Here is a 57671-nt window from a genome sequence, read left to right as displayed (position 1 = left end):
GGCGAGCTGCGTCGCTACACGTCCGGCCGTCTGTGCGATCTGCATCCCACCTCCCGGGATACGGTTACCACGGCAGCGGGGCTGGTGATCGCGGCCCGCAGCATGGTGACCAAGCGTGGCAACAAGATGGGGATCTTCACCCTGGACGACAGATCCGGCCGTCTGGATGTGACCCTGTTCAGTGAAGCGCTGGAAAAATATGAAGAATTGATGCAAAAAGACCGTATTTTGGTGGTTTCTGGACAGGTCAGCTTTGATGACTTCTCCGGTGGCCTTAAAATGTCGGCCCGTGAATTACTGGATATCAACGATGCGAGGGAGCGTTTTGCCAGGGCAATCCGCATCTCCCTCGATGAACAGCGGATTGATGATCGCTTTTTCCCGCGTTTGTGCGAGATTTTGGAACCCGCCCGTGCCGGAGTCTGTCCGGTTCAGGTAAACTATCGTCGCCCCGGCTCACGGGTGCGATTGACGCTCGGTACCGAGTGGCGGGTGACGCCCACCGATCAACTGATAGATGACTTGCGTGTCCTGCTGGGACGAGAGCGGGTTGAATTGGTTTTTGATTAGAGGATCTATAGGCCCTATGAGTCTTTTTCTGGATTTTGAACAGCCGATTGCCGAGCTGCAGGCGCAGATTGATGAACTCCGTCATGTGAGTGAGCACAACAGTGCTGTCGATCTCAATGAAGACATTCGCCGGCTGGAGAAGAAAAACGAAGAGCTGACCAAGAAGATCTTCGGCGATCTGGGTGCCTGGCAGGTATCCCAGATGGCGCGTCATCCTCAGCGTCCTTACACCCTCGATTATATCGAGCACATCTTCACCGACTTCGACGAGCTGGCTGGCGATCGCGCCTATGCCGATGACAAGGCCATCGTCGGCGGTATCGCCCGTCTCGACGGCGAGCCCGTGATGGTGATTGGCCAGCAGAAGGGGCGTGAGACCAAAGAGAAGATCAAGCGCAACTTTGGCATGCCGCGCCCGGAAGGGTACCGCAAGGCCCTGCGTCTGATGGAGATGGCCGAGCGCTTCAAGATGCCGATCATCACCTTCATCGACACCCCGGGTGCTTACCCTGGCGTGGGTGCCGAGGAGCGTGGTCAGTCTGAAGCCATCGCCCGCAACCTGAAAGTGATGGCCGGTCTGACCGTGCCCGTGGTCTGCACCGTGATCGGTGAAGGCGGCTCGGGTGGCGCCCTGGCCATTGGCGTGGGCGATCGCGTCAACATGCTGCAGTACTCCACCTACTCCGTCATCTCGCCGGAAGGCTGCGCCTCCATACTGTGGAAGAGCGCCGACAAGGCGCCCGTGGCCGCCGATGCCATGGGTATCACGGCCCAGCGCCTGAAAGAGCTCAAGCTCATCGACACCATAGTCGAAGAGCCGCTCGGTGGTGCCCACCGCGATGTGCCCCTGATGGCCCAGCGCCTGAAGGAGCGCCTCAAGCAGGACCTGGATGCCCTGCGTCCGCTCGAGACCGATCAGCTGCTGGAGCAGCGTTACCAGCGCCTGATGGGCTACGGCTACTGCTAAGCCCGGCATGCTTCTATAAATGGCGTCAAAAGGCCCCTGCTTATGCGGGGGCCTTCTTTTTTGGGCGCGGGGAAAGTGCTGTTCATATGGATATCAGTCGGCCCCCCGTTTGCCGAAAACCCCTGTGTTGGATCAATTCAGCTGTGGTTAATGGCCAATAAAAGTGGGATCCCGCTCCCGTTTTGCTTAAAGTGGCCCCCTTCCGATCGACCCGATTGGAATGCCCGCAAGGATGCTCTTCAGACGTACGCAGGATGGCCTGGCCAGACTGACTCACAGCGATGTTTACTGCTCCGGTTCCCTTTTTCTGCCACCTCGCGCTGGCAGCGCCTTGTTCCGTTCAGTCAGTCCAGGTTTGCGTCACTCTCATTGTGCATTGTCTCCATCTGCAGCGAGTGAATCATGAGCGAATCGGTTTTTGAGATCCACGACTGGACCCTGAGGGTTGACGATAACATGCTGTGTCGCCCCGACCGCGAGGTCTACCTTGAACCCAGACTGGTCAATCTGTTGCGGTTTCTGGCCTGCCATACGGGCACAGTGTTTGGCCGCGATGCCCTGATCAAGGAGGTGTGGGACGGCGCCGAGGTGACCGATCAGGTGGTCACCCAGTCCATCTTCGAGTTGCGCAAGATCCTCAAAGATGGTCGCTTTGATGCGGCCGACTATATCGTTACCGTGCCCAAGCGCGGCTACAAGCTGGTGGCATCGGTGCGGCCGCTGCAGGTGCTCTCTGTAGTGATGGCTGACGAGCAGCCTGCGCCCGCGTCCAATACCACTCTCTCCGATCTGAGCCCGCCCGCCACGGCCGACGATGACGATGCCCTGCCCAATGTCGCCCCTTTTCCCGCCGGGCCCCTGACCCGCGCCATCTCGACTCACGCCAAGGATGCCCGCAGCCGCTGGAAGATGGTGAGCTTCGATATCTTCGTGGCCGTCATCCTGGTTGCCATCGTCAGCATGCTCAGCTATCAGCACGCCAGCCCCCAGGTTCACACCATGCTGGATCCCAATTTGCTGGTGTTTCGCTTTCACTCCGGCATGGATGACAACAACGAGAACGTGCGTCTGGCCGATGGCATCACTCGTGCCCTGATGGGGGAGGTGGCTGCGGTTACCCCACTGCGTGTTCAGTACGGCGCCACCAATCTGATGGGGGGCATACTGCCCGGCAAGGAGCTGAGCGTGCGGGTCTCCCGCCAGCCGCGGGGCACCTATCTGGATCTGGAGTATCGCAACATCAATACCAATCGGGTGCTGTTCAGCCATCAGTACCAGCTCAGCCGTCACAAGGTACACGCTGTGCTGCAGGCGAGCAGTCAGGATCTGCTGCGGGCCCTCGATCAGCCGGACGTCTTGCCCGGCATGGGATGGCCCACCGATGATACTTCCCTGATGGCCATGATGGAGGCGCAGTACTACATCAACAGCCAGGATCCCGTGGCTCTCAAGCGTGGCATAGCGCTGCTCGACAACTCTCTTTTCGTCCAGCCGGATCAGCCGTTGTTGCTGGCGGAGCGCTATCTGGCGGGAGAAGCGCTGGCAACCCTGGCGGGCAAGTCCGAGAGTGAGCATCTGATGGGGATAGGTACTCATCTCGCCAGCGTGGTGCAAAGCGATGGCGTCGTGCCTGCTCGGGTGTGGGAGGCCTTGACCTTGCAAGCCATCCTCAACAACCAGCCTCAGCAGGCGAGTCAGCTGCTGGCGCAGGCGGCGAGTCGTGGCCGCTCGGTGCTCTATTACATACTGCAGGGCAAGCTGGCGGAGCTGGACGGTCGCCCCGAGGCGGCGGGGGATGCCTACAGTCAGGCCTTCCTGATGGAGGCGACCGAGCAGACCTATCTGCTCTGCCAGCAGCTCGGTTTCTACAGCAATATGGAGACCCTCACCCCAGCCCTGTTCAATGCGCTGGGCCAGAGCAAGGTGAAGCTCTTCTAGCGCCGAAGCGCTTGTTTTCCCTCGGTTGGCGCGGTTGCCAGCCGTATCCACAGGCTGCCTTCGGGCGGCCTGTGTCGTTTCTGTCTGTCTTCATCCTGCTGCCTGCTATTGGGGATAGTCGCTCTGGTGCGGCCCGATTTATCCCCCCGCAGCTCATTGTCACCCGCGTTTGACTTGCTCGCCGCATTTGCGCTTGTCCGGCTTTGCGTCATGAGCACTGCTCGCTGCCGCTATCCCACTGTGAGTGCGGGTATGGCCTGCCGGTCACCGGGAACCGGGTATTGCCGCAGAGGTCTGCCTCTGAGCCGGGGTGGTGATGAGACGAGCAGAGGGTCGAACAGGGGTGAGTGGCCACTTGGAGTGATGGTCCGATGGACTTTCGGATGGCCGTAATGGGAGGGGGCGCTATGGGAGCCTCTTTATCCCGGGTTTATCTCCGGAAAAATATCAAGGCGGCGAGATAAGGGGGTTATCAAGGGGCAAAACGGGGTGGCCGGATATCAAGGTTTTATCAATATGGCGGTGTGGCTTGATTTCAATTTGCTGTTTTTAAATGGTTTTTAGCAAAATCGACGGGGCGGCGAAAAAAGTTGGCTCATATTTTTATCCGTTAGCGGGTCCTTATGTTTTCCGGGGAGGAGAGGCCTAGTCTGTGCCCATTCGTTGGCGGGGCGTTCCGCCAAATGTGTATGTGACGACCCGACCTTTTATAGAACCGGAGATCTTATGTCCCTAGATACGAGCAAGAAGATTGGCCTTATCGCCTGTACTGGTGTGGTGGCCGGCAACATGATGGGGAGCGGCATAGCGCTGCTGCCTTCGGCACTGGCTACCATAGGTTCCATTTCCATTTTCAGCTGGGCCATCTGTCTGGTGGGTGCCATGGGCCTGGCCTTCGTGTTTGCCCGTCTCGCCACCAAGAACCCGCAAGAGGGTGGCCCCATTGCCTACGCTGGCGAGATCTCTCCGGTGTTCGGTTTTCAGACCGGTGTGCTCTATTACCATGCCAACTGGATCGGCAACCTGGCCATCGCCATTACCGGCGTCTCCTACCTGTCGGTCTTCTTCCCCATCCTCAACAACCCTATCCCGGCGGCCATCGCCACCATAGCGGCGGTCTGGATCTTCACCTTCGTCAACCTGCTCGGCGGCAGCTGGGTGAGCCGACTCTGTACCCTGGGTCTGGTGCTGATCCTGCTGCCTGTGGTGGGTACTGCCGTGATGGGGTGGGGGCATTTTGATACCAGCGTCTACAGCCAGAACTGGAACACCACCAGCGGCAGCGACCTGCATGCGGTCATCAGCGCCGTGCTCATCTGCCTCTGGTCTTTCGTCGGCGTGGAATCTGCCGCCGTCTCTTCCGGCATGGTGAAGAACCCCAAGCGTACCGTCCCTCTCGCCACCATGCTGGGCACGGGTATTGCGGGTGTTATCTACATCCTCTCAACCCAGGTGATCAGCGGCATGTTCCCGGCCGGTGAAGTAGCAGCCTCCGGCGCACCGTTTGCCATGGCCTCCTCCGCCATCTTTGGCAACTGGTCTGCGCCGTTCGTCTCTGCCTTTACCGCTTTGGCCTGTTTCACCTCGCTGGGCTCCTGGATGATGCTGGTGGGCGAGGCGGGCAAGCGTGCCGCCAACGACGGCAACTTCCCGAAAATCTACGGTGAGCTGGACAAGAACGGTGTGGCCAAGAAGGGCCTGATCCTCGGCTCCCTCAAGATGACTGCCCTGATGATTGGCCTGACCGCCTTCACCTCCCGGTCCGCTCACGCCGCCGATCTGTTCAACGTGCTGACCACGGATGCTGTGCTGCTGACCATGCTGCCCTACTTCTACTCCAGCATTAACCTCATTCGCTTCGAGGGCATGACCTCCCGCAGCATAGGCACCATGATTTTCTCCGGCGTCGCCTGTGTCTTCTGTCTGGTGGCCCTGATGGGCGCCAAGGGTTCCAACCTCACTGCCACCTTCGTGGTGTCGCTCATCATTCTGATGTTCTACGCCAAAAAACAGGGGCTGCGTCAACACGATGCCCTGCTCAAAGAGCAAGCCAGCCACTAATTCCCTTTTCTTCTTCCGAGCGCTCTTCACTCACCATCCCTGATGGAGAGCGCCCCTTCATGTGTGGAGCATCAAGATGAATATCATTGCCATCCTCAACCACCTGGGCGTTTTCTTCAAAGAAGAACCCATTCGCCAGCTGCAAGCCTCCCTGGAGCGCAAAGGCTTTCAGGTTGTGTATCCGGTCGATGTGGCCGACTTGCTGAAGCTTATCGAGAAGAACCCCCGCGTTTGCGGCGCCATCTTCGACTGGGACAAATATTCACTGGGTCTGTGCAAGGAGATCCACGATCGCAACGAGAAGCTGCCGATCTTCGCCTTCGCCAACGATCAGTCCACCCTGGACATTCACCTGACCGACCTGCGTCTGAACGTCCACTTCTTCGAGTACCGTCTCGGCATGGCCGACGACATCGCCCTCAAGATGGGTCAGGCTACTCAGGCGTATCAGGACGCCATACTGCCGCCCTTCACCAAGGCGCTGTTCAAGTATGTGGAAGAGGGCAAGTACACCTTCTGTACCCCGGGGCACATGGGCGGTACTGCCTTCCAGATGAGCCCGGCCGGCAGCATCTTCTATGACTTCTACGGCCCCAACGCCTTCAAGGCTGACGTCTCTATCTCCATGCCGGAGCTGGGTTCCCTGCTGGATCACTCGGGCCCGCACAAGGAGGCCGAGGAGTATATCGCCCGTACCTTCAATGCCGACCGCTCCTACATAGTCACCAACGGCACCTCCACCGCCAACAAGATTGTCGGCATGTTCTCCGCCCCGGCCGGCAGCACTGTGCTGGTGGATCGCAACTGTCACAAGTCCCTCACTCACCTGATGATGATGAGTGACGTGACCCCTATCTATTTTCGTCCGACCCGCAATGCCTATGGCATTCTGGGGGGGATTCCGCAGAGCGAATTCAGCCGCGAGACCATAGCGGCCAAGGTTGCTGCCACCCCGGGTGCCCAGGCACCCCGTTACGCCGTGATCACCAACTCCACCTACGACGGCCTGCTCTACAACACCGGCTTCATCAAGGAGAGTCTGGATACCCCTTACATCCACTTCGACAGTGCCTGGGTGCCTTACACCAACTTCAGCCCCATCTATGAGGGCAAATGCGGCATGAGTGGCGACGCCATGCCGGGCAAGGTGTTCTACGAAACCCAGTCCACCCACAAGCTGCTGGCGGCCTTCTCCCAGGCCTCGATGATCCACATCAAGGGTGACGTTGAGGAAGAGACCTTCAACGAAGCCTTCATGATGCACACCTCCACATCGCCGCAATACGGCATAGTGGCGTCCACCGAGATCTCCGCCGCCATGATGCGGGGCAACAGCGGCAAGCGTCTGATCAAGGACTCCATCGATCGCGCCGTCTCCTTCCGCAAGGAGATCAAGCGGCTGCGTGATCAGAGCGAAGGCTGGTTCTTCGATGTATGGCAGCCGGACAACATAGACACAGTCGAGTGCTGGAAGCTGGATCCCAAAGATGACTGGCACGGTTTCAACGGCATCGACGATGACCACATGTACCTGGATCCCATCAAGGTCACGCTGCTGACCCCGGGGATGAACCGTCAGGGCGAGCTGCTTGAGCGTGGCCTGCCTGCCTCCCTGGTCTCCAAGTTCCTCGACGAGCGAGGCATAGTGGTGGAGAAGACAGGTCCCTATAACCTGCTGTTCCTCTTCTCCATCGGGATCGATCAGTCCAATGCGATGCAGCTGCTGCGCGCCCTGACCGAGTTCAAGCGTGGCTATGACCTGAACCTGACCATCAAGAGCATATTGCCGAGTCTCTATCGTGAAGACCCGAGCTTCTACGAAGGCATGCGGATCCAGGAGCTGGCCCAGAGCATCCACGATCTGACCTGCAAGTACCGTCTGCCGGAGCTGATGTTCAAGGCGTTCGACGTGCTGCCGGAGATGAAGATGACACCGCACCTCGCCTGGCAGCAGGAGCTGGCGGGCAATCTGGAAGAGGTACCGCTGCGTGAGATGGTGAACCGTATCAGCGCCAACATGATACTGCCGTACCCGCCGGGAGTGCCCCTGGTTCTGCCGGGCGAGATGGTAACGGCTGATTCCCTGCCGGTGCTCGAGTTCCTCGAGATGCTGTGCGAGATCGGTGCCCACTACCCGGGCTTCGAGACCGACATCCACGGCCTCTATCGTCAGGCCGATGGCAGCTACACCGTCAAGGTGCTGTGCTAATCAAAGTGACAACAACGGGCCGCAAGGCCCGTTTTTCCCTGCGGTTTTTATCCATTTTGTGAGTCGTCATGAAGCGCATTCTCTCCATTCAATCCCACGTCGTCTTTGGCTGTGCCGGCAACAGTGCCGCCGTCTTCCCTATGCGCCGCATGGGCATGGAAGTGTGGCCTGTCAACACAGTGCAGTTTTCCAACCACACCCAATACCGTCAGGGGTGGCAGGGGATGGTGATGCCGGATTGCCATATCCGCCAGCTGATAACCGGTCTGGCCGACATAGGCGTGCTGGGGCAGTGCGATGCGCTGCTAAGCGGTTACCTCGGCTCGGCCGAGCAGGGGGAAGAGATACTGGCGGCGGTGGCCAGACTCAAGGCGCTCAATCCGAACGCCCTCTACTTCTGTGATCCCGTCATGGGTCACCCCGACAAGGGGTGCATAGTCGCACCCGGTGTCGCCGACTTTCTCAAAAACCGGGCGCTGGCCTGCGCCGATATGCTGGCCCCCAATCTGCTGGAGCTGGAACAGCTGACCGAGCGGGAGATCCGCAATGTGCCCCAGGCACTGGCAGCATGCCAGCAACTGCGGGATCAGGGGGTCAAGCTGGTGATGGTCAAGTATCTCGGGAAGGCGGGTTTTGCCATGGACAGGTTCGAAATGCTGCTGGTATGCGAAGAGGGGGCGTTTCATATCTCACGCCCCCTCTATCCCTTTGCTCGCGATCCCATTGGGGTAGGTGATCTGCTGAGCGCCACCATGCTGGCCAATCTGCTGGCAGGTTTCACGTCTGTGGCGGCGTTCGAGCGTACCAATGCCAGCGTCGATGCAGTCGTGGCCCAGACCTGGCTCGCCGGAGCCTATGAGCTGCAACTGGTGGCAGCCCAGCAGGCGATGGTGCTGCCACAGGTGCGTGAGCAGGCTATCCGGCTTTAGCCGACGCATTCGTGCTACTTGTGTCTAGCTCGGGCGACGTGCCAGCCGCAGAGCCTGACGAGCGGTTAGCCCTGTGGCCTGGTGCAGGCCCTGAGGAGCGCACGCCAGCTTGAGGCGACGCCACTCTCGCCACAGCAACCAGCACAGCGGCAGTGTCAACAGCAGCACAGTCGTGGGCTGGGCGAGCAGTACACCTTCGCGTCCCCACTGCATCGGCAGCAAGAAGATCAGTGGCAGCAGCAGCAGTGTCTTGGCCGCCGAGATGATCAGTGCCTGCTTGGTGCGAGCCATGGATTGCAACAGGACTATGCCAAAGATGATGATCCCTTCCAGCGGAATGGCGCTGAGGTTGAGAGTCAGGCTGCTGACGGCGGCGGCAAGCAGTTCGGCATCCTGACCGCCGGTGTAGAGCATGGCCACCTGGCGCGGCAGCAGCTGGATCAGCAACCAGACCGCCATGCCATAGACCAGCGTGATCTTGAGCCCCATCTCCATCAGGAATTTCAGGTCACGGTAGCGCTTGGCCCCCGCCGCCTGACTGATGAGAGGCTGGATGCCAAATGCCAGTCCCTGCAGGATGACGATGAATATTGCCTCCGTGTAGCCTGCTACCGTGTAACCGGCCAGATCCTTGATGGCGCCATACGCCATCAGCTGGCTGTTGTGCAGCAGCAGCAGCAGTCCCAGGTTGAACTGGGCGATCAGGCTCGGCAGGCCGGTAAAGAGCAGGTTGGGCATGGCCGGAAAATTGGGCACCAGATGGCGCCACGACAAATTCAGTTTGGCATGGGAAGTAAAGAAGTAACCCAGACCCAGCAGGCTGACGACCCCCTCGGACATGAGTGTCGCCTGGGCAGAGCCTATCAGTCCCAACCCCAGCCGACCGACCATGATGTAGTTGAGAATGATGTTCAGCACTGCGCCCCCGCTGACCAGGATCATGGCCAGCCTGGGTTTGCCGTCGTTGCGCAGCAGATAGGGCACCGCCAGGTTGCTGGCCAGCAGCAGGGTACCGCCACCAATCCAGTAGAGGTAGTCACTGGCCTGTTTCCAGGTCTCTGTGCCTTGCTCTATCCCCAATGCCAGCAGGATATCGATGTGCCAGTGGTGCAGCAGCAGTGGGGCCAGAGTGCCGAGCAAGGCCAGCAGCCAGAGCGCATTGACCAGTGCCTGGCGGGCGAGTTTGAGGTTCTTGGCCCCTTGCTGGAAGGAGATGGCGGTAGCCGCGCCCATGCTGATCATGGCGGCGAGACCGATCAGCACCATGATGACCGGGTAGACCAGGTTGATGCCGGCGAGGCCGGCGGCGCCCACGTAGTGACCGACGAAGATGCCATCGACCAGGTAGTAGGCACCGGAAACCAGCATGGCCATGATGGAGGGGAGGGCATAGCCCCAGAAACGGCGGGTCATCGCCCGCTGGCGCAATGTGAAGTAGGCAGACATATCTATTCTCTTGGGGAGTTCGATTATCGAGCCGACAGTCTAAATTAATACATTTTTGTTGATAATCCGCCTTAAGATTGATGGATTGATGAGTTAAATTCAGTAATTACCGGGTTTGGTAGTGTGCCTTGAGCATGTCGATCAGGGCGCGCAGACCTTTACCCAGTTGATGACGGCTGGGATAGAAGAGTGAAAATCCCACGAAGGTTGGGCACCAGGGCTCCAGCACTCGCAACAGTTTCCCCTCTGCCAGCTGCTTGCTGACCTCCTCTTCCGGACAGTAAGCCAATCCCAGCCCTGCCTCGGCAGCTCCAAGATAGAGGGCTGGCGTGCTGGTGGTGAGCGGCCCTGTCACCTCGATTTCCAGCATGCTCCCCTTTCCCTCGGTAAACGCCCAGCGATAATGGTGGGAGGGTGTCAACCGATAACCTATGCAGGCGTGACGCGACAGCTCGCGGGGATGTTGCGGTGTGCCGTGTTTGCTCAGATAGGCCGGTGAGCCCACCACCAGATAACGCTGGTGTGGTCCCAGTGGCACACCGATCATCTCCTTGGGCAGCAGATCGCCGTAGAAGATGGCGGCGTCATAGCCATCCTCGATAAGCCGTGGCATCAGCTCCTGCTCCACCACCTCTACCTGCATGCGCGGGTAGCGCACCATGTAATCGATAAGCACAGGGGCCAGCAAGTCGTTGATGGCCTCCCTTGGTGCGCTTATTTTCAGTCGCCCGACAGGCTCATTGCTGTGATGGGCCAGCTCGTCGAGGGCCTCTTCCAGGGTATTGAGGGTCGGCAGCAACTGCTCGAGCAGACGTTGACCCGCATCGGTCGGCACCACGGCGCGTGTGCTGCGATTGAGCAGTCTGACACCGAGCCGGATCTCCAGCCCTTTCAGGCTGTGGCTCAGGGCGGAGGCCGAGACGCCGAGTTCGAGGGCGGCCTTGCTGAAACTCTGATGGCGGGCCACGGCGGCAAAAACCGCCAGTTCGGCGAGATCGGTACGGGTGATGACCATGACAACTCAGGGGAAAAAAGGGTGAACAACAGGGTACGTCAGGGCAAGGCGAGGCACAACCTGACCAATAAATGACTGAGTGTAAGCGGTTTGTTATACCTATAAGGATATAGATACTGGTGAAACTACCTGTACTTGTTAACGGTTGTTCACAAGGTTGAGCTGATAACGTGATCCATGACGCCAGAAAGGCGATTCTAGTCAAACTTTGGTTGATTAATTCAAAAAAACACTGTGATCGTTAAGGGGATTTAATTAGAGTCAGCCCATCAGAACAAAGGCGCGTTAACGACTTGTAACAGCTGACGCGCTGACAGCCCCAGGCTGATGACCCACTGACCTGTTTGTTGCAATTTGGTTTTTGCATGGAGTAACGACCACCTTGCCGGGTTTGGGGGGAAGAAAAAAACAGGGATGGACGGCAGGAGTTCCAGGGAAATGGGACAGGGCATTGCGCCCGGTTGACTCGATTTTTCTATTTTCCTTGATGACAGGAACACCACTATGTCTGACATGAATATTGCAGTAGAAGGCAGCGTAGCCAGTAATGCGTCTTCCCGTGGCAACACCAAGGCCGATCTGGTCTGGATGCTGGGTTTGTACGGTACCGCCATCGGTGCCGGTGTACTCTTCCTGCCGATCAACGCCGGTGTAGGTGGTTTGTGGCCGCTGGTGGCCATGGCGCTTCTGGCGTTGCCGCTGACCTTCTTTGCACACCGTGGTCTGACTCGCTTCGTACTGTCCGGCTCCACCCGTGATGGCGATATCACCGAAGTGGTGGAAGAGCACTTTGGCAAGACCGCAGGCAAGTTCATCACCCTGCTCTACTTCTTTGCCATCTATCCCATAGTACTGATGTACTCGGTCGCCATCACCAACACAGTTGAAAGCCTGCTGGTTCACCAACTGGGTATGACAGCACCACCCCGTGCTGTCCTGTCGCTGGCACTGATCCTGGGTCTGATGGCGGTGGTACGCCTCGGTGGCCAGTTCATTGTCAAGGCGATGAGCGTGCTGGTATTCCCGTTTGTGCTGACCCTGATGGGCCTGGCCTTCTATCTGGTTCCACACTGGAACGGCGCCATTATCACAGAAGCACCAGCCCTGTCCGATGCCTTCAACGGCGACTTCATCAAGACCCTGTGGCTTGCCATTCCGGTGATGGTGTTCTCCTTCAACCACTCCCCGATCATCTCCTCCTTCGCGGTGGACAACAAGGGTCGTTACGGCGCCGGTGCCGAGAAGAAGTGCGGCAACATACTGCTGGGTGCCCATGTCATGATGGTCATGACCGTCATGTTCTTCGTGTTCAGCTGCGTACTGAGCCTCTCCCCGGCTGATCTGGCTGCCGCCAAGGAACAGAACATCACCATTCTGTCCTACTTGGCCAACCATTTCGATAATGCCTTCATTGCCACAGCGGCTCCGCTGATCGCCATGGTTGCCATCAGCAAGTCCTTCCTCGGCCACTATCTGGGTGCCAAAGAGGGCATGAACGGTCTGATGGCCAAGGCGCTGCGCGAGAAAGGCAAGCAGGTCGACATCAAGCAACTGGACAAGGTGACTGCCGTCTTCATGATCCTGACCACCTGGGCTGTGGCTACCGTCAACCCCAGCATCCTCGGCATGATCGAAGACCTGGGCGGCCCCATCATTGCCATGCTGCTGTTCCTGATGCCGATGTACGCCATCACTAAGGTACCTGCCATGCGCAAATACGCTGGCAACATCAGCAATGGCTTCGTGACCCTGATTGGCCTGATCGCCATGTCCGGTATCATCTACAAGCTGATTGCCTGATAACGCCGGTTACACCGTTGAATGAAGAAGCCGCCTCGCAAGAGGCGGCTTTTTTGTTTGAACAAGGGATAGTCCTTAACAAGCAAGGGGTTGCGGCCTAACATGGCCCGATGTGTGTTTATTAATCGGGACAAAGGAATATGTCTGCTTTGAAAAAGGATCTCGGGCTCTGGCAGGGGATGGGGTTGCTTGCCACCTCACTGCTGGGTACCGGTATCTTCGTGGTGCCGGCGACCGCGGCGTCGCTGGCGGGTGGGGCCTCGCTCTGGGCCTGGGTGCTGCTCATTGTGCTGGTGCTGCCCATCGCCTTCACCTTCGCCCGGCTTGGCCGTCGTTATCCTCACGCAGGTGGGGCGCCACACCTGATTGGGCTTGCCTTTGGCAACGGCGCCGAGCGCTTCTCCGCCTTCCTGTTTCTGGCTGTGCTGCCGGTGGGATTGCCTGCCGCACTCACCATTGCCGCCGGCTTCTGGCATGCCCTGTTCGAGATGGAGGAGTGGACCCTGTGGGGCATACAGCTGCTGACCCTGCTCGGGGTGTTTCTGCTGGGTTTGCGCGGGGCACGATCCTCCGGCAACCTGCAACTGCTGATCGCCCTGGCCATATTGGGGCTGACCCTGCTTATTTGGTTCAAGGGGGATCTCAGCTGGCGCGACGGGGCCCAGCCGTTGCCGAGCGCAAGCGAATGGCCCGCCATGGGCACGGCGCTGGCGGTAATGTTCTGGTGCTTCGTGGGGCTGGAAGCCTTCGCCCACATGGGGGAGGAGTTCAAGCGACCTGAGCGGGACTACCCGTTGGCACTGCTTGGCGGCGTGTTGCTGGCGGGGCTTATTTATTGGGTCCACTCGCTGGTGGTGCTCAAATATGGGCTCTATGGCGACGAGGCAAAAAACGCCACCGCCATTCCGGCCCTGCTCTCGCTGCTGTTCGGCCCTACCGCCAAGTGGCTGGTGGCAATCCTGGGTTATCTCTCCTGTTTTGCCAGCATCAACATCTATCTGCAGGGGTTTGCGCGCCTTATCTGGAGCATGGCGCGGGAGGGCAAGCTGCCCACCTCGCTGGCTCGTCTCTCGGCCAGGGGAGCGCCGCTCAATGCCCTGTGCTGGGTGCTCGCCATCTGCCTTGTCTCCATCACCTTGATCCTCTGGCTGCGGCTGCCGCTGGATGAGCTTATCCGCTACGCCAACGGCAACTTCGTGCTGGTCTACCTGCTCTGCATGGCGGCAGGCTGGCGTCTGCTCGGCGGCATGGGCAAGGGGCTGGCGGGATTGAGTGTCTTGCTCTGCCTTGCCGTGCTGGTGGCGCTCGCCTCCCAGGTGTTTTATGCCGTATTGCTGAGTGCAGGTTACGGTCTCTTCTCCCTGTGGCGCCGCTATCTGCGCCGCACCCGGGCCACGGAGAATATCTGCGCCATCAAGTAACCAGCCCGACAAAGGGCCCCGCAGTGCGGGGTTCTTTGTCTATCAGGGGTGTTGGTTACCGGGCGCTTGGCTGGTCGCTGCGTAGCAGAGCGTAGTGTTGCAGGGAGATAAACTGATCCCCCTTCCATTCGCACTCCCGCGCCGTCCCCTCGTAGCGAAATCCGGCGCCGAGCAGGACGCGGGCGGAGGCGACATTGGGCTCCTCCACCAGGGCCTGCAGCCGGTGCAGCGTAGTGGTGCCATAGAAGTGGGTCAGAAAAAGGGGCAGGGCCCTGCCCATTACCCCTTTTCCCCAGTACTCGGGATAGAGCCAATAACCTAGCTCGGCCTTCCTGTGCTGCGGATCGGCATCGTTGTAGCCGATGGCCCCCATGGGGAGGTCGGTGGGCTGACTGCGGATCAGAAACCAGCCGCCAGTGCCCTGACGCACCAGGTCGGCGTACCAGGCCATCTGGGCCTCACAGGCTGTCAGGCTATCGTAACTGATGCCGTAGTGGGCAATAACCTCTGGATCCGACAGGCCGCGATAGATGTGGGGCAGATCGGCAGTCGTGATAGGGTCGAGCCGCAGTTCGCCCCCTTGTCGTGAATTCATGCTCTTCTCCTGTGCGGCCTGTGTTGGCAGGCCGCCTGATTGGGAAAGACAGTTGTGTGAAGGTGTGACTGCTGGCGTCAGTTCGCTGGGAGGCCAAGCAAACCGGCCAGCTGCTGCAACTCGTCGCGCCACTGTTGTTGCAGCCTGGGTGTCTGATGCCTGGGCTTGCGGGCGAGGTCGGCGGCGAGCAGGGCATCCAGCTCGTACCAGCGTGCCAGCAACGCCTCTTCGTCATCCTCCACAGTGGCTTGCTCCTGCGGACTGCCAGTGGTGGCGGGGCTGATTGAAAGGTCCATGGGTTCATCACAGAGCAACTCGGCATAGGCCCGCTCGGCACTGTGGGCTTCGACAATCCGGCCTTCCCTGATCACCCAGAACCGGTTGCAACTGCGCTCGATCAGATCCCGGTCGTGGGAGATCAGCAGCACGCCACCGGCAAAACGCGACAGCGCCTCGGCCAGATCTTCTTTTCCTTCCAGATCCAGATGGTTGGTGGGTTCATCCAGCCAGAGCAGATGGTGGCTCGCCAGCGACAGGGCGAGAAACAGCAGCCTGGCCCGCTCACCACCGCTCAGGCTATGCACGCGTTGCCCGTGACGGGAGTAGGGGAAACCTGCACGGATCAAGGCCTGGCGCAGCGTCACCTCGGGCAGGGGGGCCAGAGGATAGAGGGCATCGGTCAGCGTTGCAGCGTCATCGAGCTGCTGCAGGGACTGATCGTAGTAGGCGATGCTGGCGCCGGGGTGGCGGTGCCAGCCTTCACCCGGTAGTTGAGCGTGCAGATCGTGCCAGCACTGACGCAGCAGGGAGGACTTGCCGGTGCCATTGGCACCGAGCAGGGCAACCCTGTCTCCGGCTCGCAGCCCGAGATCCTCGGCCCGCAGCAGGGGAGGCAAGCCGGGAGCGGGGCGCACGTCGAGGGCGTCCAGCCGCAGCAGGGCATCGGCGGGCAGTGCCTGCCCGTGCAGTTCGAGGCGCCAGGAGGCGCCGGCACCGACAACGCTCTGCTCCTCCTGCATCTTGGCAATCCGTTTCTCCATGGATTTGGCCTGACGCACCAGCTTCTCGTTGTCATGCTCCCGCCCCCAGATGGCGAGGCGTTTGCTGCTGGCGCTCAGGCGGTCGATCTCTTTTTGCTCGTCGGCCCGGCGCAAACGGGCTTGTTCGTCCTCTTCGGCCTGGGCCGCCCTGGCCTGGCTGCAAGGCAGGGCGAAGCGATAGAGACGTCGATCCCGCAGGATCAGGGTCTCGCGGGTGACCCGGTCGAGCAGGCGGCCATCGTGGGACACCAGCACGAAAGCGCCGCGCCAGCCCAGCAGGAAGCGCTCCAGCCAGAGCAGGGCGGGCAAGTCCAGGTGGTTGCTGGGCTCATCGAGCAGCAACAGATTGGGCTGGCGCAGCAGGGCGCGGCCTATCTGCAATCGGGTGTGCTGGCCGCCGCTCAGGGCGCTGACCGGTAACGCGCCCTGTGCTTCAAGCTGCAGCTCGGTCAGCATCTTGTCCACCTGCCAGTCGAGCGCGGGATCCCCGTCCACTGCATCGAGCAGTACGGCGCGGGCGGTGAGCGCCTGCAGGCGTGCGGGCAGATGTTGCGCCACGAATTCACAACGGCAAGCCGCTGCGTGATGCACGCGTCCGTCATGGGGATCGAGCTGACCGGCCAGCAGGGCGAGCAGTGTGCTCTTGCCGCTGCCATTGGTACCGATAAGGCCGATGCGATCACCGCTGCGGATGCTGAGGTCGACGCTGTCAAACAGGGGAAGGTGTTCTGCCGTCATGTGCAGGGAATGGGTACTCATCAGGGTTGTCATGCTCTTGCTCTCTAAAATCACGGGATCGAAAATCCCTGTCATCAGGAGCGCTGGCGACAACGGCAGAGTCGAGAAAGGTCTCGGTTTGGAAGGGAGTCGGCTTTGCTCGAACCCGCTATCGCAGCGCGATGGTATGCAGGCAAGAGCACTGGAATGTGCCGAACAGGCGAGCCGAGAACATCGGACACGCTTGGATAACCATTTTTTACCTCCTTATTTTTTGTGATGACAAGGTGCGCCGATTATAAGCACAGAAAAAATAGCCGTCCATCGGGGGCCCCTGTCTCTTTCTCCCGTGGTGAGGCGGGTCCGGGTACAAGGCGGCAGTGGCATTATCGGCTGCACCAGCAAAGTCAAAGCCCCGCATTGCGGGGCCTTGGCTGTATGAGAGTAGTGGGTTAATCGCGGGGGGTCTTGAGCGCCTGGATCACATCCTCGTCGGGGGCCAGCCCTTCTACGTGGTTGAAGATCTCCAGCCCCTCCTGCGCATTGATGGTAAAGGCGTCGGCACTGCGATAGCTGCCGCTGCCGGCGCTTTCGATGATGACGATGAGCTCGGGCTGCTTGTCGCCGTTGAGATCCTGCAACTTCAGCTCCTTGATGCTGCCATCTCGCGCCAGTACCTTGCCATCGATGAACTGATCGAGGGGAAACTGGGGGTTGGCACCGGAATAGAGACGCACGTCGTAGCTGCCGATGGAGGCGGGCTCACCGCGCCCCTCGCTGATGGCAAGCACCTGACCGGTGGGCAGCGTCAGCTGTTTGAAGAACTCTTCTGCCGCCTGACCAGCCAGTGGCAGGGTGAGCAGACCGAGTGTCATGAGCAAGGCTTTCATGGATGTGATCCTTGTGACTGTGGTGACGGGCGGGTATCTCCTGCCCGTCACGGATGTTGATATGTGAGTTGGGTTCAGGTGATGCCTGTCCCGGCTCTTCGAACAGGGCGTCCGTTACCAGATCTTGACCCGTTTGGCGGGGTCCAGATAGAGCTTGTCCCCCGGCTTGATGTTGAATGCCTCGTAGAAGGCGGGGATGTTCGGCACCACGCCGTTGACCCTGTACTCCGGCGGGGAGTGCGGATCCGAGGAGAGCAGCATCTGCATCAGCTCGGGGCGGTACATGCCTTTCCACACCTGGGCCCAGCCGAGGAAGAAGCGCTGTTCGCCTGTGAAGCCGTCCAGCACGGGGGCTTCCTCGCCCTTGAGTGACAGCAGATAGGCCTTGTGGGCTATGGTGAGACCGCCCAGATCGCCAATGTTCTCCCCCAGGGTGAACTGGCCGTTGACGAACTGGCCATTGATGGGCTCGAAGCGGTTGTATTGGGCAACCAGTCGGCTGGTACGAAAGCGAAACTCCTTGAGGTCGGCCGGCGTCCACCAGTCGCGCATCACGCCATCACCGTCGGATTTGGCCCCCTGATCATCGAAACCGTGACCCATTTCATGGCCAATGACGCCGCCGATGGCACCGTAGTTGACGGCATCATCGGCCTGCATGTCGAAGAAGGGAGGCTGCAATATGGCGGCCGGGAAGACGATCTCGTTGTTGCTCGGGTTGTAGTAGGCATTCACCGTCTGCGGCGACATGTGCCACTCGTCCCTGTCCACCGGCTTGCCCAGGCGTGCCAGGCTGTCGGCATATTCAAAGGCGCGAGCCCGTTGCAGGTTGCCTACCAGATCATCGGCGCGGATCTCGATGGCGCTGTAATCCTTCCATTTGTCCGGATAGCCTATTTTGGGCCTGAACTTGGCAAGTTTTTCCAGTGCCTGGGTCTTGGTGGCCGGTGACATCCAGTCCAGCTCCTGAATGCTCTGGCCGTAGGCTGTGCGCAGGTTTTCCACCAATTGCTCCATGCGGGCCTTGGCCTGGGGCGGGAAATAGCGCTCCACATAGAGCTTGCCCACCGCTTCCCCAAGGTGATCGTCCAGTATGCCGAGGGCGCGTTCCCAGGGGGCGCGTTGCTTGGGGGTGCCGCTCAAGGTGGTGCCGAAGAAGGCGAAATTCTGGGCGTCGGTCTGGCTGTCGAGATAGGGGGCATAATCCGTGATGAGCTGCCACTTGAGGTAAGCCTGCCAATCACCGATGGGAATCTGCTGCATCAGGCCGTCGAGGGCAGCGAGATAGCTGGGCTGGCCGATGATCAGGCTCTGCTGACCGGCGAGACCGGCCTGGCCAAGGTAGCCGTTCCAGTCGATATGGGGTGCGAGACGCTTGAGCTCGCCGAGGTAGCCCTTGTTGTAGTTCTTCTCCCTGTCCCGCAGGGTTACGTTGTCCCACTGGATCTGGGCGAGTTTGGTCTCAAGGGCCAGGATACGCTTGGCCTTTGCGCTCGCATCCACTTCGCCAAAGCGTGTCAGCATACCGGCTATGTGCTGCTCGTATTTCTGGCGCAGGGCCTGGCTGCTGGCGTCGGTTTTGAGGTAGTAATCCCTGTCCGGCAGGCTAAGCCCGGACTGATAGAGATAGACGGCATGGCTGTCCGGTGCCTTGGCATCGGCACCGATCCAGAAGCCGAACGGGGCGCCGCCCCCCAGCTGGCCCGAGCGGGCGAAGGCGCGAGCCAGTCCGTTCTGATCGCGGATCTGATCGATTTCGCCGAGCAGGGGCAGCAGCGGTGTGGTGCCCTTGGCATCCCGACCAGCCTGATCCAGATAGCTGGTGTAGAGATCGCGGATCTGCCGGGCCTGGGTATCGGCGGGGGCCTTGGCATCAAGCCCTTCCACCAGCACTCGCACATCCGCCAGGGATTTGTCCCTGAGCATATAGAAGGCACCATCGGCGGGCCTGTCATCCGGGATCTTGGCGGTGGCCAGCCAGTGACCGTTCACGTAGCGGAAGAAGTCATCACCGGGTTTGACCCGGGTATCCATGTTGGCCAGTGCCAGGCCCGAGTGCTTGTCTGCCGTGTCCGGCGCCTGACTGCAACCGGCTAACAGGGCCAACCCAATGAGGCCGGCCAGTATGCTTTTCTTGTTGTTCATTCTGTTGGATTCCAATTCGGGTTATTCAGCTTCCTTGCCCACGCAGGGCGCACATCACTCTAGCAGTCGGGTTACAGCTTGATAAGCCCGACTCTGCTAAGATCGGCCAGGTCGTTTTGGGGAAGCCTATGATTTCTCGTATTTATTCTCGTTTTTGTCAGACCCTGCCAGAGCCGGAAGGTTCCCGGGGCTTGTTGGTAGCCTTCAGTGGCGGGCTCGATTCCACAGTGTTGCTGGCGTTGGCGGCGCAGTTTGCCCGCGAGCATGGGCTTGCGCTGCGCGCCCTGCACGTCCACCACGGCCTCAGCCCCCACGCCGATGCGTGGGTCGCGCACTGCGAAGCCGTGTGTCAGCAACTGGCGGTGCCGCTCATGGTGGAGCGGGTGCAGCTGGTGCGTGGCAATGGCGAGAGTCTGGAGGCACAGGCGCGGGATGCCCGTTATCAGCGGCTGGCCGCCAGACAGGAAAAAGGGGAGTGGCTGCTCACCGCTCATCATCAGGACGATCAGCTGGAAACCTTGCTGCTGGCCCTCAAGCGAGGTGCCGGTCTGCGCGGTCTGGCGGGGATCTTGCCGAGTCAGCCCTTTGCCGGTGGCCTCTTGTTGCGCCCCCTGCTTGAGTTCAGCCGCGCCGAATTGGCCGAGGTGGCGGCGACCCTCCCCTTCGGCTGGGTGGAGGATGAGAGCAATCAGGACGTGAGCTATGACCGCAATTTTCTGCGTCAGCAGTTGATCCCCCAGCTCAAGGTGCGCTGGCCGGCCATGGCTCGTACCGCCGCCCGCAGCATGGCGCTGTGCGCCGAGCAGGAGGCGTTATTGGAGGAGCTGGCCGAAGAAGACTGGCAGCTGGCCTGTGGGGGGGAGGCGCTGCACGTTTCATCATTACCGGCTTCATCGCTGCAGATTGTGCCCCTGCTCACCCTGTCGCCCACCCGGCGCAACAACTTGCTGCGTTACTGGATCCGCCGCCTGGGGGGTGAGATGCCCTCCCGGGATCAGCTCGCTCTGCTGTGGCAGGAGGTGGCGCTGGCGCGGGAGGATGCCAACCCTCAGTTCAGCCTGAAAAACCTCGATTGCCGCCGTTTTCAGGGGCGGCTGCATCTGGTTCGGCCCGGGTTGACGCCCCGTCACGAACAACTGGCTGTCACTATCGGCGAGTCCATGATCCTGCCCGATGGGCTGGGGCGGGTGCAAGTGTCGGCCAGGCCGGACGGGGAGGGGCTGAGGTTGCCAGGGATGGGGGAGCCTTTGTCGGTGCGTTTTCAGGTGACGCCCGGTGTCATGCTCAAACCTGTGGGGCGCAGCGGCAGCCGCCGTTTCAAGAAGCTGCTGCAAGAGTATGGGGTACCTTCCTGGCTGCGGGGCCGTATTCCCATCCTCTACTATGGCGAGCAGGTGGCGGCAGTAGCCGGACTCTTTATCTGTGACGGATTTATGACGCAAGAAGCGGGGATGGGATGGCAGTGGCTGCCAGCGGCCGACAGCTGCATCCCGCAGTGAGCTCAGGCCCGCCATGCCGCTAGCCTGGCGGGCCTTTTTACGATCCTGGCGCTGTGGTACTCAGTCCAGCAGACCCGCTTTACCGGCTTTCTTGCGGGCATAGAGGTGAGCATCGGCCGCCTCATACAGGCTCTGGACTGCGACCCCTGATTGCCAGCTGGCCGCCCCCAGACTGCAACCGACCGAGAAGGTGCTGAGTTCCTTGTGGGTCAGCAGCATGTGCTGCAGCCGCAGCCAGACCGGGCGCCAGGCCTCGGGCTCGGCGGGTTGCAGCAGCAGCGCAAATTCGTCACCACCGAGGCGAAAGGCCTGATCCGTGCTGCGGATGCAGCTCTGGAGCAGATGGGCAAAGCGGCTCAGCACCAGATCGCCGACCGGGTGACCCCAGGTGTCGTTGATCTGCTTGAAGTGATCGAGATCCAGCAGCACCAGCACCAGACCGTGGGATTCCCGGCTGTGCTGCTCCACGGCGCGACCTATGGCCTCGTCGAAATAGGAGCGGTTGCCGAGCCCTGTCAGGTGATCGAGTCGTACTTGCTGCTCCAGCTGCGCCAGCCGCAGGTAGAGTGGCAGCGGCTGGCAGAGCAGCTGATGGTACTGCTGCAGGATCCGCTGCTGGCTGCCGCTCAGTATGTGTTCCAGGGTGTAGTGCAACTGGCCGAACAGCTGACCGTGCTGGCCGCGTAGTTCAAACGGGTAGCTGTGGAGCGTCAGGCTGGCCTGGGGCGGCTGCTGGATCAGCCTCTGTGGCTGGGGGTTGTCAAAATAGAGGCTATGTATACGGACAACTCTTGCCGCACGATCGGCAAAGGTTGCCAGCAGGCTGTCGAGATCCGACTGTGCCAGCAACAGCTCGAGCAACTGGTTGCGATCCTGACTTGCCAGCGGCGTGAGCCGCTCCATCTGCCGAACCCACAACTCGATGCCATGCCCCAAACCATTCAATGACGATGTGTTTTCCACGGTACAGCCCTCATACATCCTACTACCTGCCACTTCCCTGCAATCCCTGTGCCTAAAATATGTTCAATGTGAGCAAGGGCGGCTGACTAGGCTTAAGTGGATAAAAAGGGAGGGAAAATTTGTACGCAGATGTGTTGATCCTGCTGTTTGCCGCCGTCTTGCTGGTGGCGATTTTCCGGCGCCTCGGCCAGCCGGTGATCCTCGCTTACCTGGTCGCCGGGGTTCTGCTGGGCCCCCATGGCGCCGCCGTTCTCTCCGAGCAGGCGAACATGCAGACCATCGCCGAGCTTGGCATCGTCTTTCTGATGTTCTCACTGGGGCTGGAGTTCTCGTTGCCGCGTCTGATCGCCATGCGGATGCTGGTCGTGGGGGTCGGTGGTCTGCAAGTGCTGTTCACCTCCCTGCTGTTCTTCTGGCTTGGCTGGTGGTGGGGGCTGAGCCTGCCCCAGGCGCTGGTGGTGTCGGGCACCCTGGCGCTCTCTTCCACCGCCGTGGTGATCAAGCAGTTGGGAGAGCAAAAACAGCTGCATACCCGCCGTGCTCAACTCGGGGTCAGCGTGCTGCTGTTTCAGGATCTGGCGGTGGTGCCGCTGCTGGTGATGATCCCCATACTGGCCAGACCCGAGATCCAGGGCAGTGCCCTGCTGGCGGAGATCGCCTTGGCCACCCTCAAAGGCCTGTTTGCCCTGTTCAGCCTGCTTGCCGTCGGCAAGTGGCTGCTGCCCCTGCTGTTTCACGAGGTGGCGCGGGCCCGCTCCGATGAACTTTTCGTGCTCAGTGCCCTGCTGGTGGCCTTGCTGGCGGCTTTCATGACCCATTCGCTGGGGTTGTCGATGGCGCTTGGGGCTTTCCTGGCGGGCATGATGCTGGGCGAGTCTCACTATCGCCATCAGCTGGAGGTGGACATAAGGCCGTTTCGGGATGTGTTGATGGGACTCTTCTTCATCACCATCGGCATGACCATGGATTGGCAACTGGTGGCGCTGGCCTGGTGGCAGGTGATCCTCTGCGTATTTGGCCTCATCTTGATCAAATCCCTGCTGGTACTGCTGGCGGGCCGCCTGATGGGAGAGCGCAAGCGGGATGCCATGGCGGCGGGGATCATGCTGAGCCAGGTCGGTGAGTTCGGCTTCGTGTTGCTGGCGCTGGCCAACCACCACGCACTGCTCGACCATCAGCTGGTCTCCCTGCTCATCGGCATAGGGGTGATCTCCATCGCCATGACCCCCTGGCTGGTGCAAAAGGCGCACGGTCTGGCGCGCTCGCTCACCGACTCGGCCCTGCTTACCCGCTCCGAGGTGGCGCAGTCGGGGCTGAGCAAACATCAACACGTCATCATCGCCGGTTTTGGCCGTGCCGGGCAGACATGCGCCCGTTTTCTCAAGCTGGAAGACATTCCCTTCCTCGCGCTGGATCTCGATCCCGAGCGGGTGGGCGAAGCCAAGACGGCGGGGGAGCAGGTGGCATTTGGCGATGCCAGCCGGCGCGATATCCTGCTGGCGGCCGGCCTGCTGCGGGCTCGCCTGGTGATCATCACCTTCGACGATCGCAAGCGGGTCGAGGCCATGCTGGCGCTGATAAAGGAGCTGGCGGGGCAGGTCAGGGTACTGGTACGGACTCGGGACGACAGCTTTCTGGAGGCCTTCAAGCAGGCAGGGGCGCATGAGGTGATCCCGGAATCCCAGGAAGGGGCCCTGATGCTGGTTTCTCATCTACTGCTCAATTGCGACATCCCTATCGGCCGGGTGATCCGGCGCATGGAGTTGGAACGCAGCAGCCAGTATCGCTTTTTGCACGGCTTCTACTGGGGGGACCAGAGTGCCAGCAATCTGGAGACGGATCAGTTGCTCGAGCGTCTGCATCCCGTGCTGTTGCACGATCAGGCCTGGGCCGTGGGGCAGACGGTCCAGGCGCTGGCGCTTGACACTGTGCGAATAAAAGAGGTGCAACGCGGTGAACAGAGCCTGGAGCCCAGGCCCGAATTGCGGCTGGCGGCAGGGGACAGGCTGGTGCTGTTTGGCAATGCGGTAGCGATGGAGCAGGCAGAACAAAAGTTGCTGGAGGGGCGTTAGGCCTTGCGCTGCACAAGGCCGACAAGCTGATTTACGCCTCTTCCCGCATCACTTCTTCAATCCCCAGAAACTGTTCGACCCGCGCCCGCTCGTTGAGGGTGTCCCGGTAACCCAGCTTGATCAGTTGCTGGCAGTAGCCGGGATAGAACATCAGAAAGCTGGCCAGGCTGCTGGTCTCGTCCCCCGACACTCCCAGCACCCGCAACAGGCGGCGCAGGTGTACAGGCAGTTTGCGCAGATAGGCCAGCGCTATGGTGTCGAGATCCTGGCTCGGTTTCAGCACGCAGGTTTCCACCCGTTTGAGTTTCAGGCGTCTGCGCTCCCGCTCGGGTATGAGATCCAGGGTCTGATTGATACGCCATAGCCGCTCCAGATCCGAATTCAGGGTATCGGTAAAGACGGTATCGAGCAGGTGGCTCGCGATGTTGGAGCTGGTCAGGTGGCCATGGCGAAAGGTGGGGGCCGAGTGGACAGGTGGATCCAGCGCAATCAGCAGGATCCGCTCCGCCCCCAGATGGATGGCTGGGCTTAATGGGCTCAACTGGTGAATGGAACCATCGCCGTAAAACTTGTCGCCAATATGGGTCGCCGGAAAGACAAACGGCAACGCCGAGGAGGCCAGCAGGTGATCCGAGGTGAGCAGGGTGCGCACCCCACGCCGTCTGGCTCGCTCCCACGGCAGATGGTCGGCCCGTCCCTGAAAAAAGGTGGTTGAGAGGCCGTCATCATAGTCCGACGCTGTGATGGCCAGCGCCTCCAGGCTGCCATAGAGGATGTTGTCGTCGATGCGGTGATAGTCGATGAGCTGATCCAGCAGACGGCGCAGGGGGGCGTTGTCAAACAGGTGAAAGGCGTGATTGGTGTGAGGATTGATAAGCCCGGCAGAGCCTTCATACAACAGCCGCCACAGCAATCTGCCGGGATGAAAGTCGAAGATATGGTGGGTTTCGAAGCGGCGCCAGACCCACTCCAGCTTGCGTACCCCCAAGTGGAAACAGGAGGCATAGCAGGCCAGCGCCGTGACATTGATGGCACCGGCCGAGGTGCCACACAGTATGGGAAACGGAATGCCGAGATTGCGAGGATAAAACTCGGCGATGGCCTTGAGGGCACCGACCTGATAGGCCGCGCGAGCACCGCCACCGGTCAAGAGAAGAGCTGTGTTGGGTCTGGCCATGATACTGCGCCTTATGGTTGCCACTGAAGGTGTTGCCACCGAGCAATTTAACTATAAGGCGCTGTATCGAATATAAAAACAGGTCTGTGTACCATTTTTTCAGCAGGCTGGTTTCAACTGCGGCTATACCGGTGAATGGGAGCCTGCCAGGTTATCGAAGGCGGCAAAGAGGGGGGCACTGGCAAGGATTCGGCCGTGACCCAACCCACGGGTGCTGACCAGTCGGGTACGGCCATCCAGGGTTGCTCGTTGGGAGTCGCCGTAGGGGGCAAACCTGTCTTCCTCGTCGTGCACTATGATGGCGGCGCCGCTGCGGCTGGCGAGACGCCCCAGCGGGTCGACCGTGCTGAGGGGATGCTGGTACTCCTGCTCAATCTCTTTCACTACCGCATCGAACAGGCGGATGGAATAGCCGGAGCGGGCCACCATGCCGTAGAGCTGGGGCACATAGTCGAGCACGGGCGAAACAAGCAGCAGCGGCAACTGGTCGAGGGGTTGTTGGCGACTGGAGAGGGTGACGGCACCTCCCATGCTGTGGGCGATGACGCCACTGAGGGGACCGAATTTGGCGACCTGTTCGGCCACCAGCTCGTCAAAGGCGCGCACGAAGCGGGGCAGGTGACCGGTATGACCGGCGCTATGGCCATGGGCCGGATGGTCATAGGCGATGGCGGTGAAGCCCTGGGCGGCGATATGGCTCATCAGCGGATAAAACTGGCTGGCACTGCCGGACCAGCCGTGCATCAACAGCCAGACCGGCCCCTGGCCGAGCCGATAGCTCATCAATATCCCTTCGCTGGTGTGCACGGCTTGCTTCACCAGGCCCGCAGGCGCCGCCTCATCCCGCTGATTGCGCTGGGGGGTGAGCAGCAGCTTGCTGGCAGTGCGCCTGGCGTGAGCGGGGGCGAGTCTGTGATGCAACCGGGTGCCAAGCCCCAGCAGCCATTTGCTCGGGCTGAAGCGGCGGGTGTTGAAGTAGATCTTGCTGCTCATGATGGTCCTGTCTGTTTTGTGTGCGAACGGTCGTGCTTTTTTGTGGGTTTTTAAAAAGTCATTCGAGAAATCATTGCCAGCTCGTCAGCAGATCATCCACTTCGGGCCAGAAGTGGCGAGCGGGATCCTGACACAAGTCCAGCGCATTGAACACCTGATCTGCCAGATAGAGGCCGTATAGCCGATAGACGGCGCGCCAGGGTTCCAGATCCTGGCGCCACTCCCCCTGCGCCTGACCCTGCACTACCTGGCGGGCCAGGTAGTCGAGCCAGAAACGCACCAGCTGGCGCGCTGCCTGTTGCACGTCACCCTCCTGGGCCGAGGTCCAGGCGTCGAGGAACATGCAGCGACCGGCGAAACACTGATTCCAGGCCAGCCAGGCCTGGAGCAGGGCGACAAGTTTTTCGCGCTGGCTCTGGTGTTGTTGCTGGCGCACGGGCTGGATCACCCGCTCCCTGAACACTTCGGCAGCGTGTTCCAGCACGGCGATCTGCAGGTTGTCGCGGGATTGAAAGTGGGCAAAGAGACCGCTCTTGGACATCTCGCACGCACAGGCCAGCGAGCCTATGGTCAGGCTCTCCAGCCCTTGCTGGCTCGCCTGCTCGAATGCAGTCTGCAAAATGTTGTCGCGGGTCAGACGGCCCTTGCTCATCGCACTCTCCTCGTTGGTCCTGCAGCATAAAGTACGACCGTGCTATTTGTCGAGCGGCGGATCCTCATGCAAGACGAGATGAGCGGGTTCAGTCGTCCTTGATATCCATCTGCTGCAAGGCGATGACCGCCCGGGTGCGATTCTTGACGCCGAGTTTGCGAAAAACAGCCGTGATATGGGCCTTGATGGTGACAAGGGGGTCAGTCGTCCTTGATATCCATCTGCTGCAAGGCGATGACCGCCTGGGTGCGGTTCTTGACGCTGGGCTTGCGAAAGGCGGGAGTGATATGGACCTTGATGGTGGCAGGGGGGTCAGTCTTCCTTGATATCCATCTGCTGCAAGGCGATGACCGCCTGGGTGCGATTCTTGACGCCGAGTTTGCGAAAAACAGCCGTGATATGGGCCTTGATGGTGGCTTCGGAGACATTGAGTTCCCAGGCGATCTGCTTGTTCAGGCTGCCGTCGCGCAGCATTACCAGCACCTTGTACTGCTGGGGGGTGAGGCTGGCGAGCTTGCTGGCGAAATCGGGGCCGTCTTCGGATTCGGGATGCAGGGATATGCCGGCTGGCACCCAGTTATCTCCCCCGATCACCGTATTGAGGGCGTTGACCAGCTCTTTCATGGGGACCGACTTGGGGATGAAACCCAGCGCGCCGAGCCGCAGTACCTGCTGGATGATGGCGGCATCTTCCGAGGCGGAGACCACGACAATGGGCAGGTCGGGATACTGGCCGCGCAGGTGGGCGAGGCCGGAGAAGCCATTGGCGCCAGGCATCTTGAGATCGAGCAGCAACAGGTCTACCTCAGGGTGTTCCCCCAGCAGGCTGGTCAGGCTGTTGATGGAGTCGGCCTCCAGCAGCTGGGCATCCTTTATGGCCATGTGCACAGCTTGATAGAGGGCGCCCCGAAACAGGGGGTGGTCATCTGCGATGACGATGGTAAATTGGCTGTCCATTGCTCACATTGTTGCTAACTGATTGTTTTGGAAAATCAAACTAGCATCGCTCTCCTGGGGGGTCAAACCCGCAGGCGTGCAAATGTGAAGCGACCGTCGGATGTCGTGCCATTGGGGCAGATGGGATGGTCACGAGCAACCCATGCAGGAGGCAAGAGATGGGATCCTTGGTATTGACGGTGGGCACGGGCTCCACCTGGGCAATGCGGGCGGCACTGGTGCTCGCCATGAGCGGGCTGGAGTGGCAGGAGCAGGTGTTTGATCTGGAAGATGCCAAGGCGTTGGCGCGGCTCAAGCGGTTGGCGCCTGCCGGCCTGGTGCCCTGGCTGGATCACGATGGCGTGCGGGTACACGACTCGCTGGCCATTGCCGAATACCTGTACGAGCTCTGCCCAGACCGCCAGCTCTATCCCGCTTCCCGGGCCGAGCGGGCGCTGGCCCGCAGTCTGTGCGCGGAAATGCACTCGGGCTTTGGCCAGATCCGCAGTCAGCTGCCCTTCTTTCTGGGGGCGCCGACCCGCAGCGAGCCGCCGGTGGAGGCCATCGGCGAGCTGGCTCGCCTGCAGACCATCTGGTCCCAAGCGAGGGGGCCATTCTATTTCGGTGAAGAGGGCATCATAGATGCCTTCTATGGGGTGATGGCCTATCGGCTGGCCAGCTATGGCATCCAGTTGCCCGGTCAGGCCGGTGTCTATCAGCAGGCCTTGCTGGCCTGGCCTTTGTGGCAGGCGCTGCTGGTCAAGGTACGGTTGCAGTGGCCTGTGGCTGCCCGTCAGCCGGCGTAAGACGGCCCTGTTGAACTGGTCGGTGACTGACATTGAAGAGGGGAGCCATTGGCTCCCCTCTCTGCTGATGGGTGGGAGGGTCTACGGCTGCCGCCCTGCGAACACCACCACCACCTTGTCCTCCCCCTTCTCCCTCACGAAGCTGTAGGGAGCATCCGACAGCTTCTTGTGGCTGCCAGCGGCTATGGCCGGATGGGCGGCGCGGAACTGGCCGAGTCGCTGCCAGTGCTTGACCAGCTCGGCCTTCTCGCCGCTCCCGATCTCCTGCCAGTTCATGTCCGAGCGAACACTCTGATCGAACACGCCGCCATCCTTGGCCAGACCCCGGCCGGACTCGTCGCCGTAGTAGAGCTGGATGCCGCCCGGCAACAGCATGAAGCTGTTGGCAACTCTGCGTTGTAGCGGCACGTCCTGATAGTCGCCAAAGAACAGCTTGGTGTCGTGGGAGCTGATGTAGCTCAGCACGTTGAACTCGGGATCCTGATTGATGCGGCTGGCGTAGCTGGTATAGGTGGGATCGCTGCCTGCCATGCACTGGGCCTGGGGCAGGGCGAACTCCCGTTGATAGTCGAAGTTGATTAGCGAATCGAAGCCATTCTGGTACCAGAAATCCTTGGCGACCCCGTGATCCCACACCTCGCCCACCATGTAGAAGGGGAGAGCATCGAGCGCCTTGTCCGGGTTGGCGGCCTTCCACTCCTTGAGCGCCGTAGTGCCCGCCTGCTTGAGCTTGGCCCACACTGCGGGTTCCAGGTGCTTGACGGTGTCGGCCCGAAAACCGTCGATGCCAAAGCGGCGCACCCAGTCGGTGTGCCAGGCGATCAGGTAGTCGCTCACAGTGGCATTGGGCAGCGCCTTGGCCTTGGTGTCTTTTTTCGCTGCCAGCAGTGGCGGCAGACCTACCGGTTTGGTGGACTCGGTGAGGAAGTCCGGCAGCCCCGCCACCGAACCGGTGACGTCGTCGGTGCCCGTTTGCGGGTAGCCGAGCAGACCGGCGCGTACCCAGTCACCGCTCCACCATTTGTCCCAATGTGGGGACTGATAGTCGATAAACTGGTTGTAGCCATGCCAGTTGAGGCCGCCACTCGGGCGCCACTGGTTCCAGGTGGTCGGCAGTTTGGCTGTGTTCTGGGTCAGATCTGTGAGCCCCAGATCCTGCAGATCCGCCAGGGTGGCGTAGCCTGCGTGGTTCATCACCACGTCCAGGATGATCCGCATGCCGCGCTTGTGGGCCTCGTCCACCAGGGTCTTCAGGCTCTCCTCGTCGCCGTAGTTGGGATCGATCTTGGTGAAATCCAGTGCCCAGTAGCCGTGGTAGGCGTAGAAGGGGAAGTTGCCCTGCTCGCCGCCGCCGATAAAGCCGTGTACCTGCTCCACCATGGGAGTGATCCAGATGGCGTTCATGCCGAGGCTCTTGATGTAGTCGAGCTTCTCGGTCAGCCCTTTGAAATCGCCGCCGTGCCAGGTGGCGACCTCGTCCTGACCATCCTTCTGACGGCCGAAACTGTGGTCGTTGGCAGGATCGCCGTTGTGGAAGCGATCGGTCAGCAAGAAATAGACGCTCGCCTGATCCCAGCTGAAAGGAGCTTGCTTGGCTGCCTTGACCGGTTCGAGCAGCAGCAGGCCGCCGCTCTCCTTGCTCGGGGTCAGGGTCAGCTTGCCCTGTTTGACCACGGCCTCCTGTTTTGAGTAGGCATCCCGCAGCCGGGTGCCGTCAGGCCAGACTCCCTTCAGCGACACCGTCACAGGGCCGCCATCCCAGGCGATACAGGGCTCTGCCGGGGGCTGGCGCTTGAACTCGCTCTTCCTGGTGGCCCGCAGCACCTTGAGGCTGGGGGTATCGGGATTGAAGGTAAACTCGTAGTCCCCGGCCAGCATCACCCGCAGGGTGAAACTTGTCCCCTTGGCGCATTTGTCCATGGGTTGGGCGGTGCCGAAGGGGAGCGGCCTGGCCTCGGTCGGACCGAAGCTGGTGCCGCAACTGTTGCCGGCATCGCCGATGCGGATCTGGTGGCTGCCCTTGTCCAGCTTGTGGGTCAGGCTGACGGTGCCCTTGTCCAGCGTCAGCGCCTCGGCCACAGGTTTGCCATCCACATAGAGATGTACCTCGGGGGAGGCCAGCACCAGGCCTGAACACAGGGGGCCGGCCAGCAGGGCGAGCCAGAGGGGAGAGAAGCGAGGAGAGCGACGCATAAGCCATTCCTTGAGCAAGGGTAACCGGACCAGATTCCGTCAATGGGGCTCATTCTAGGTGGCATAGTGGCGGGCTTGGACAGGTAAAACGCCGATCTGTGAACTCAGTTCAAATGGTTACGTTTTCAAGCCAGGTAAAGTGTGATGACGGCAAGCATCCGATCGCGCTTGTCCAGAGAAGGCCGCCCTGACGTTAAGAGGCCGCCGCCCGAGTCGCGACATTCACAGGGCATTTGCTCACGACTGAGCAACCCCAAGGCATAGCTTCGGTGCTTGTACTGGGCCCGCTTCTTTTCCCGGAAAAATGGCACGGCTCTAACCCGACGCGGCGGACCCCGCTAACTGTATCGGTCAGCGGGTATTACAGTACGGGTCAGTCACAGTTGGCGGATGTGACCACTTTGCGCGATATGCCAGAGGCTGTCTTAGTCACTATTCACCATGCGCTGTGCGTTAACAGAGGGACAGGTGCGCAGATATTGATATGGGGTCAGGCCGAATTCTTGCTTGAAGCGGGCGGCGAAACGGCTGGGAGAGTCATAACCGCAGGCGAGGGCCACCTCCAGCGGAGTGAGGCCCTGTTGCAACAGGTTGAGAGCGTGGCTCATGCGCACCTGGGTCAGCAGCTGGCGAAAGCTGCGCCCCTCGGCGGCCAGCTTGCGCCCCTCGGCGGCCAGCTTGCGCACCAGGGAGGCGCGGCTCATGGCAAAGTGTGGGGCCAGGGTCTCGAGTGTATGGTCGGCGCCTGGCTCCACGCCGAGGTAGCGGGCCAGCCGCTCCCCGAGTGTCATTGTGCTGGCGGGAAACAGCAGGTCGAGTGCATGGGCGGCGTGCAGCTCGGCATAGAAGCCGTGCAGCAGCTGGATCTGGGTGGCCTGGCTCAGCGTGCGGCTGGCCATGGAGCAGACCAGCTCGAAGCAGAACGCCAGCGCCGGGTTCACCTCAAGGCGCGGCTCCCTCTGCGGGGTGGGCGGGGCGCTGCTCAGCCATTCGGCGGGGGGCGGGGCCAGCAGGGTCAGGGCATGGGAGCTGAACTTGCCCTGTTCGGGCTGATTGACGAAGGTGAGCTGGTGGCCTGCCGGGATCAGCAGCCAGCTCCCCTTGTCAAACGACAGGCGCCTGTCTTGCCACCACAGCAGCTTGTGGCCCTGCTGTACCCAGATGAGGGTCGGCGCATAGATGAGCACCCTGTGCAGGGGCTGCTCGCGGATCCCGAAATAGTGATGCAGTTGCAGCAAGGGGGGGCTCATCCGGCGGGCTCCTAGGGGGTGACGAAGGTGGCGGTCAGGGTGGCTTTGCCCAGCGCCATGGCATTGAGCATGTAGCCTACCATGGCAGGCGGAGTATCTGCCTTGACCTCGAGAGCCTGAGGCAAAGCCCAGGCGGTGAACTGGTAGCGGTGCATGCCATGCCCGGCGGGCGGGCAGGGGCCGCCGTAGCCCTGGCTGCCGAAGTCGGTTCCGAGCTCCAGCCCCTGCTTGAGCTTACCGGAGGCGTTGCTGGCCAGTTCGCTCTGATTGGCGGGCAGGTTCACCACCAGCCAGTGCCACCAGCCGCTGCCGGTGGGGGCGTCGGGATCATAGGCCGTGATGGCGACGCTCCTGGTGCCGGCCGGCAGGTCCTGCCAGCTCAGCTGGGGCGAGCGGTTTTCCCCCTTGCAGCCGAAGCCGTTGAAGCTGAACGCCTTGTCCATCAGCTGGCCTTCCTGAATGTCCGTGCTCTTCAAGGTCATGGCAGAGGCGGGCAGGGCCGCCATGCACAGCAGGGAGAGCAGGGTGAAACGCAGGGGTAATTTCATTGTGGTGCTCCTTTATGGATGAGGGGATCTCCATGGGGGGATCCTGATGAGGGGATCAGTCTAGCGAAGGAGGGGCAGCCTGGTGCAACATCAAGGCTCAATATCAGGTTTCAGGTGGCTGATTGTGAGCAGGTCTGCATCTGGAAGGTAAAAGATTGGTAAGGTGGGGTGAGACGGCAAGGGAGAAGACGGCTGGTGGTGTGGCGGCCATAAAAAACCGGCCTCATGGAGGCCGGTTTTGACATTGTGCTGACAGCAGAGCAGGCGGCTTAGCGCAGTATCATCTGCTCGCGGCCCGGGCCGACGGAGACCATGGGAACCGGCACACCCAGCAGGGCTTCGATACGCAGCACATAGTGCTGGGCAGCCTTGGGCAAGTCTTCAAACTTGCGGATGTGGGAGATGTCTTCGCTCCAGGCTTCCATGGACTCGTACACCGGCTTCAGACCGGCGGTCTGTGGCCAGATCGGGTTCTCGGTGTTGGCACCTTCGTAGGCCACGCAGATCTTCAGATCCGGCATGCCGGAGAGGCAGTCCAGCTTGGTCAGGGCGATCTCGTTGGCGGCCTGGATCTCCAGACCCTGCTTGGTAGCAACGGCGTCGAAGTAGCCGATGTCACGGGGACGGCCAGTGGTGGCACCGAACTCGTTGGCGAACTTGCGGAACTCTTCCTGGTTCTCCATGGCGGTGATCAGGGTGCCGGTACCGACAGAGGTACTGAACGCCTTGGCCACGGCAATCACGCGCTCGGGGCGCAGGGCTGGCAGGCCGCCACCGATGCCGGCGTAAGCGCCGGAAACGTGGGAAGAGGTCACCCAGGGGTATTCGCCGTAGATGAGGTCACGGCCGGCGCCAAGCTGGGCTTCGAACAGCAGGGTGCCATTCTGGGCCTGGATGGCCTTGAGCGGCTCGCTGACGTTGCAGACGGCGTCGATCCAGGGTGCGGACACTTCCAGCAGCCAGTCGGCCATTTCCTGGGCGGTCTGGCTGAACTCGAAGCTCGGGTAGAGGGCTTTGAGCTGCGGCAGTTTCCAGTCGAGGAAGAACTGGATGCGCTCGACCAGTACTTCAGGCTGTTTCAGCCAGCCGACCAGGATCGCTTTTTTCATGACCCGATCACCGTAAGCCGGTGCAATGCCCTGACGGGTGGAGCCATAGGCGCCATCACCCAGACGGACTTCTTCCAGGGTATCTTCCAGCGCATGGATCGGCAGGCAGAAGGTAGCGCGATCAGAGATGGCCAGTTTAGGGGTCACGCCGGCGGCTTTCACTTCAGCCAGCTCGCGGGTCAATGGCTCCGGGCTGATGACCATGCCAGGGCCGAGGACAACCAGGCACTCCGGGTTGAATACGCCGCTCGGCAACTGGTGCAGCTTGAAGGTGCCCAGGTCGTTGACGACGGTGTGGCCGGCGTTGTTGCCGCCCTGAAAACGGATGCTGGCGGCGGATTGACCTGCCAGATAATCGACGATGCGGCCTTTGCCTTCATCACCCCAGTTAGCACCTACGACTACGATAGACGACATGACTCTTTCTCCTAAGACGTTAGGCGTTCATCCTAGGAGGCTAAGGCGGATTAGAAAAATTAATTATCTTTATAATTCCGATAAGAGAACCATATAATTACAACAGCGTTATCGGCAAGACACCTGTGCTGCTGCACTGGCCGGCATAAGGTGCGCATAGGTGGAAAACAAAAGGATCCCCATGCTGGATATTCACTGGCTGCAAACCTTCGTCACCCTGGCACGGTTGCAGCACTTCGGCCACACCGCCACCGAACTGCACATGACCCAGCCCAATGTCAGCCTGCACCTCAAAAATCTGGAGCAGGCTACCCGGGTCAAGCTGATTGAACGCAGCCCGTTCCGGCTGACCCAGGCGGGGGAGCGCCTGTTGCAAAGTGCCGAGCGCGCCATCAATGAGTTGCTGCTGTGCCAATCCGACCTCAATGCCCTCAATCAGCTGAGTCAGGGCACGCTTGCCATCGCCGCCAGCGACATCATCTCCCGCTTGCTGCTGATCCAGCCGTTCCAGCGTTTCAAGCAGGAGTTTCCCGGCATCGACCTCACCTTGTTCAATACCACGTCGGATCAGGCGGCCGAGCTGGTCAAGGCTGGCAAGGCGGACCTTGGCTTCGTGATGGCGCAAAAGCGCAGCGAACCTCTGTTCTACACAGAGTTGCAGCAAGTGACCTGGTGCGCGCTGGGACACGGCTTGGCCCGCTGGCAAGCGCGGGCGAAGGCAGGAGAGAGCGATCCCCTCGATGAGCCGACCCTGATCCTGCTCGGTCACGATACCCGCACCCGGGCGCTGATAGACCCTTCCTTGCCTCTGCTCGGTTTGCCTACTTGTCGCATCATGGAAGTGGGCAGCGTGGATGCCCAGCTCGACTGGGCCGAGGCGGGATTCGGGGTGGCCATAGTGCCGGACTTCTCGCTCCATCCGCGCCTCAAGCTCACCGCTCCCGTGACCAGATTGACCGACTTTCCCGGCACCAGCTTAGGGTACGTGGTGCGTCAGAACCAGGTGTTGTCACGGGCCATCAAGCAGCTGCTGCACTGGGTGGAGGAGGAGATACAGAGGCCGGATGCCTACCATCCACCGCAGCCCACGGCTGAGCGCTGAACCGGTTTCGGATAAGCCGGGGGCGTTGTCGCTTGTCCGGCCGCGATCACAACCGATAACAGGCAAGGTTTAACGGCTGAAATAAACGGTATATCTATCGCCTTCATTCCCGCTGTGTGTGCCGGGCCAAGGGATATAAAACGATACAAAAAAAGAGGCCACCCGAATGGGTGGCCTCTTTGCCTTGGGTATCCCCGGGATCACTGGGTGGGGATGCTCGCCGAGGGCGCGGCGGGCAAGGGCTGACTCGCGTCGTTCGTTGCACCGGTAACGCTTGGCGAGCCCTCTTTTGTGTCGCTTGTCGCTCCAGTGGCAACCGCTGCAGGAGAGACTACCGCCGAGGTGGACATAGTCACGGTTGCTTTCGTTGTCGTTGCCGCCGACGGGGGAGCTGTCACCTCGCTGCTGGCGTGCGCAGCCGAGGCCGCTTCCATTGCGGGGGTTGCCGCCGACGCTTCTGTCGCAGAGGCCGTGAGGGATTCAGGTGTCAGTGACGGCAGTGGCAGAGCGGCGCCTTCCATGCCCGGATGGCGCGGTACGTCTGCCGCGGCCAGCATGGAGTCCTGGGTGAGGGGCGTCAGTGCCGGGTGCAATCGGGTAAATTGCTTGAGCCGCGCGGTCAGCACGTCCCGCACTGTGCGCACCTCGGCTTCGGGCAGGCTGTCCAGTGCGATCAACTCGGCGGTAACGGCGAAGGTACTGACGCTGGTGGGCTGTCCGGGATAGAGGTTGGCGCCGATCCGGCTGTGCTGATAGTAAGGGTGGTGCTTGAGCAGGCGGTCGATCTGCTCCCCTTCGATAGGAATGATACGCGCCTTGCAGCGACCGGTCAGGTCCCCTATGCCCTGATTGGGGTGGCCCGCCACCACGAAAGCGGCGTCCAGAGTGCCATCGCAGAGCCCTTCCAGCCGGCTGTTGACTGCGGCCGGGATGACGGGGGCAAAGCTGCTTGCCTGCCAACCCATGGCATCGAGCAGAGCCTGGCTGGTGACGCGCTCCCCCGAGCCCGGGGTGCCCAGATCGACCCGCTTGCCTTCGATGTCAGCCAGGGTAGTGATGCTGCTGGTGGCGCTGGCAAGCAGGGTCAGCGACTCCTGATGGAGCCTGAACAGGCTGCGAAGCCGGTCGTTGGGCGGCTGGCCCACGAAGGGGCCCGTGCCCTTGGCGGCATGATGAACCACATCCGACTGCACCAGTGCCAGCTGGATTTTGCCCTGGCCCAGCTCCTTCAAGTTGGCCAGCGAACCTGAGGTGCTCTGCACCGAACAGTGCAGCCCCTTGCTGGCACTCTCTTCGTTCAGCAAGCGGCAGATGGCGCCTCCGGTCGGATAGTAGACGCCGTTGAGTGCCCCTGTGCCAATGGTGAGATGGGTGGGCGTGGTGGCGTGCAGGGGCAGTGCCAGTGCCGCAGCCAGCCAGGGCAGGGTGATTCGTAGCAGGGCAGGCAGGTGGTGCAAGGGGCTTGGGTACATAGTGAACCGGATAAATGGCTGATAAAAGGGATGGGCCTGGCCCATCCCGTATGACGTCTCATGTTGTCTATTCAGCGGCGGGCCACAATGGAGTCAACCATTGTGGCCCGCAACGACTGCGCTCAAGCGTAGTTGCTTGCCGCCGACATGCAGCTGCAAAAATATACGCTATTGCCGTCAGATGCGAGTCTGGATCGCTTTCTCCATCCGAGCCAGTGCCTCGGTCAGCCGTGCCCTGGTGCAACCGAAGTTGAGCCGCACAAACTGGCCATTGCCGAACTGGGCGCCGGGGGAGAGTCCCACACCCGCCTGTTCGAAGAAGGCGATGGGGTCGTCGAGCCCGAGCGCACTGACATCGATCCAGGCGAGGTAGGTCGCCTGATTGAGAGCCAGCGTGACGCCAGGCCAGCGGGCGACCGCCTGCTCGATCAGCGCCAGATTGGCGACCAGATAGTCGAGCTGTTCGGCAAGCCAGGGGTCGCCCCCTTCATAGGCTGCTTCGGCTGCCACAAAGCCCAGCAGGTTGACGTCGGCGCTGATGCCGCGCATGGCCTGTTGCAGCTTGAGGCGCAGGCGGGGGTTGGGCACCACGGCGAAGGCGCAGCACAGGCCCGCAATATTGAAGGTTTTGCTCGGTGCCATCATGACGGCGCAGCGATTGGCCGCCTGTGGGCTGATGGCGCCATAGGGGATGTGGCGGGCATTTTTGTCCAGCAGCAGGTCGCAATGGATCTCGTCCGAGCAGACCACCAGATTGTGGCGCTCGGCGATGGCATCGATGGCTTCGAGCTCCTCGCGGGTAAACACTGTCCCACCCGGGTTGTGGGGGTTGCACAGCAGCAGCAGATCGCCAAACGGGGCCTGACGCTCCAGCGCTTCCAGATCCAGCACCCAGCGACCCGCCTCTTCCACCATGGGGACTGTGAGCAGGGGACGGTCGTTGAAACCGGGGGCTTGCAGGAAAGGGTAGTAGACCGGCTTGGGGGTGATGATGCCGCGGCCTTGCTGGCTCCAGGCCTTGCACGCCAGGTTCAGACCCGGTACCACGCCGGGCAGGAAGATGAGCCACTCTGGCTGTATGGTCCAGCCGTAGCGGCTTGCCAGACGCGCCATGATGAGTTCGATCAGCCGGGCAGAGGGGCGCGAGTAACCGAAGATACCGTGGGCGACCCGTTTGGTGAGGGCCTCGACGACGGCGGGCGGCGAGACAAAGTCGGTGTCGGCAACCCACATGGGCAGCACGTCCTCGCCTTTGTACTTGTCCCATTTCAGGCTCATGGTGTCGCGACGATCTATTTCCCGGTCAAAATCAAACATGTGAAATCCTTATACTGGCCAGTGGGCTTTCAATGTACGGGGTCGGGCGCGGGGTCGCAAGCCTTGAGGTGACTCTTGATAATGACATAAAATAAGCGACGCTATTTCATGCACTTGCCGAATTTTGGCCAGTTTTTATCCCCCAATCCAGTGGTAATCCTATGAGCTTGCTGACCACAGCCCTGCAGAGGCGTGATCCCGTCTCCCTCTCTTTTCTGGCCGTGACCTTTATGACCGGGGTTGCAGTAGCGCTCCAGGTACCGACCTTGAGCCTGTTTCTGGCCGAAGAGGTGCAGGTGCGCCCCTTGCTGGTTGGGCTCTTTTACACCGTCAACGCTGTGGTCGGCATTCTCATCAGCCAGTGGCTCGGCCACCGCTCCGACAGCAAGGGGGATCGCAAGCAGCTGATCCTGCGCTGCTGCTTAGCGGGTGTAGTGCTCTCCCTCCTGTTCGCCTGGAATCGCAACTACTGGCTGCTGGTGAGCCTGGGGGTCGTGCTGGCCAGTCTGGCAGCTACTGCCAGCCCCCAGCTGTTTGCCCTGGCCCGTGAATATGCCGACAGCCGCAACAAGCGGGCGGACATGTTCAGCTCAGTGCTGCGGGCCCAGTTTTCCCTGGCCTGGGTGATTGGTCCCCCCGTTGCCTTCGCGCTGGCCATCGGCTATGGCTTCGAGGTGATGTATCTCGCCTCCGCCTTTGCCTACCTTGTCTGCGCGCTGGTGGTGTGGCGCTGGCTGCCCTCCCTGCCGTTGCCCACGCCAAATACCGAGGTGGAACGTGTCAGCAGCTGGCGGGACCCGTCGGTGCGGGCACTGTTTATCGCCTCCACCCTGATGTGGACCTGCAACAGCATGTATCTCATCAACATGCCGCTCTACATTACCCGCGAGCTGGGGCTGGAGGAGAAACTGGCGGGTGTATTGATGGGTACGGCTGCGGCCCTGGAAATCCCCTTCATGTTGCTGGCAGGCTACTACACCCAGCGCTTTGGCAAGCGCCCCATGATGCTGGTGGCCGTGCTGGCCGGGGTGTTTTTCTACGTGGGGCTGGTCACCCTGTCGAGCCAGCCTGCCCTCATAGCGCTGCAAATGCTCAACGCCATCTTCATCGGCATAGTCGCGGGGATCGGCATGTCCTACTTCCAGGATCTGATGCCGGGGCGCGCTGGTGTGGCGACTACCCTGTTTGCCAACAGCATACGCACCGGTTCCATCATGGCGGGGGCCATAGCGGGAACCGTGGCCGAGATCTGGAGCTTTCACGGTGTCTTCATGGTGGCGACCGCACTGGCGATGGCTGCACTGGCCGCCTGCTGGCGGGTACCCAATGTGTAAGGCGGGTCTGTGACCGGTTGGCTATGGGTGACGCAGGCAGCCTGATGGCCTGTGCTTATTTGTCGTTATCGGTCTGATATTCGTTGCGAAGACAGCGCAGCAGCAGTTCGGTGGCAGGGCCCAGGGTATCGGCTGACGGGGTGAGCAGATAGGTATAGAGGTGGCGCTCGTTGCCGCTCTCCAGATCCAGTGGTACCAGGGCGCCGCTGCCCAGCTCCTCCTGCACCAGATGGCGGGGCAACCAGGCATAGCCAAGGCCGAGTTTGAGCATGGCGATGGCTTCGTGATAGTGGGTCGCCTTCCAGCCGGTGTCGTCCGCATCGTTCCAGTCCACTGAGCGGTGGATGGGGGGATGCAAGCTTATCTGGTTGTGGCTGGCGAGCTCGTCGGTGGAGACGGCCCCCGTCAGGGTGGCGAGGGGATGTTCGGCCGAGCAGAGCGGCAGCAGGCATACTTCGTCCAGCGGCAGGCCGGTGCGATCCTGGGGCAGGTGTTCGGACAGCATGAGATCCCCTACCTGCAATGCATTGAAGTGACAGTGAATGCGTTCGTGCAGATTGACGCGGCAGCCCCGGCTGCGGGGATAGAAGGTGGCCAGTGCCCGATAGAGACGCTCCCGTGGTTGCAGCACGGAAACATAGAGATTGATCTGCGGCTCCCACTGCCGCTCCAGGTTGTTGGCCAGGTTTTCCAGCTCTTCCACCTGCTGGCTGAGCTGACGGGCCCGCTTGAGGAAGATCTCCCCTGCCGGCGTCAATACCGCCTTGCGCCCCCTCACTTCCAGCAGGGGGACTCCCAGACTCTGCTGCAGCTTGGCCACCGCATGATTGAGAGAGGATTGGCTCTTGTTCAGCGCCTCGGCGGCCTGGGCATAACCGCCGCAGTCCACCACGGCCTGAAAGATCCGCCATTGCTCAAACGTGCTCTTGGGACGAAACATATCTCAACCTGATAAGGGATCGGATCTGATAAAGGCCTTCGACAGGGTGCCGACGACACCCTATTGAATTTAACCCCATGCGGTGCAGGGTTCCGGTTATTTTGTTGATTTATTTGGGCTGGGCCACAAAGGTCTGACCGGTTTTGCCACGGCTGTCCTGTCCCATCAGGTAGAGATAGAGCGGCATCAGGTCGGCTGGCGTCTTGAGCTGCTGGGGATCTTCCGCCGGGAAGGCGCTGGCGCGCATCTTGGTGCGGGTACCGCCCGGGTTGAGGGTGTTGACTCGCACAGCCGTGTTTTCCAGTTCGTCGGCCAGCACTTCCATCATGCCTTCGATGGCGAACTTGGAGATGGCGTAGGTGCCCCAGTAGGCGCGGCCTTTGCGCCCCACGCTGGAGGAGGTGTAGACAATGGAGGCATCACCATGCTCCCTGGCGGTCTGGCGGATCAGCGGCAGCAGCGCCTGGGTCAGCAGGAATTCAGATTTCACGTTGACCTGCATCACCTCGTCCCACTCTTTCTCCTGAATATGTTCGAAGGGAGAAAGGGTGCCGAGCAGGCCCGCGTTGAACAGCACGCCGTCGAGGCGACCAAACTGCTGGGCGAAGGTCTCGGCCATGCCGCGGTAGTGGGCGGCGGTTGCTCCTTTCAGGTCCACTGGCACTATGGCGGGAAGGGGATAACCGGCGGCCTCAATCTGGTCATAAACAGCCTCGAGTTTGGCACTGGTGCGGCCGAGCAGGATCACGGTCGCGCCGTGGGCTGCATAGGTGATCGCCGCTTCGCGGCCTATGCCGTCACCGGCACCTGTGACCAGAATGACCTTGTCCTTGAGCAGATCCCGGGGTGCCTGATAATCGAGCATGACAACTCCTGTTAACAAATTCGTGGCAGATGCGCGCGGCAATAGAGGGGCAAGTGTACTGATCCCGCACGGCATTTGACCAGTATGAGACGGCAAAAATGTGAAGAAAATAGAGGGGTTGTGATTGTCGAGTCTGTTTTTTGAGCTGCTGTCGCAGAGTTTTTGCGCGAGCCCTGCAAACTCCCTAGAATGTGAAAAACTCGAACACTGAGCGGAGCATCAAGTGGCATTTTTGACCGAATATGGCCTGTTCCTGGCCAAGACCCTCACCTTACTGCTGGCCATAGCTGCCGTCATCCTGATGGTGATCAGCAGCCGTCAGCCGAAATCCCGCAAGGGTGAGCTGGTGGTGACCGATCTCTCCAGCGAGCTGGAGCAGGGGCGTTATCAATTGCAGGCGGCGCTGGCCGGCAAGACCGAGCGCAAGCTGCTGGAGAAGGCGCGCAAGGCCGAACACAAGGCCCGTGCCAAGACGGAAGACGAACGCAGTCGCCTGTTTGTGCTCGATTTCAACGGCAGCATGGATGCCAAAGAGGTGGCGTCCTTGCGAGAAGAGGTGAGCGCCGTGATAGGGGTCGCCCAGTCCGGTGACGAGGTGTTGCTGCGTCTTGAGTCCGGCGGCGGTGTGGTTCATGGCTATGGCCTGGCAGCTTCCCAGCTGCAGCGACTACGTGACAAGGGTATCAAACTCACCGTGGCCATCGACAAGGTGGCGGCGAGCGGCGGTTACATGATGGCCTGCGTGGCGGATCAGATCCTGGCTGCGCCCTTTGCCATCGTCGGCTCCATCGGTGTGATTGCCCAGTTGCCGAACTTCAACAAGCTCTTGAAAAAGCACGACATCGAATTCGAGATGCACACCGCTGGCCAGTACAAGCGCACCATCACCATGTTCGGTGAGAACGACGATCTGGGGCGGGAAAAGTTTCGTGAGGAGCTGGGCGCCATCCACGAGCGGTTCAAGGCGTTCGTGGCCGAGCACAGACCCCACCTCGACATAGACAGTGTCACCACGGGGGAACACTGGCTGGCGAGCCAGGCCAAGGGGCTGGGGCTGGTGGATACCCTCTGCACCAGCGACGACTACCTGCTGGCCCAGGCCAGCCACCACAAGGTGGTCGGCATCAGCTATCGCAAGCCAAAGAGCCTGACCCAGAAGCTGGGCCAGCAGGCGGCCATGGCGCTGGAGTCGAGTCTCGGCCGGTTGTGGCAGCAGAGTCCCTGGCGCTGAGGCACAGTTCAATGGGTTGAAACAAGAGAGCCGGGCATTGCCCGGCTCTCTGTTTATTATTCTGTCGCAGCAAGATCGTGAACAGGTTCTCAGCGCTGGAAGGGGTAGACGGAGCCGAGTTTGAGGATCTGGGTCAGCTCGTCCAGTGCGGTACGGGACTCCTGTACCAGTGCCGGGTCGCGCAGATCATCCAGCGCCAGACTGTCGCGGTAGTGGCGATCCACCCACTGATCCAGCCGGGCGAACTGGCTGTCGTTGATGAGGCAGGCCGGATTGACCGCCGCCAGCTCCTGATCGTTCATGGCGACCCGCAGCCGCAGACAGGCGGGGCCACCGCCGTTGCGCATGCTCTGCTTCACGTCCATATAGTGTATCTGCTTGATGGGGGTGCCCTGGGCGATGAGCTTGCCGAGGTAGGCCGATACCGCCGGATTGTCACGACACTCTGTGGGGGCGATGATCGCCATCTCGCCGGACGGCAGGGTCAGGATCTGGGTATTGAACAGATAGGATTTCACCGCATCTTGTACCGACACCTCGGCAGTCGGTACCTCGATGAAGTGCAGCTCGCCTTCGCCGAACTTGTTGCGCACCTCGACCAGCGCCGACTCGGTATTGAGAAACGCCTGCTGGTGGAAGAAGAGCAGGTTCTGGTTGCCTACCGCTATCACGTCGTTGTGAAACACCCCCTGATCGATCACGTCCGGATTCTGCTGGATGAAGACGGCACTCTCTTCACTCAAACCGTGCAGGCGGGCGATGGCCTGGCTGGCTTCCAGGGTCTGGCGGGCTGGATAGCGCTTGGGGGCGGGCTGGGAGACATCAAACGCGCTGCGGCCATAGACGAACAACTCGACCCCGGATTCGCCGTAGGCACGACACAGTCGGGTGTGGTTGGCGGCGCCCTCGTCACCAAAGTGATCGTTTTCCGGCAGGTGCTGGTGGTGATAGAAGTGACGGTCGTTGTTGAACACGGCGCGTAGTATGCGGCCCGTCACCTCGGGTTCGAGGGAGCGGTGGAACTTGTTGGTCAGGTTGGCGGGGGTGAAGTGAATGCGGCCATCCTGGGTATCGGCACTCGGGGAGACGGTGGCGGCGTTGGCAGTCCACATGCTGGAAGCTGAATAACAGGCGGCCAGCACGGCAGGTGCCTGTCTGGCGGCCTGGGCCAGCACGCTTGCATCATTGCCGGTGAAGCCTAGACGGCGCAGGGTAGCCAGATCCGGCCGCTCCTGCGGTGCCAGCACCCCCTGGGTCATGCCAAGCTCGGTCAGCGCCTTCATCTTGCGCAGCCCCTGCTTGGCCGCCTCCTTGGGATTGGACGCTTCCTTGGCATTGCTCTGGGAGGCAACGTTGCCGTAGGACAAGCCCGCATAGTTGTGGGTCGGGCCGACCAGGCCGTCGAAATTGACCTCGAAGTGCTTCATTGAGTACATCCTTTCGATTTTTATATGGGTAGCGGTTCCTTCCGCGCACAAAGCTGCGGGATGCAGCCATTATAAGGAGATTTTGTCTTTTGTAACAAGCTGATAACCAAAGTGGTTTGTTATGTTGCAAGAGCGGTTTGTTATGTCGTTTCAAATATAAAAAAGGGGTTGATATGGCATAAAAATAAAAAAGCGGTTGCTTCCCAAGGCTCGGCTTCGCATTAATAAATAAAGAGGTCAGGTGGTTCGGGCTGGTGAGCTAATTTGCTCACAAGATTGCTTTTTCGCGTCAAATCTCTTATACAGCCCCACAAAACCGCACACCAACCCCGTCGGGTGCAATGAGGATAATAGTTACAGCATGGGCAAATCACTGGTCATAGTGGAGTCTCCGGCCAAGGCCAAGACCATCAATAAATATTTGGGCAAGGACTACGTGGTGAAATCCAGCGTCGGTCATGTTCGCGATCTGCCCACCAGTGGCAGCGCCAGCAACGAGCCCAAAAAACCTGTCATTCGCGGTATCAAGCTGAGCGAATCAGAGAAGGCTGCCAAGGATCGCAATGCCCTGTTCTCACGGATGGGGATCAATCCGACCGCAGGCTGGCAGGCCAACTACCAGATTTTGCCCGGCAAAGAGAAAGTGGTCAGTGAGTTGCAAAGTCTGGCCGCCAAGGCCGACACCATCTATCTCGCAACCGACTTGGATAGAGAGGGAGAAGCCATCGCCTGGCACTTGCGCGAGATCATCGGTGGTGACGACAGCCGCTACAAGCGGGTGGTGTTCAACGAGATCACCAAGACTGCGATTCAGGAGGCGTTTGCCCAGCCATCCGAGCTGAACATCCACCGCGTCAATGCCCAGCAGGCCCGTCGTTTCCTCGACCGCGTGGTGGGCTACATGGTTTCCCCCCTGCTCTGGAAGAAACTGGCCCGTGGCCTCTCTGCCGGCCGGGTGCAGTCCGTTGCCGTGCGTCTCATCGTCGATAAAGAGCGCGAGATCAAGGCGTTCGTACCGGTCGAGTTCTGGGATCTCAACGCCGATCTGCTGACCGGTGACAAGGCCGACTTGCGCATGGAAGTGGTCAGCCGCAACGGCGCCGACTTCAAGCCAGTCACCCAGGCCGAGACCTTTGCCGCCGTGGCCGCCTTGGAAGGGGTCGACTACAAGGTGGTGAACCGGGAAGACAAGCCGACCGGCTCCAAGCCGTCCGCTCCCTTCATTACTTCCACCCTGCAACAGGCGGCATCGACCCGTCTGAGCTTCGGGGTGAAGAAGACCATGATGATGGCCCAGCGTCTCTATGAAGCGGGTTACATCACCTATATGCGTACCGACTCCACCAACCTCAGCAAAGAGGCGGTCGAGGCGCTGCGTGAATATATCGGTGAGCAGTATGGCGCAGCCTATCTGCCGGCCGAGCCGAACCTTTATGGTTCCAAGGCCGGTGCCCAGGAGGCTCACGAGGCGATCCGTCCATCCAGCGTGCTGGTCACGGCCGAAATGCTGGAAGGCATGGAGCCGGATGCGATGCGTCTGTACGATCTTATCTGGCGCCAGTTCGTGGCCTGCCAGATGACGCCAGCCCAGTACGACTCCTCCACCTTGACCGTCAAGGCCGGTGAGTTCGAGCTCAAGGCCCGTGGTCGTACCCTGCGTTTCGCCGGTTGGACCAAAGCATTGCCGCCCATGGGGCGTAAGGGCGAAGACAGCCAGCTGCCTGCGGTGACAGTGGGCGAGGTACTCAAACTGATTAAGCTGGATCCGCGCCAGCACTTCACCAAGCCGCCCGCGCGCTTCACCGAAGCGGCCCTGGTGCGCGAGCTGGAAAAGCGCGGCATTGGCCGTCCGTCTACCTACGCCTCCATCATCTCCACTATCGTGGATCGCGGTTATGTGCGGGTCGAGAGCCGCCGTTTCTTCGCCGAGAAGATGGGTGAAATCGTCACCGACCGCTTGGTGGAAAACTTCGTCGAGCTGATGAACTACGAGTTCACCGCCAAGATGGAAGACAAGCTCGATGGCATCGCCGAAGGCAGCCTGGAGTGGAAGAAGGTGCTGGACGCCTTCTACGAAGAATTTACCCAGGAGCTGGCAAAAGCGGATCGGGATGCGGAAGAGGGTGGCATGCGTGCCAACCAGATGGTGCTGACCGACATCGACTGCCCGGATTGCGGCCGCAAGATGGGCATTCGTACCGCCACCACCGGCGTCTTCCTCGGTTGCTCCGGTTATGCCCTGCCGCCGAAAGAGCGCTGCAAGAAGACCATCAACCTGGTCTCCGCCGACGAATTTGTCTCCGCCACCGACGGTGACGAGGCCGAAACCGAGGCGCTGCGTGCCAAGCACCGCTGCGGTGTCTGTGGCACCGCCATGGACGCCTACATCATAGACGACAGCCGCAAGCTGCACGTCTGTGGTCGCAACCCGGATTGTGACGGTTACGAAATCGAGAAGGGCCAGTTCAAGCTCAAGGGTTATGAAGGCCCCAGCATAGAGTGCGATCGCTGCGGTAGCGAGATGCAGCTCAAGAACGGCCGTTTCGGCAAGTACATGGGCTGTACCAATGAGACTTGCAAGAACACCCGCAAGATCCTGAAAAACGGCGACATAGCGCCGCCGAAGGAAGATCCTGTACCACTGCCCGAGCTCAAGTGCACCCAGTCCGATGCATACTTCGTACTGCGTGACGGGGCGGCGGGCCTGTTCCTGGCCGCCAGCAACTTCCCGAAATCCCGCGAGACTCGTGCACCCCTAGTGGAAGAGCTCAAGCGCTTCAAGGATCGCCTGTCGCCCAAGCATCAGTACCTGGCTGACGCCCCGGCGTCAGATCCTGACGGTAATGCCTCCATCGTTCGCTTCAGTCGCAAGACCAAGGAGCAGTACGTGATGACGGAGGTCAACGGCAAGGCGACGGGCTGGACGGCGCACTACGACAACGGCAAGTGGCAGGAGAGCCTGGCCAAGTCGAAGAAGGCGTGATGGCGCGCAGTTCACACTATGATGAAAGAGGCCCCTTGCTGGGGCCTTTTTGTTGGGAGATGACGGTATACTGAAACGGCTGCAAGGATGGCAGCGCTGTACACGGAGGTTGTGATGGAGATTAACGAGATCCGGCCGGGAATGACCTGCTTGACCCGGGAAGGGACTGCCTATGTGCTGGAAGTGGACAGGCAGAGTCTGCTGGTGTTGCTGCAACGGGAGTATGAAACCATACCCGTGCAGGTGCGCAGCGACGAGATCCTGGCTCCCCTCACACTGTGACTTGAAAGGGAACAAGGAGGCATGACAGCTCTTTGATTCGAAAGGAAACCAAGACAGATAGCCGCGCTGTGACTCAACAGAACATCATGAGAAACCGCAGCGCTCTGGTTTAACAAAAAATAGCAGCGCTTTAAAAAGGGATGAGGAATAGCAGCTCGGCGAGGTCGGGCTGCCATTGCCACTCCCGCATCTTTACCCTCCCGCCTATCACAGGCACCCCCTCCTGCTGCAATCGCCCCGTCTGTTCCATAAAGCCTGTCGACCCTTTTGGCAGTGAAATGGTGCCGCCTGCGCCCAGCACGCGATGCCAGGGCAGCACCTTGTCCGTTTCCCGCAGCACCTTGCCTACCAGTCGGGCTCGACCGGGCAGCCCAGCCAGATCGGCCACCTGACCATAGCTGACCACCTTGCCGGGCGGGATCAGGGCGAGGATCGCCTCGATGCGGGCGACCTTGTTCAGGGGGGCAGGGGCTGGCTCCATTCTCATGGGTCATGACTCTCCAGAAACGACAGAAGCGCCATTGTGGCGCTTCTGTCGTGGGGGTGGCAACCCGCGTCAACCAAAGGTCTGACTGAGCCCCTTGAGCTGCCTGGCGCGCTCCAGCAGCTCCTGACTCGAGTCGTCGACCTCCTGCATCTTCTGGCTATTGGCCTGGGAGTACTGGGATATCTGGTTGATGCTGCGGCTGATCTCCTCCACCACCGCCTGTTGCTGCTCGGCGGCGGCGGCGATCTGGGTGGAGTGCTCCGTGACCAGCTCTATCTCTTCCAGGACGGAATGCAGGCTGCTGGCGCCCTGGCGGGTCATCTCGGCGCACTCGCGGGTCTGTTGCAGGTTCTCCTGCATCATCCCCTTCCAGCGTCCCAGAGTGTGCTGGATCTGCTGTATGCTGCCCTGGATCTGTTCGGTCGCCTTGTGGGTGCGGGTCGACAGGGTACGCACCTCGTCGGCCACCACCGCAAAGCCGCGGCCCTGCTCACCGGCCCGCGCCGCCTCTATGGCGGCGTTGAGGGCCAGCAGGTTGGTCTGATCGGCTATGCCCTGGATTTCGCCCATGACGCTGCCGATCCGCTCCGACTCGCTGGCAAGTTCTACCGCAGAGTTGAACGCCAGTTCAGCCTGTTTGGCGAGTTGCTCGATGCGCTGTTCGGTCTGGCTCAGCTGTTTGTTGGTGTGCTCGCAGCGGCTGCGTGCCTCGTTGACCTGACCGTTGGAGTCCTGAATGTTGTGGGCAATCTCATGAGCCGTGCTGGCCATCTGGGTCATGGCGGCAGCCATCTGCTGGGTCTGGGCATCCTGCTCGTTGATGTCGAGACAGGCCTGATGGGATGCCTGTTTCAGGTTGGTGGCCAGGGTCTGCAGGGGATGGGTCGCATCGTTGATCCGGCCCAGCACGGTACGGATGCGGGCCTGCAGCATCTTGATGTGAAAATCGGCGATGGCGCCCGGGCCGTCACCCGAATAAACCAGCCGGGTCAGGCTGTCGTATTCGCGACCGAGCTGCTGCAGATAGAGCGGTAGTGCAAAGAGCTCGCGCCAGTAGGCGCCACCGATGAGCAGCAGGGGCAGCAGCATCAGCAGGGCTGTCATGGCGCCCTTGCTGAGAAAGGCCCAGCCGAGCAGGCCGAGCAACAGCAAGCCCAGCACCGGCAGGCGCACGCGGTTGAAAGAGGGGAGGCTGCCGGCCGAGCCACGCTCCGTCTTGAGCAGGGCCTGATAGGTCTGGCTGGCGACGCGCTTGAGCTGGGGTTCCGGTTTGCAGCGCACTGACTGGTAGCCGCTGATCCTGCCCCCCTCGTAGATGGGGGTCACATAGGCGTCGACCCAGTAGTAACGGCCATCCTTGCAGCGGTTCTTCACCATGCCGCGCCAGGGCTTGCCCTCCTTGAGGCGGGCCCACAGATCGGCAAAGGCGGCCTTGGGCATGTCGGGGTGGCGCACCAGGTTGTGGTTGTGACCGACCAGCTCTTCAACGGGGTAGCCGGCGATGCGGCAGAAGGCGGGGTTGGCGTAGGTGATCACCCCGCGCAGGTCGGTGGTGGAAACGAGTTGTTCGTCGGCAGGAAACTCCACTTCGCTGTCCAGGGTATGGACGTCTCTGCGAGCCATAGGAATACGCTCCGATGTTCTTGTTGATAGTTTTGTCGTTGTTATTGTGGCAGATCCGGGCGTGGTTGCAGGTGATGGCCAGGGCGCGCCGAGTCGGCTTCATAGGGGGCTGAATTTTGCCAACAATGGCGGATGAATGGTAGGGGAAAGTTGGTTTTTTGTTGGTGGATGGTAAAAAAAGGCGACCCAAAGGTCGCCAGACAGAAAGATAACACTACCTCTGTGGCACCCGATAACGCACCTGTAACTGGTCGAGGATCTGCAGCTGGCCCGGCAGGCGGGCGGCGAAGTGATCCCACGCCTTGCGGGTGGCGTCGCTCCAGGCCACCTCGGCGGTGGCCAGCATGCGCGGGAACAACATATAGTCGAGACGGTCACGAGAGGTAACCAGTTCCGACCATAAGGGGCTCAGCACCCCCAGGATGTTATCGTTGGCATGGAAATCGGCCGGGGCAGGATCACATCGATAGACCTGCTCCAGATTGAGGGTGCCCGCCCAGTAGAGGCCGGGTTCGCGGGGATCCTGGCTCCAGGCCAGATCCAGATAGAGGTGCTGGGCCGGTGCCATCACAACGGGATAGCCCGCCGTAGCCGCATCCAGCCCTGCCTGGAAGCTGGTCCAGGCGAAGATGGTGGCGTCCCGGCTCACCTTGTCGCCGTGCAATATCTCCTCCCAACCCAGCATCTGCTTGCCCTTGCTGGCCAGATACTGTTGGCAGTGGCGCAGCAGGTGGCCCTGCAGCTCGCGGCAATCCTGATATCCCTGCCGTTGCATCAACTGCTGGCAGGCCGGGCTGTCGGTCCATACTCCGGTCGGTACCTCGTCCCCCCCCATGTGTACCAGGGGGCCCGGGAACAGCTCGCACACCTCGTCAATTACCGCCTCCAGGAACTGATAGGTGCCGGGTAGGGCCGGGTTGAGCACGTTGTCGTCGAAATATTGCACCGACAGGTAGCGGGAGCGATCCGCTTCCTCGATCAGTAGCCCGGGCAGCGCCTTGATGGCGGCGTGGCAGTGGCCCGGGATGTCGATCTCGGGGATGACGGTAATGCCGAGCCCGCTGGCATAAGCCACCAGCTCGCGTACCTCGCTTTGGGTATAGTAGCCGCCATAGGGCTCGGGGCCGCCACTGAGCTGGGGCCCCACAGGCAGATCGTGGCCGCGCCAGGCGGCGATCTCTGTCAGCTGCGGGAAAGCCTTGATCTCGAGCCGCCACCCCTCGTCATCGGTCAGATGCCAGTGGAAGCGGTTGAACTTGTAGAGGCTCATCAACTTGAGCAGGCGCTTGAGGCTAGCGACGGAGTGAAAGTGGCGGGCGCAGTCGAGGAAGATGCCGCGAAAACCGAAGCGGGGGGCATCGACCAGCTCGATGCAGGGCAGGCTCTCTCCGTGCTGCAGGGCCCACTGGGCCAGGCTTGTCAGGCCGTGGCGCCAGCCAGCCTCGCCAGCCGCTGCTATGGTCACCCCCTCCGGCGTGATGGTGAGGCGATAGGCTTCGGCAGCCAGGGGGGCCTCGAACAGCCGGATCTCGGCATCATGATCCTGCTCCAGCGCCAGCCCTGTCAGCTCGTTGAAATGGGCCAGCAGGCCGGTCAGCGACCCGGGCCCGCTGACATGAGCCCGTTCCGCCAGCCGGAAGTTGCCCTCCAGCAGCACCAGCTGATCTGGCTGGGGCACTATGCCGGCGAGGGGCTCGACTTCGGGCAGATCCGGGGTGCCGGGCCCGCTTGGCGGCAGGCCCAGCTCTTGTTCCACCAGGGTGACCGGCATCAGCTGGGGGCCCGCGCTCGCCTCGGGCAGGCTCAGGAAGAAGCCCTGCGGCATGTCAGACAATCGCTTGATGGGGGTGTTGCGACAGCAAAAACGCAGCTCGCTTTGCCCCTCGGCCGGGCTCAGCACCTTGTAGCTGCCGCTCTGGCGCTCCAGTCTGGCACCTTCGAGGGAGGCGGGATCTATGTGGCGTGCCAGGCAGAAGTGAAGTTTCCAGGGGGCTGCCGGCAACTGGCTCAGGTTGAATCGGAACCAGACGTCCTCGCCATCGCGTCGGTCAACCTGGGTGTGGATCAGGGGTGCAGACATGAAAATTCCTCTGATGGAGTTAAGGGAACAAACAGGGCGATCATCTCCTTGTGGTACTGGTCAACCCGGGGAGGGATCCAAAGTGCAGGCATGGGTATTCCCCGGAGCGGGCAGAGGGGGATCCTGTTCCCGCCGGCGGGCAGATCAAATTGGACAAGGCTCAGCAGTGCAGACATGGGAACGACTCCGACTGGGCAAACAGTATGGCCCCCTCCAGTGCATCGGCCTTGGGGTTGACCAGGTTGAGGTGCGCCAGCCGGGGAGCGAGGCGCATGCCGATGCCGCCGAGCAGGGCAATCTGGCTGGCTCCCAGCTGCTGCATCCCCTCCAGCAGGGTATTCAGCTGGGCGCAGGTCTCGTCAAGCAGCTGGCAGGCGAGCTCGTCGCCGTCGCTGGCGGCATCGAACACCCAGGGGGCGAAGCGGCCATAATCGGCGGGAATGGCGCGGGCGGCCCAGCGCACGACTTCGGCCTGATCCCGTTTGAAGTGATCGAGCAAGCGGATGGCCAGCGTGCTGGGGGGCAGGATGCCGTCATGGCAGAGCAGGGATTGCTGGATGGCACGCAGCCCCAGCCAGGCGCCACTGCCCAGATCCGAAATGGGGAAACCGCGACCGGAGCAGGTGTGCAGCTGACCGTGGCGATAGATGAGCCCGGCCGAGCCGGTGCCGGCGATGAGGATGGCACCCTCCTCGCCGCCAAAGGCACCGAGGCAGGCACCGAAGGCATCGGAGGTGAGCCTGACACTGGCAAAGGGAAAGGGCATCTCGAGCATGGCGTGATAGCACTCCGCCAGCTCGGCGGAGGCCAGTGCCAGACCGACCCCCATCCGTTGCTGTGAATCGTTACCCAATCCGGCTTCAACCCTGGCCAGATCGATGGCGGCCAGCACGTTGGTGTGGGCGACCTCTATGCCGAGCTCCAGGTTGGATCCGGCGGCGCGCCCCTCGCCCAAGATCTTGCCCGCTTTGTCCCGAATGCGGGCGCGGGTGTGGGTGCCGCCGCCATCCACGCCGACCCAGTACTCAATCATGCTGTCCTCCCTGTGCGCTTTGCCAGCAGATGGCCAGGGCAAACCAGGCGGAATGTATGGAGGATCCACTGCTCTCCCCCAGTGCTAATGATGTCCGAGCTGCTCTCAATCATGGCGACCTCCCTGCACGCTCTGCCAAGTGATGGCCAGGGCAAACCAGGCGGCGTGCGGGATCCATTGCTCCCCCCAGCGCCAGTTCTGATCCAGCCGATCCTTGTACTGCTCAGGAATGAAGGCCAGGTCGTTTTCATCATCGAACCCGGCGGTGATGCCGTTGCAGATGCCCCCGAGGGCATTGGGATAACCGGCTGTGTAGCCCGGGTTGTTGATGCCGTGGCCTGCCAGCATGCAGGCGTTGAACGGATTCTGCCCCAGGATCCAGTCGAGCTGACGCTGGCCGAAGCCGAGCAGTGGCCCGGATTGCTGCGGGAGCTGCTCGGCGGCGGCAAAGGCCATGGCGGCCAGGGAGGCCAGCCGGGCATTCTCCCCCTGCCACCAGTAACCGGATTCGTTGTTATGGGGCATAAAGAAGCTGACGCGAGGCGCTTCATCTACCCCTTTTACAAACTGGCGGGCGAGGGAGAAGGGGTTGCCTGCTTGGGCGCAAAGTGCCAGCTCGGCGGCCAGCGCCTGTTGCACCACGGTTTGCACCTGGGCCTTGTGCCCCAGATCCGGCTCTACGCCTAAATATTCCAGCAGCGCCAGCACCGGCAACCCTGCCTCGGCGGCGTGGTAGTAGGGGCGCGAGCCATCCTCGTTGGCTGACCAGTAGTGACCCAGCTCCGGATGGATGCGCTGGCGGGCGCAGAGTTTGCCGGCTCGGGCTCTTGCCTCGGACAGCCACTCGGAGCCGAACGTGCGGGTCAGCTCCACCGCCGCCAGCAGGGCGCAGTAGTCATCTATGATGTTTTCGACCCCGTCATCGAGATAGGCGAGGTTGTACTCGCACAGGTGCTGGTAGCCACGGCTGGCCGCCTCGGCGTAGCGGCTGGCATCGAAGTCGCCGCTGACGCTCTCGCGGGCGGCGCGGGCCAGGGCGGCGATGGCCATACCACCCCCTTGCCGGAAACCGGCCTGCCAGTTGGCGGATTTGATCCCCTGCTGGGTGGCATAGGCGCACAGCTCGCGCTGGGCGGGATCCTTGCTCCACTTGTCGAACAGGGTCATGAAGAAAAAGCCCGACTCATCCTGCATCCGGCAGAGAAAATCGGCGCCGTGCTGCGCCTCGTCATTGAGCCGCTTGCAGAGGTTCACCCCGTCTATGTCGCGGCGCGGGGCCAGCAGTTCCCGGCACTTGAGCAGGGCCCACACCACCATGGGGGTCTGCTGGGGGTTGAGGTAGTTGGCGTAGGAGAGGTGGCTCAAGTACTTGCTCATGTCGCCACTGGCGTCGAACCAGCCGCCGTGCACATCTTTGTGCTGGTCGGTGCCAAACAGGCGGGCCGTGCGGTCGGCCCGATCGAAGGCGCCGCTGGCGCGCTGGCCCTTGAAGTAGTGAATGACGTCGGAGAGGCAGTGGCTCGCCAGCAGATCCTGGCCGATGGCAAAACGGGTAGAGCGGACAATGCGCTGCTCCGTGGCGGCTGCGCCTGTGGGGGCCGTGATCGCCTCCAACTGGTAGTGGCCGGGCTCCTTGAATGCAGAGAAGTCGGCGCGCCAGTAGGCACGGCCCTGCCAGCCAGGGACTTCACCGGCCGCTTGCAGTTGGGTTTCAAACAGCGTCTGGCCATCGCTTAAGCGTTGCAGCCTGACATAGCCGCCGAGATCATGGGCAGGGGAGGTTTGCAGCAGGGCGACCTTGTGCCCGTCGCACTCGTAACCCACCTGATTGATCAAGAGTTCCATCAAGGTATTGCTCCTGTGGTTCACCCCATTGCGGTGAGGCACATAGCGGGGCCGTGGTGGCCCCGCATCGAGGCATGGCCGGACTGGCTTGTCCGGCCGTTTTAGTGGCGAGCATCACTCGTAGAGATAGCAGCGCACGAAGTGGTTGTCGGCGAGTTTGGTGATGGGGGGCAGCTCATCCTTGCAGCGGGCCATCGCCTGGTTGCAGCGCCCGGCGAAGGGGCAGCCACAGGAGTCCGGCGTCCAGAGCGGTATCTCCCCCTTGCGGCCCCCCTCCAGCGCGGCGTGGATACTCTTCTCGGGGTCGGGCACCGCCGAGATGAGCAGCTGGGTGTAGGGGTGCTGCGGGTGGTGCAGTATCTCGTCCACCTCGCCCCACTCCACCATGTGACCCACGTACATCACCGCCAAGTCTTCCGCCACATAGCGTGCGGTGGCGATGTCGTGGGTGATGTAGAGCATGGAGACCCCCAGCTCGTTTTTCATCTGCTCCATCAGGTTGAGGATGCCGATGCGAATGGAGACGTCGAGCATGGAGGTGGGTTCGTCCGCCAGCACCACCTCCGCCTCCACCGCCAGGTTGCGGGCTATGTTGACCCGCTGGCGCTGGCCGCCGGAGAGCTGGTGCGGGTACTTGGCCGCCGTGGCTTTGGCCGGGGTCAGGCCGACTTTCTCCAGCAGGGTATAGACCATCTCGGGCAGATCTTTCTTGTCGATCACCTTGCTGTGCAGCAGCAGGGGGCGGGCGATGTGGTGGTAGATGGTGTGAGTCGGGTTGAGAGAACCGAAGGGATCCTGCCACACCATCTGCACGCTCTGGCGATAGTCGAGCAGGGCCGTGCCCTTGTTGAACTCCTCCAGATCCCGGCCGCGATAGAGGATGCGGCCGCTGGAGAGCTTGTACATCTTGGCGATGATCTTGGCGATGGTGCTCTTGCCGGAGCCCGACTCCCCCACCACCGCCAGGGCGCGGCCCCGGTGCAGGTTGAAGGTGATGTCGGAGAGGGCCCGCATCTTGCCGCTCTTGATGGCATTGGAGTTGACGGGGAAGTCCTTGTAGAGGTGCTGGACTTCGATGATGGGCGCGTCGGTTTGGGCGATTTGCATGACAGACATCCTTAACAGCCAGCGGCCTTGTCCAGATAGAAAACGGGATCCGGTTGCTCATCCTGCGCCTCATAAAGGTGGCAGGCGGTTTGTTGCCCCGGCCGGATCTCGACCAGGCGGGTGTACTCCTGGCGGCAGCGATCGTGCACCTTGCCACAGCGGGCCTGGAAGCGGCAGCCGACCGGCACCTCCAGCAGGTTGAGCGGTGTGCCGGGGATCCCTTCCAGCACGGTTTTTGGGCCGTGCAGGGGCGGGAAGGAGTTGCCGAGCCCGCGGGTATAGGGGTGCAGGGGCGAGGTCAGGATCGCCTTGGAAGGCGCCACCTCGATCAGCTCACCGGCGTACATGATGCCGATGCGATCGCAGAATTCGACCATCAAGGAGAGGTCGTGGGTGATGAAGAGGATGGAGAAGTTGAACTGCTCTTTCAGGGCATAAACCTTCTGCAGTATCTCCCGCTGTACCACCACATCGAGCGCCGTGGTCGGCTCATCCATGATCAAGAGCTCGGGGTTGAGCGCCATGGCGATGGCGATCACCAGCCGCTGGCGCATGCCGCCGGAGAACTGGTGCGGATAATCCTTGAGCCGGCTCGGATGGATGTCGACTATCTCCAGCAGTACCTGGGCGCGCTTGATCGCTTCGTAGCGAGTCATGCCGGGATTGTGGGCCAGCAGCACGTCGCAGAACTGCTCCTCCATGCGCAGCACCGGGTTGAGCGCGTTCATGGCGGACTGGAACACCACGGATACCTGTTGCCAGCGATAGGAGCGCAGCCGCTCTTCGCCGTAGTGGAGTATGTTCTCTCCCTTGAACAGGATCTCGCCGCCGCTGATGTAGGCGGGCGGCTTGTGCAGCCGGGCCACCGAGAAGGCGACCGTGGACTTGCCGCAGCCCGACTCGCCGGCGAGGCCGAAGACTTCGCCGGGGGCTATGTCGAAGCTGACCGAATTGACGGCGCGCACGTCGCCGCTCTCGGTGATGTAGTCGACGCAGAGGTTGCGTACCGACAGCAGGGGTTGCTTGTTCATGCTGTCCTCTCCTGTGGTGCTGCCACGGGGACGGCGAGCTGCTTCCAGCGGCGAAGACCCTTGTGGGAGCGCAGCTGAGGGTTGGCTATCTCGTCGATGGCGAAGTTGAGCAGGGCCAGACCAGCACCCAGGGTGGCGATGGCGAAGCAGGGGGCCAGGATCTCCCACCAGGCACCCACCAGGATGGCACTGGAGGTCTGGGCGTTGTAGAGCATGATGCCCCAGCTGACCACGGTCGGATCCCCGAGCCCCAGAAACTCCAGGGTCGCCTCGGTGACGATGGCGTAGATGATGGAGCCGATGAAGCTCACCCCTATGATGGAGATGAGGTTCGGCAGTATCTCCACCAGAATGATGCGCCAGGCCGGCTCCCCCAGCACTTCGGCGGCGATGACGAACTCTTTTTCCCGCAGGGCCAGGGTCTGGGCCCGGATGACCCGCGCGCCGTAGGCCCAGGAGGTAAAGCCTATGATGAGCGCAATCACCGTCGGTGACGCCTCCCCGATAAAGCTTGCGAGCACCAGCAGCAGGGGGAGGTTGGGGATCACCAGCACCACGTTCATCAGGAAGGTGAGGCACTCGTCGATCACGCCGCCAAAGTAGCCGGCGGTGATGCCGATGGTGATGGCGAGGGCGCACACCAATATGCCGGCCCCGAAGCCCACCATCAGGGAAATGCGGGCACCGTTGGCAAATTGGGACCAGATATCGTGGCCCATGCGGGTGGTGCCCATCACGTATTCGGCGCTGGGGGGCTGGTGCGGACGGGAGACTCGCTTGGTCGGTTCATTGCTGGCCAGCAGGGGGGCGAACAGTGCCATCAGCACGAAGCTGACCACGATGAAGAGGCCGAAGGCGGCTTTCTTGTTGCCCAGCAGGATTTTCAAAATAGTCGGCATACGCATCTTATTTGCCTCCTGTACGCAGACGGGGGTCCAGGAAGACGTAGAGCACGTCGGCCAGGAAGTTGAAGCTGAGCATTGTGATGGTCATGATGAGCAGCTGCCCCTGAATGAGGGGGTAGTCGCGGGCCAGAATGCCCTGATAGAGGGTCAATCCGAGTCCCGGGTAGTTGAAGATCACCTCAGTGATGAGGGAGCCGCCGATGACGAAACCGAGCGCCATGGAGAGCGCGGTGACGCTCGGCAGTATGG

45 protein-coding genes and 2 pseudogenes (2 of these 47 cut by a window edge) are annotated in these 57671 nt (G+C 61.2%); 16 read left to right on the top strand and 31 right to left on the bottom strand.

Going from position 1 to position 57671, the window contains the following annotated elements; genetic code table 11:
• The 6 genes from dnaE to pdxY form a co-directional block, all read left to right on the top strand.
• On the top strand, positions 1 to 570 hold the final stretch of the coding sequence (gene dnaE, locus GWQ31_RS07335; RefSeq protein WP_275909083.1) for a DNA polymerase III subunit alpha. 2910 nt of this gene lie to the left of the window's left edge; the window shows 570 of its 3480 coding nt (coding positions 2911-3480); its start codon lies beyond the left edge, outside the window; it ends in the stop codon at positions 568 to 570.
• Between the two features lie 16 nt (positions 571 to 586).
• The gene (accA, locus tag GWQ31_RS07330; RefSeq protein WP_159165782.1) at positions 587 to 1537 is read left to right on the top strand and encodes an acetyl-CoA carboxylase carboxyl transferase subunit alpha; all 951 of its coding nucleotides are present in this window, start codon (positions 587 to 589) and stop codon (positions 1535 to 1537) included.
• A gap of 402 nt (positions 1538 to 1939) precedes the next feature.
• Positions 1940 to 3475, top strand: coding sequence for a lysine decarboxylation/transport transcriptional activator CadC (gene cadC, locus GWQ31_RS07325; protein WP_275909016.1), 1536 nt, complete (start codon positions 1940 to 1942; stop codon positions 3473 to 3475).
• A gap of 726 nt (positions 3476 to 4201) precedes the next feature.
• Positions 4202 to 5536 carry a cadaverine/lysine antiporter gene (gene cadB / locus GWQ31_RS07320; RefSeq protein WP_005312099.1) on the top strand — a complete coding sequence of 445 codons (1335 nt, stop codon included), beginning with the start codon at positions 4202 to 4204 and terminating at the stop codon, positions 5534 to 5536.
• Between the two features lie 76 nt (positions 5537 to 5612).
• On the top strand, positions 5613 to 7745 hold the full coding sequence (locus tag GWQ31_RS07315; RefSeq protein WP_275909015.1) for a lysine decarboxylase CadA: 2133 nt from the start codon (positions 5613 to 5615) through the stop codon (positions 7743 to 7745).
• 68 nt (positions 7746 to 7813) lie between these two features.
• Entirely contained in the window at positions 7814 to 8674 is an 861-nt protein-coding gene (pdxY, locus tag GWQ31_RS07310; RefSeq protein ID WP_275909014.1) for a pyridoxal kinase PdxY, read from the top strand.
• 24 nt (positions 8675 to 8698) lie between these two features.
• Here pdxY and GWQ31_RS07305 read toward each other — a convergent pair whose 3' ends face one another.
• Both GWQ31_RS07305 and GWQ31_RS07300 read right to left on the bottom strand, forming a co-directional pair.
• The gene (locus GWQ31_RS07305) at positions 8699 to 10120 is read right to left on the bottom strand and encodes an MATE family efflux transporter (protein WP_275909013.1); all 1422 of its coding nucleotides are present in this window, start codon (positions 10118 to 10120) and stop codon (positions 8699 to 8701) included.
• 106 nt (positions 10121 to 10226) lie between these two features.
• Positions 10227 to 11135: a LysR family transcriptional regulator gene (locus GWQ31_RS07300; RefSeq protein ID WP_275909012.1), complete on the bottom strand. Its 909-nt coding sequence runs from the start codon at positions 11133 to 11135 to the stop codon at positions 10227 to 10229.
• A 504-nt stretch (positions 11136 to 11639) separates the two neighbouring features.
• Here GWQ31_RS07300 and GWQ31_RS07295 point away from each other — a divergent pair.
• Both GWQ31_RS07295 and yjeH read left to right on the top strand, forming a co-directional pair.
• A complete protein-coding gene (locus GWQ31_RS07295; protein WP_034523881.1) occupies positions 11640 to 12935 on the top strand; it encodes an HAAAP family serine/threonine permease in 1296 nt (431 codons plus the stop codon).
• 140 nt (positions 12936 to 13075) lie between these two features.
• Positions 13076 to 14356 (top strand): L-methionine/branched-chain amino acid transporter, encoded by a 1281-nt coding sequence (gene yjeH / locus GWQ31_RS07290; protein ID WP_275909011.1) that lies wholly within the window; start codon positions 13076 to 13078, stop codon positions 14354 to 14356.
• Positions 14357 to 14411: 55 nt separating this feature from the next.
• On the opposite strand, the gene GWQ31_RS07285 is transcribed toward yjeH, so the two are convergent.
• The 4 genes from GWQ31_RS07285 to GWQ31_RS07270 form a co-directional block, all read right to left on the bottom strand.
• Positions 14412 to 14951: a GNAT family protein gene (locus tag GWQ31_RS07285; protein ID WP_111589316.1), complete on the bottom strand. Its 540-nt coding sequence runs from the start codon at positions 14949 to 14951 to the stop codon at positions 14412 to 14414.
• A gap of 77 nt (positions 14952 to 15028) precedes the next feature.
• Positions 15029 to 16762, bottom strand: coding sequence for an ATP-binding cassette domain-containing protein (locus GWQ31_RS07280; RefSeq protein WP_275909010.1), 1734 nt, complete (start codon positions 16760 to 16762; stop codon positions 15029 to 15031).
• Positions 16763 to 17160: 398 nt separating this feature from the next.
• Positions 17161 to 17598, bottom strand: a complete 438-nt coding sequence (locus tag GWQ31_RS07275) for a PliI family lysozyme inhibitor of I-type lysozyme (protein ID WP_169046608.1) — start codon at positions 17596 to 17598, stop codon at positions 17161 to 17163.
• A gap of 114 nt (positions 17599 to 17712) precedes the next feature.
• The gene (locus GWQ31_RS07270; RefSeq protein WP_275909009.1) at positions 17713 to 19743 is read right to left on the bottom strand and encodes a M13-type metalloendopeptidase; all 2031 of its coding nucleotides are present in this window, start codon (positions 19741 to 19743) and stop codon (positions 17713 to 17715) included.
• Between the two features lie 128 nt (positions 19744 to 19871).
• Between GWQ31_RS07270 and tilS the strand changes: the two genes are divergently transcribed.
• Complete coding sequence (gene tilS, locus GWQ31_RS07265) at positions 19872 to 21242, top strand: tRNA lysidine(34) synthetase TilS (protein ID WP_275909008.1); 1371 nt, start codon at positions 19872 to 19874, stop codon at positions 21240 to 21242.
• Positions 21243 to 21302: 60 nt separating this feature from the next.
• On the opposite strand, the gene GWQ31_RS07260 is transcribed toward tilS, so the two are convergent.
• Positions 21303 to 22223: a GGDEF domain-containing protein gene (locus GWQ31_RS07260; protein ID WP_034523696.1), complete on the bottom strand. Its 921-nt coding sequence runs from the start codon at positions 22221 to 22223 to the stop codon at positions 21303 to 21305.
• A 101-nt stretch (positions 22224 to 22324) separates the two neighbouring features.
• Here GWQ31_RS07260 and GWQ31_RS07255 point away from each other — a divergent pair, with 101 nt between their 5' ends.
• Positions 22325 to 24277, top strand: coding sequence for a monovalent cation:proton antiporter family protein (locus GWQ31_RS07255; RefSeq protein ID WP_275909007.1), 1953 nt, complete (start codon positions 22325 to 22327; stop codon positions 24275 to 24277).
• 31 nt (positions 24278 to 24308) lie between these two features.
• On the opposite strand, the gene GWQ31_RS07250 is transcribed toward GWQ31_RS07255, so the two are convergent.
• From GWQ31_RS07250 to GWQ31_RS07225, 6 genes and pseudogenes are all read right to left on the bottom strand, one after another.
• A complete protein-coding gene (locus tag GWQ31_RS07250) occupies positions 24309 to 25454 on the bottom strand; it encodes a patatin-like phospholipase family protein (RefSeq protein WP_275909006.1) in 1146 nt (381 codons plus the stop codon).
• Between the two features lie 123 nt (positions 25455 to 25577).
• Positions 25578 to 26447: an alpha/beta fold hydrolase gene (locus GWQ31_RS07245; RefSeq protein ID WP_275909005.1), complete on the bottom strand. Its 870-nt coding sequence runs from the start codon at positions 26445 to 26447 to the stop codon at positions 25578 to 25580.
• A gap of 70 nt (positions 26448 to 26517) precedes the next feature.
• The gene (locus GWQ31_RS07240; protein WP_005312128.1) at positions 26518 to 27099 is read right to left on the bottom strand and encodes a TetR/AcrR family transcriptional regulator; all 582 of its coding nucleotides are present in this window, start codon (positions 27097 to 27099) and stop codon (positions 26518 to 26520) included.
• Positions 27100 to 27187: 88 nt separating this feature from the next.
• Positions 27188 to 27289: pseudogene (locus GWQ31_RS07235) on the bottom strand (LuxR C-terminal-related transcriptional regulator); the annotation flags it as partial.
• 10 nt (positions 27290 to 27299) lie between these two features.
• Positions 27300 to 27404 (bottom strand): annotated as a pseudogene (locus tag GWQ31_RS07230) (DNA-binding response regulator); the annotation flags it as partial.
• A gap of 7 nt (positions 27405 to 27411) precedes the next feature.
• Positions 27412 to 28056 carry a response regulator transcription factor gene (locus GWQ31_RS07225; protein ID WP_234593867.1) on the bottom strand — a complete coding sequence of 215 codons (645 nt, stop codon included), beginning with the start codon at positions 28054 to 28056 and terminating at the stop codon, positions 27412 to 27414.
• Between the two features lie 158 nt (positions 28057 to 28214).
• On the opposite strand from GWQ31_RS07225, the gene GWQ31_RS07220 reads away from it, so the two are divergent.
• On the top strand, positions 28215 to 28841 hold the full coding sequence (locus GWQ31_RS07220) for a glutathione S-transferase (protein WP_059167917.1): 627 nt from the start codon (positions 28215 to 28217) through the stop codon (positions 28839 to 28841).
• A gap of 81 nt (positions 28842 to 28922) precedes the next feature.
• Here GWQ31_RS07220 and GWQ31_RS07215 read toward each other — a convergent pair whose 3' ends face one another.
• The 4 genes from GWQ31_RS07215 to GWQ31_RS07200 all read right to left on the bottom strand — a co-directional run bounded on the left by GWQ31_RS07215 (position 28923) and on the right by GWQ31_RS07200 (position 34358).
• Positions 28923 to 31034: an alpha-amylase gene (locus tag GWQ31_RS07215; protein ID WP_275909004.1), complete on the bottom strand. Its 2112-nt coding sequence runs from the start codon at positions 31032 to 31034 to the stop codon at positions 28923 to 28925.
• 425 nt (positions 31035 to 31459) lie between these two features.
• Positions 31460 to 32284 (bottom strand): helix-turn-helix transcriptional regulator, encoded by an 825-nt coding sequence (locus GWQ31_RS07210; protein WP_275909003.1) that lies wholly within the window; start codon positions 32282 to 32284, stop codon positions 31460 to 31462.
• Positions 32285 to 32295: 11 nt separating this feature from the next.
• Positions 32296 to 32832: a YbhB/YbcL family Raf kinase inhibitor-like protein gene (locus tag GWQ31_RS07205; protein ID WP_265463350.1), complete on the bottom strand. Its 537-nt coding sequence runs from the start codon at positions 32830 to 32832 to the stop codon at positions 32296 to 32298.
• A 269-nt stretch (positions 32833 to 33101) separates the two neighbouring features.
• On the bottom strand, positions 33102 to 34358 hold the full coding sequence (locus GWQ31_RS07200; protein WP_021139077.1) for an adenylosuccinate synthetase: 1257 nt from the start codon (positions 34356 to 34358) through the stop codon (positions 33102 to 33104).
• Positions 34359 to 34539: 181 nt separating this feature from the next.
• Between GWQ31_RS07200 and GWQ31_RS07195 the strand changes: the two genes are divergently transcribed.
• Entirely contained in the window at positions 34540 to 35460 is a 921-nt protein-coding gene (locus tag GWQ31_RS07195) for a LysR family transcriptional regulator (RefSeq protein WP_058393458.1), read from the top strand.
• Between the two features lie 200 nt (positions 35461 to 35660).
• Here GWQ31_RS07195 and GWQ31_RS07190 read toward each other — a convergent pair whose 3' ends face one another.
• The gene (locus GWQ31_RS07190; protein WP_275909002.1) at positions 35661 to 36932 is read right to left on the bottom strand and encodes a TAXI family TRAP transporter solute-binding subunit; all 1272 of its coding nucleotides are present in this window, start codon (positions 36930 to 36932) and stop codon (positions 35661 to 35663) included.
• Between the two features lie 177 nt (positions 36933 to 37109).
• A complete protein-coding gene (locus GWQ31_RS07185; protein ID WP_265463352.1) occupies positions 37110 to 38249 on the bottom strand; it encodes a PatB family C-S lyase in 1140 nt (379 codons plus the stop codon).
• A gap of 161 nt (positions 38250 to 38410) precedes the next feature.
• Between GWQ31_RS07185 and GWQ31_RS07180 the strand changes: the two genes are divergently transcribed.
• Positions 38411 to 39583: an MFS transporter gene (locus tag GWQ31_RS07180; protein ID WP_275909001.1), complete on the top strand. Its 1173-nt coding sequence runs from the start codon at positions 38411 to 38413 to the stop codon at positions 39581 to 39583.
• A gap of 55 nt (positions 39584 to 39638) precedes the next feature.
• On the opposite strand, the gene GWQ31_RS07175 is transcribed toward GWQ31_RS07180, so the two are convergent.
• Together GWQ31_RS07175 and GWQ31_RS07170 are read right to left on the bottom strand one after the other, a co-directional pair.
• Positions 39639 to 40523 (bottom strand): LysR family transcriptional regulator, encoded by an 885-nt coding sequence (locus GWQ31_RS07175; RefSeq protein WP_275909000.1) that lies wholly within the window; start codon positions 40521 to 40523, stop codon positions 39639 to 39641.
• 109 nt (positions 40524 to 40632) lie between these two features.
• Positions 40633 to 41388 carry a YciK family oxidoreductase gene (locus GWQ31_RS07170; protein WP_275908999.1) on the bottom strand — a complete coding sequence of 252 codons (756 nt, stop codon included), beginning with the start codon at positions 41386 to 41388 and terminating at the stop codon, positions 40633 to 40635.
• Positions 41389 to 41611: 223 nt separating this feature from the next.
• Here GWQ31_RS07170 and sohB point away from each other — a divergent pair, with 223 nt between their 5' ends.
• Complete coding sequence (gene sohB / locus GWQ31_RS07165) at positions 41612 to 42619, top strand: protease SohB (RefSeq protein ID WP_275908998.1); 1008 nt, start codon at positions 41612 to 41614, stop codon at positions 42617 to 42619.
• Positions 42620 to 42708: 89 nt separating this feature from the next.
• Here sohB and astB read toward each other — a convergent pair whose 3' ends face one another.
• Complete coding sequence (gene astB / locus GWQ31_RS07160; RefSeq protein WP_275908997.1) at positions 42709 to 44046, bottom strand: N-succinylarginine dihydrolase; 1338 nt, start codon at positions 44044 to 44046, stop codon at positions 42709 to 42711.
• Between the two features lie 361 nt (positions 44047 to 44407).
• On the opposite strand from astB, the gene topA reads away from it, so the two are divergent.
• Both topA and GWQ31_RS07150 read left to right on the top strand, forming a co-directional pair.
• Positions 44408 to 47029, top strand: coding sequence for a type I DNA topoisomerase (topA, locus tag GWQ31_RS07155; protein WP_111588236.1), 2622 nt, complete (start codon positions 44408 to 44410; stop codon positions 47027 to 47029).
• 114 nt (positions 47030 to 47143) lie between these two features.
• Entirely contained in the window at positions 47144 to 47311 is a 168-nt protein-coding gene (locus GWQ31_RS07150; RefSeq protein WP_005312189.1) for a hypothetical protein, read from the top strand.
• Positions 47312 to 47441: 130 nt separating this feature from the next.
• On the opposite strand, the gene GWQ31_RS07145 is transcribed toward GWQ31_RS07150, so the two are convergent.
• The 9 genes from GWQ31_RS07145 to GWQ31_RS07105 form a co-directional block, all read right to left on the bottom strand.
• On the bottom strand, positions 47442 to 47798 hold the full coding sequence (locus GWQ31_RS07145; RefSeq protein ID WP_011898984.1) for an MGMT family protein: 357 nt from the start codon (positions 47796 to 47798) through the stop codon (positions 47442 to 47444).
• A gap of 69 nt (positions 47799 to 47867) precedes the next feature.
• Positions 47868 to 49421 (bottom strand): PAS domain-containing methyl-accepting chemotaxis protein, encoded by a 1554-nt coding sequence (locus tag GWQ31_RS07140; protein ID WP_275908996.1) that lies wholly within the window; start codon positions 49419 to 49421, stop codon positions 47868 to 47870.
• A gap of 214 nt (positions 49422 to 49635) precedes the next feature.
• Positions 49636 to 51501, bottom strand: coding sequence for a beta-N-acetylhexosaminidase (locus GWQ31_RS07135; RefSeq protein WP_275908995.1), 1866 nt, complete (start codon positions 51499 to 51501; stop codon positions 49636 to 49638).
• 160 nt (positions 51502 to 51661) lie between these two features.
• Complete coding sequence (locus GWQ31_RS07130; protein WP_275908994.1) at positions 51662 to 52534, bottom strand: BadF/BadG/BcrA/BcrD ATPase family protein; 873 nt, start codon at positions 52532 to 52534, stop codon at positions 51662 to 51664.
• Positions 52535 to 52639: 105 nt separating this feature from the next.
• Positions 52640 to 54379, bottom strand: coding sequence for a glycoside hydrolase family 9 protein (locus GWQ31_RS07125; protein ID WP_275908993.1), 1740 nt, complete (start codon positions 54377 to 54379; stop codon positions 52640 to 52642).
• A 114-nt stretch (positions 54380 to 54493) separates the two neighbouring features.
• Positions 54494 to 55486: an ABC transporter ATP-binding protein gene (locus GWQ31_RS07120; protein WP_021139062.1), complete on the bottom strand. Its 993-nt coding sequence runs from the start codon at positions 55484 to 55486 to the stop codon at positions 54494 to 54496.
• An 11-nt stretch (positions 55487 to 55497) separates the two neighbouring features.
• Positions 55498 to 56517, bottom strand: a complete 1020-nt coding sequence (locus tag GWQ31_RS07115) for an ABC transporter ATP-binding protein (RefSeq protein WP_021139061.1) — start codon at positions 56515 to 56517, stop codon at positions 55498 to 55500.
• A complete protein-coding gene (locus GWQ31_RS07110; RefSeq protein ID WP_275908992.1) occupies positions 56514 to 57422 on the bottom strand; it encodes an ABC transporter permease in 909 nt (302 codons plus the stop codon). Before GWQ31_RS07110 ends, GWQ31_RS07115 begins: the two co-directional genes overlap by 4 nt.
• Position 57423: 1 nt before the next feature.
• On the bottom strand, positions 57424 to 57671 hold the 3' end of the coding sequence (locus tag GWQ31_RS07105; protein WP_021139059.1) for an ABC transporter permease. It continues 736 nt past the right edge of the window; the window shows 248 of its 984 coding nt (coding positions 737-984); its start codon lies beyond the right edge, outside the window — the gene reads right to left on this strand; its stop codon occupies positions 57424 to 57426.

Origin of the sequence: Aeromonas sp. 2MA4 (assembly GCF_029237305.1) — a bacterium.
GTDB classification, from domain to species: domain Bacteria; phylum Pseudomonadota; class Gammaproteobacteria; order Enterobacterales; family Aeromonadaceae; genus Aeromonas; species Aeromonas salmonicida.
This window is presented reverse-complemented; position numbering and strand designations above follow the sequence as displayed.

Coding starts and splice junctions, on each gene's coding strand:
- GWQ31_RS07240 (WP_005312128.1), bottom strand. CDS start 27,099: ATGAGCAAGGGCCGTCTGACCCGCGACAACATTTTGCAGACTGCATTC.
- GWQ31_RS07120 (WP_021139062.1), bottom strand. CDS start 55,486: ATGCAAATCGCCCAAACCGACGCGCCCATCATCGAAGTCCAGCACCTC.
- GWQ31_RS07125 (WP_275908993.1), bottom strand. CDS start 54,379: ATGGAACTCTTGATCAATCAGGTGGGTTACGAGTGCGACGGGCACAAG.
- GWQ31_RS07280 (WP_275909010.1), bottom strand. CDS start 16,762: ATGACAACCCTGATGAGTACCCATTCCCTGCACATGACGGCAGAACAC.
- GWQ31_RS07215 (WP_275909004.1), bottom strand. CDS start 31,034: ATGCGTCGCTCTCCTCGCTTCTCTCCCCTCTGGCTCGCCCTGCTGGCC.
- GWQ31_RS07195 (WP_058393458.1), top strand. CDS start 34,540: ATGCTGGATATTCACTGGCTGCAAACCTTCGTCACCCTGGCACGGTTG.
- GWQ31_RS07270 (WP_275909009.1), bottom strand. CDS start 19,743: ATGAACAACAAGAAAAGCATACTGGCCGGCCTCATTGGGTTGGCCCTG.
- GWQ31_RS07205 (WP_265463350.1), bottom strand. CDS start 32,832: ATGAAATTACCCCTGCGTTTCACCCTGCTCTCCCTGCTGTGCATGGCG.
- GWQ31_RS07315 (WP_275909015.1), top strand. CDS start 5,613: ATGAATATCATTGCCATCCTCAACCACCTGGGCGTTTTCTTCAAAGAA.
- GWQ31_RS07180 (WP_275909001.1), top strand. CDS start 38,411: ATGAGCTTGCTGACCACAGCCCTGCAGAGGCGTGATCCCGTCTCCCTC.
- GWQ31_RS07200 (WP_021139077.1), bottom strand. CDS start 34,358: ATGTCGTCTATCGTAGTCGTAGGTGCTAACTGGGGTGATGAAGGCAAA.
- GWQ31_RS07135 (WP_275908995.1), bottom strand. CDS start 51,501: ATGTCTGCACCCCTGATCCACACCCAGGTTGACCGACGCGATGGCGAG.
- GWQ31_RS07275 (WP_169046608.1), bottom strand. CDS start 17,598: ATGAAAGCCTTGCTCATGACACTCGGTCTGCTCACCCTGCCACTGGCT.
- GWQ31_RS07260 (WP_034523696.1), bottom strand. CDS start 22,223: ATGTATGAGGGCTGTACCGTGGAAAACACATCGTCATTGAATGGTTTG.
- GWQ31_RS07245 (WP_275909005.1), bottom strand. CDS start 26,447: ATGAGCAGCAAGATCTACTTCAACACCCGCCGCTTCAGCCCGAGCAAA.
- GWQ31_RS07185 (WP_265463352.1), bottom strand. CDS start 38,249: ATGTTTGATTTTGACCGGGAAATAGATCGTCGCGACACCATGAGCCTG.
- GWQ31_RS07300 (WP_275909012.1), bottom strand. CDS start 11,135: ATGGTCATCACCCGTACCGATCTCGCCGAACTGGCGGTTTTTGCCGCC.
- GWQ31_RS07220 (WP_059167917.1), top strand. CDS start 28,215: ATGGGATCCTTGGTATTGACGGTGGGCACGGGCTCCACCTGGGCAATG.
- accA (WP_159165782.1), top strand. CDS start 587: ATGAGTCTTTTTCTGGATTTTGAACAGCCGATTGCCGAGCTGCAGGCG.
- GWQ31_RS07190 (WP_275909002.1), bottom strand. CDS start 36,932: ATGTACCCAAGCCCCTTGCACCACCTGCCTGCCCTGCTACGAATCACC.
- topA (WP_111588236.1), top strand. CDS start 44,408: ATGGGCAAATCACTGGTCATAGTGGAGTCTCCGGCCAAGGCCAAGACC.
- astB (WP_275908997.1), bottom strand. CDS start 44,046: ATGAAGCACTTCGAGGTCAATTTCGACGGCCTGGTCGGCCCGACCCAC.
- GWQ31_RS07110 (WP_275908992.1), bottom strand. CDS start 57,422: ATGCGTATGCCGACTATTTTGAAAATCCTGCTGGGCAACAAGAAAGCC.
- GWQ31_RS07150 (WP_005312189.1), top strand. CDS start 47,144: ATGGAGATTAACGAGATCCGGCCGGGAATGACCTGCTTGACCCGGGAA.
- GWQ31_RS07210 (WP_275909003.1), bottom strand. CDS start 32,284: ATGAGCCCCCCCTTGCTGCAACTGCATCACTATTTCGGGATCCGCGAG.
- GWQ31_RS07285 (WP_111589316.1), bottom strand. CDS start 14,951: ATGAATTCACGACAAGGGGGCGAACTGCGGCTCGACCCTATCACGACT.
- GWQ31_RS07175 (WP_275909000.1), bottom strand. CDS start 40,523: ATGTTTCGTCCCAAGAGCACGTTTGAGCAATGGCGGATCTTTCAGGCC.
- GWQ31_RS07225 (WP_234593867.1), bottom strand. CDS start 28,056: ATGGACAGCCAATTTACCATCGTCATCGCAGATGACCACCCCCTGTTT.
- cadB (WP_005312099.1), top strand. CDS start 4,202: ATGTCCCTAGATACGAGCAAGAAGATTGGCCTTATCGCCTGTACTGGT.
- GWQ31_RS07145 (WP_011898984.1), bottom strand. CDS start 47,798: ATGAGAATGGAGCCAGCCCCTGCCCCCCTGAACAAGGTCGCCCGCATC.
- cadC (WP_275909016.1), top strand. CDS start 1,940: ATGAGCGAATCGGTTTTTGAGATCCACGACTGGACCCTGAGGGTTGAC.
- GWQ31_RS07170 (WP_275908999.1), bottom strand. CDS start 41,388: ATGCTCGATTATCAGGCACCCCGGGATCTGCTCAAGGACAAGGTCATT.
- pdxY (WP_275909014.1), top strand. CDS start 7,814: ATGAAGCGCATTCTCTCCATTCAATCCCACGTCGTCTTTGGCTGTGCC.
- GWQ31_RS07130 (WP_275908994.1), bottom strand. CDS start 52,534: ATGATTGAGTACTGGGTCGGCGTGGATGGCGGCGGCACCCACACCCGC.
- GWQ31_RS07140 (WP_275908996.1), bottom strand. CDS start 49,421: ATGGCTCGCAGAGACGTCCATACCCTGGACAGCGAAGTGGAGTTTCCT.
- GWQ31_RS07295 (WP_034523881.1), top strand. CDS start 11,640: ATGTCTGACATGAATATTGCAGTAGAAGGCAGCGTAGCCAGTAATGCG.
- GWQ31_RS07115 (WP_021139061.1), bottom strand. CDS start 56,517: ATGAACAAGCAACCCCTGCTGTCGGTACGCAACCTCTGCGTCGACTAC.
- GWQ31_RS07250 (WP_275909006.1), bottom strand. CDS start 25,454: ATGGCCAGACCCAACACAGCTCTTCTCTTGACCGGTGGCGGTGCTCGC.
- GWQ31_RS07305 (WP_275909013.1), bottom strand. CDS start 10,120: ATGTCTGCCTACTTCACATTGCGCCAGCGGGCGATGACCCGCCGTTTC.
- yjeH (WP_275909011.1), top strand. CDS start 13,076: ATGTCTGCTTTGAAAAAGGATCTCGGGCTCTGGCAGGGGATGGGGTTG.
- tilS (WP_275909008.1), top strand. CDS start 19,872: ATGATTTCTCGTATTTATTCTCGTTTTTGTCAGACCCTGCCAGAGCCG.